Below are 57,671 nucleotides of genomic sequence, written 5' to 3'. Positions count from 1 at the left end.
TATTTCAAACATGACCATAATTGGAAAATTGAAGGGGCCTTGGAAGCCTTAATGCACAATATTAAAATGTTTGATAGAACACATACATTAAGAACTGATGGTTTTGAAGGTTCTGGTGCAGATTGGTTAGATCGTTATAAAAAATACATTAATGAAGATAATGTTGTTGTAACTAGCCCTCATAAAGTATACGGCCCTGAATCTAATGATCTAGCTTTACAATTACGTAAGCATGGGTATGACAATATAATTTTAGCAGGGATGTCTTCTAATCTTTGTACAGAATCTCATATGCGGGATTTAATAGAATCCGGTTTTAAAGTAGCAGTGGTAAAAGATGCAACAGCAGGAGCAATATTACCAAACCTTAATGCATATGAAGCTTCTCTAGTAAACTTTCAGATGATCGCTAGTCATGTTTTCACAACAAAAGAAATTGTAAAAGAAATTAAAAGCTTCTCTAAATAATATTATTTCAATAAAATTTTAAAAAAGGGCACTGTAAAAACAGTGCCCTTTTTATGTATTTTCAGGGGAATTTACCCGTTTTTTAAATCAAATAAAATCAATATGTAAAAAACAAAAAAGCTCTAAATCATCAATAAAATCAATACCTTTCAGCTCTTAAAGAAATATTTTTGAATTAAAATGTGATTTAAATCACATTTTTTTTGTGACATAGATCATTTCACACATATAACTATGATTATACATTTGTAATCAACAACTAATAAAACTTAATAAATGGAACAAAACAGATTTAAATCACTATTAAGAAATGTTCTTTTAACCTAAAAATAATGCAAAGAATAAACAAACCAATTGAACAACGGGGAAAAAACCCCTTATTTTGCAGTCAAAACCCTCTTACACATTTTCAAGTTTAAGAATACTTTTGAAAAAACAAATTAATAACCACTTAAAACTTAAAATTAATGAATTAGCTTTCTTTTTGTTCTTATCCATTTATCTTAATTATACCAACTAATACAATAGATAATAAATACAAGTAAAATAGAAAAGCAATACAAAAATTATTATTAAACCAATACTGAAATTAAAACCTATTAAAACCAAGTAATCTCTTAAAACCAAAACCAATGAAATTCTTTAAATTTTTAATTCCAACATCCCTCCTGTTTTTTAGACAGAAAAATGAAATAAGTCATTTTCGACAACAGCATTGACTTATGTACGATCATTTTAGGACTCTCAAATTTATCTTTTAATAAACTGAGATAGGTAAAAATAATATAACTGACAACTATATTATTATTTAACCTATTCTAAAAGAGTCCATTAACTCAATATAGAGATATAAAAAAGTTACTGACGAAATTCATCGTCCAGAAGAATTACTGCCATATTTCAACAGAGAAAAAAGATTAGAAATATTCTTAGAAATCTGAAAAATATGATCAGTTACAAGGAATTCTATGCCAAAAAACAACGAAGAAATTCAAAACAAACAACTATAAAAAAATGAAACCAAATTTTAAATCATTAGTAGAGCTTTTAAGATTTAGATCAGAAGAATCTCCAAACGAAATATTATATACTTTCCTAGCAGATTCTGGTCAAGAAAATCAAACGATAACATACTCTCAATTAGATGAGAGGGCCAGAGCAATCGCGGCTTATTTATTAGAACAGATAAAAGCAGGAGATAGAGCACTACTACTCTTTCAGCCAGGAATAGACTATATAGAAGCATTTATGGGGTGTCTTTATGCAGGGATTGTTCCCGTACCTGCTTATCCGCCTGATGGAAGAAACTTAAAAAGGTTAATGGATGTGATCCAAAATGCCAAAGCCGAGATAGCATTAAGTACTTCTACCGTATTAAATAACGTAACTGCCTTAACAGCAAAAGGAGGTACTGATACGATTAGACAAGAAGCTGCAACATTTGCCAATACCATAAAATGGGTATTAAGTGATGAAATAAAAACACAAGAAGCTACTAATTGGAAGGAAAACCTAATGACAGGAGAAACTCTTGCTTTCTTGCAATATACTTCTGGATCTACCAGTAATCCTAAAGGAGTAATTCTTAATCACGAAAATCTTCTATACAATTTTGAATTTAGTAAACATGCCTTTGGTATGAATGAGGATAAGCAAATGATTAGTTGGCTACCACCTTATCACGATATGGGACTTATAGGAGGTATTTTACAACCTATGTATGTGGGAATGCAAACAACGTTAATGTCACCTATATCTTTTCTCAAGAGACCTTTAAGATGGTTACAAACTATCTCTGAATGTGGGAACAATGGTGAAATCATAAGTGGTGCTCCAAATTTTGCTTACGAGTTATGTTCAGATAGAATACAGGATCGCGACCTGGAAGGATTAGACTTAAGTAATTGGAAAGTAGCTTTTAATGGTGCAGAACCCATTCGAAGTAATACAATGGATCGGTTTACAAACAAGTTTACTGATACAGGATTCAAAAAAGAGTTTTTCTTTCCAGTATATGGTTTGGCAGAAGCAACATTGTTAGTTACTGCAGGGGATTATAAACAATTACCTGTAATCAGCGACTTAGACAAAGAGCAACTAGAAAAACACACTGCAATTCCTTCTTCAGGAAATCCAGAAAATGAAATAAAAAAAGTAGGGTGCGGACAAGAATTAGACGGTCAAAAAGTACGTGTTGTAGATCCAGAAACAAATTTGACTTGTAATGAAAATAACATAGGAGAAGTTTGGATCGCAGGTCCCAACGTAAGTCAAGGATATTGGAATAATGAAGAAGAAACAGCAAAATCCTTTGGAGCATTAACAGCAGACACTAATGAAGGTCCCTTCTTCAGAACAGGAGATATGGGTTTCTATTCAAATGGTGAATTATATATCACTGGTAGATTAAAAGAAATGATCATAATCAGAGGTAGAAATTATTACCCACAAGATATAGAGCTTACCGTTCAACAAAGTGATCCATCACTAAGAATGGGATGCGGTGCAGCATTTAGCATTGATAGAAATGATGAAGAGCAACTAATTATTGTACAAGAGGTACGCCGAGATTTTAAACGTAAAATAGATCCTGAAGTTGTAAAAAGAAATATTGCGATGGCAGTATCCAAAGAACATCAATTGCAAGCTAGTGATATTGTTCTTATTGAACCTTCTTCGTTTCCAAAAACGTCAAGCGGCAAGTTACAACGTCGCGCTTCTAGAGAAATGTACAAACAAGGGGAACTTAAAACATTGGATATACCAAAAATAGCACAGGTACAACCTTAGAGCCGCTTACACTAAAAACAAATTGGAGAAAACGATTAAAGCCTTAACCACAAAAGAAAAATAATAATCATGTTGGATACAACGTATAAGGAAAAAACAACAGACGTTTTACAAACGTATAAAACTGTAGAAGAACTAGAACGTTACCTGGGGAGCCCGTTTGATGATGATAATGTTATATCATTTAAGAATTCTGCAGATATGGATGAAGATGAAATTTTTCCAAGAAAAGCAATTAATTTTTTACACGATTGGGATTATAACCAATATTATATTCCGCAAGCACTCGGAGGAAAATTAAAATCTTTTGAAGAACTCCTGTTTTTATCGAGAGTTCTTTCAAGAAGAGATCTTTCAATATCTATAACAGATGCACATACTTTACTAGGATCATTACCCGTATGGATCGGTGGATCAGAAAGTCAGAAAGAAGCATTAGCATCCTTGGTAGCCAACAGAAAAACTGCTTGCCTTGCTGTAACAGAAAGAAACCACGGAAGTGATCTAAACACCAGTGGAGTTCATACTTCAGAAACGAATGAAGGGTATGTTTTAAATGGTGAGAAGTGGCCTATAAATAAAGCTACTCTGACCGATACTGTATGTGTATTGGCCAGAACAGGAGAGAAAAAAAATGCAAGAAGTTTATCAATTTTCCTGGTAGATAAGTCAAAATTGACAGATGAGCAATACACACATCTTCCTAAAGTTAAAACACTAGGTATTAGAGCTTGTGATATAAGCGGTATCAATTTTAACGATGCTTTATTATCAAAAGATGCACTAATTGGTAAAGAAGGTTCTGGTCTTGAGCTTGCATTAAAAGGATTTCATATTACAAGAACCATGTGTGCTGGATTATCTCTTGGTGCCGTAGATACTGCACTTAGAACAACATTACGATTTGTTCTAAAAAGAGAATTATACGGAAGCACAGTTTTTGATATCGACCATGCCAGACATACTTTGGCAAAAGCCTTTATAAATATCATAAGCTGTGATTGTCTGGCTATAGCCGCTTCCAGAGGGCTTCATGTCGTTCCTGGTCAGTTTAGCATATGGTCGGCTATTGTAAAGAATTATGTTCCTGTAAAAGTAGAAAATGTAATTCAGGATTTATCTATAATCCTAGGATCAAGGTTTTATTTAAGAGGTGATCATGATCACGGAGTATTCCAAAAAATGATGAGAGATAATGCTATAATCAGTCTTTTTGATGGAAGCACTATCATCAACCAGCACTCTTTATCCTTACAGTTAAAATTTCTTGCTAAGAAAAGAAGAAAAAAGAATGGTGCAAATATTGAAAACAAGCTAGAAGATATCTTCACCTTAGGTAAAGAGTTAGCAGATTTCAGATATGACAAGTTAGATCTATTTAGCAAAGGAAATAACGAAGTCCTTCAAGGAATAGAGATAGCATTATTAAAGCTAGGTGATCTAAAAGGAAACCGTCAGGTATCACAGAAAGTTTTAACCGAGATTACAAATCTAACTATTGGTGTAATTAGTTCATTGATGGATCTTGAAGAACAAGCTTTACAATTACCTACAGTAGAAACAGGTCACAATTTACCAATAGAATATTTTAATCTGGCTCAGGACTACTGTCGATTACATACAGCAACAACTAATATTTTCATGTGGATTTATAATCGAGAAGCACTCGGAGATTTTTTTGCACAAGGAGAGTGGCTAGTATTATCACTTCAACAAACACTTAGTGCCTTTAATATATATACAAAAGAAGTAAACAAAGAATACCTGGAGAATGCAGCTAATGAACTTTTACGCCTTCACACAGAAGATAAATTATTCTCAATCATACCTATTCAAACTAATAACTAATAAACAATAAATAACAACTTAAAATATTCAATCATGATGACATTAACAATAGAACAGAACGTAGCAACCATAACAAAAGAAAATATTCAAAATTGGTTAATAGAAAAAGTAGCAGAACAATTAGGAATTAAAATTACCGATATCTCTACAAATGAAGAATTAGCAGCATATGGATTAGACTCTATGGATGCCGTAATGATTTCAGGAGAATTAGAAGAAATGCTTGATCTGGAACTGCCATCAACAATCTTATGGGACTACCCTACTATTGATAGTATTTCAACACATTTGATAGAATTAACCAATTCAGAAGAAATTAGCTTGATCTGATTCTATTATCAATAAGAGCTAATAAACCTCCTAAACTAAGGAGATAAGCTAACCGCATTACTCTTAAAACCAATAAACAATTTTCAAAAGGAATAAATAAAATGAACACCAATAAAGAACTTATATACCGATTATCAAAAGAACAGGAAGGGCTCTGGTTTTTACAACAATTAGATCCTACAATTTCTGCGTATAATGTTGTATTTGGGGCAGAAATAAATGGAGAACTGAATTTAGAGAAATTAAAACAAACATTTAATTTTCTAATCAAACGCCACGAAGTTCTCAATACAAAGTTTAAAATTATAGATGGGGTTCCACATCAATGTACTTCTACATCAAAGAATTTTGATTTTGATATAGAGGTAAATACATCTCTGACTTGCAAGAACACAATCAAAAGTCAGATCAATTTAGACTCTAAAAAACCATTTGATTTAAGTAAGGACCTATTAATTAGAGCTAATATATATAGTCAAAATGATAATGAACATGTATTAGTAATCACAGCACACCATATTGCTATGGATCTATGGTCGCTGGCAATACTACTTAATGAGTTACAAATTGTATACAATGCCTTATCTAATAATGAAACACCGATATTAGAAAATACAAAAACCACTTTTCAAAATCATGTAGAAATTCAAGAAAGTATTTTGAATTCAGAAAAAGGAGATTCACTTCGTGAGTTTTGGAATAAAAAACTATCAGGAGACCTACCCATCTTAGATTTTCCTATTGATAAAACAAGACCCAAAGTACTAACCTATAACGGTGATGTAATTAGATTTACGCTAGATAGAGCACTTAGTGAAAAATTAGTAGAACTCGCAAAAAAAGAAGGAGTAACACTATATATGTTACTATTAGCTGCATACAAAGTATTAGTGCACCGATATAGTAATCAAGAAGATATATTGGTAGGAGCTCCAGTCGCAGGTAGAAATCAAAAAGCTACACGTAACATAATAGGAAATTTTGTAAATACAATTGTTCTAAAATCCACTTTTGATGCGTCCATAAGTTTTTCTGATTTTGTAAAAAGTGTTCGTAACAATTTAATTGAAGGGATAAAGCATCAAGAATATCCTTTTTCTCAATTAGTAAAAGATTTACAACCAGATAGAGATCCAGGAAGAGCTCCTTTAATACAAACCGCTTTTGCCTGGGAAAGATTGCCTGTCATAAAAAATATTGAGACTCAACTTAATGATGGAGAAAATCGTAATGCCTTGAATATAAATCCTTTTGATGTAAACCAGCAAGAAGGGCAGTTTGAACTAAGTTTAGAAATGGGTAATGAACTAAATGGAGAACTACACGGATTGTTTAAATATAACACTGATCTATTCGAAAAAGAAACTATCGCACAGGTAGTTAGTCATTTTAAAAATTTATTAAAAGCGATTACAGAAACACCAGAACAGACCATTGCCAAACTACCATTAATGTCTAAAGATGAACAAGAAGAAATTTTAACCATTTGGAAAGAGAAACCTCAAAAATATCCACAGTTTAACACATTACACGAAGGTTTCGAGGCAATGGTAGCTAAAAACCCAGAAGCAATCGCTGCGGTACTGGATCAAACCGAGGTAACTTATGATGAACTAAATAAAAAAGCAAATGCACTAGCTCGCCATTTGATTGATCTTGGTGTAGAAAAAGGGACATTGGTAGGGATGTGTGTAAACAGAACTATAGAAATGTTAATTGGGATTATGGGAGTTCTTAAAGCTGGAGGAGCATATGTCCCATTAGATCCAAAAAATCCAAAAGAACGATTAGCATTAATTCTTGAAGATTCAAAGGTTCCAATTGTACTTACACAAGGAACTGAAGAATTAATACAAACAGAAGAAAAAGTCATAAAAGTAGATCTTGAAAAAGACTGGGAAATTATCGACCAATACGATACTTATAATTTAAATCTTACAACAGGAAAAGAAGAGTTAGCCTATGTGATTTATACATCTGGATCTACGGGAAAACCTAAAGGAGTACTCAATACTCATCATAATGTACTTAGGTTATATTCTGCAACCGATCATTGGTACAAATTTAATGAGAACGATGTCTGGAGTTTGTTTCATACCTATGCATTTGATGTAAGCGTATGGGAAATATGGGGAGCATTATTACACGGAGGCAAATTAGCAGTTGTATCTTATGAAACAAGCCGTACACCAGAGTTATTTTATCAACTATTGGTTGACAAGAAAGTGACTGTATTAAGTCAGACTCCATCTGCATTTAAGCAATTAGTAAACTACGAAACCTCTTTGGACAGCCCAAAAGCATTATCACTGGGTTATGTTGTTTTTGGAGGAGAAGCATTAGATATTCCTGCGTTAAAACCCTGGATAGACAGACATGGTGATCAAAAACCACAATTGATCAATATGTACGGTATTACAGAAACAACAGTACATACTACTTTTAGAAAAGTCACTAAAAAAGATTTAGCATCTCCCAAGAGTATGGTAGGGCAACCTATCACAGATATGAAAATTCATCTATTAGACAATGAAGGCAATCCTGTTCCTTATGGTGTTACCGGAGAAATCTATGTTGGTGGAGAAGGATTAGCTGTTAAATACCTCAACAGACCAGAATTAACTGCAGAACGTTTTATCACAGATCCTTTTAGTAATACTCCTGGAGCACGATTATATAAAAGTGGGGATTTGGCTCAATTATATAAAAATGGTGATATGAAGTATGTAGGAAGAGCTGATACTCAAGTAAAAATTAGAGGATTTCGTATAGAATTGGGTGAAATACAAACCTTACTCGCACAGCATGAAAGTATTAAAAATGCTGTAGTCACTGTAAAAAATATACAAAATAGTGATCAACGAATTGTTGCCTATTACACTACCGAAGAAGGAACAAAAACTGACGATAAGACCCTAAGGAATTATCTAACCAATCGATTACCAGATTATATGGTACCATCAGTTTTTATGAAGATGGAGCAATTTGCATTAACTAACAATGGAAAAATTGACTATCGCAAACTTCCAACTCCAGAAATAAAAAGAGACAACTCAGAACTAGTACCTGCTAGAGACGTTGTTGAGTTAGAACTTCAAAAAATCTGGGAACGCACATTATCTATAGCACCTATTGGAGTAACAGATGACTTTTTTCATTTAGGAGGGCATTCTATGCTTGCCGTAAATATTATGAGTGATGTCAAATTGTTATTTGGAGAAAATCTTCCAATTTCTGTATTGTTTCAATATCCCACAATAGAAAAACTTGCAGAAGTAATACGAGATAAAAAAGAAGTAGCAGACAACTCTGCGTTGGTTCAACTACAAAAGGGAAACACTGATAAGCAGCCTATATTTTGTATGCATCCTATTGGTGGAAATGTTTTCTGCTACACTCCAATGGTAGAAAGTATAGAAAATGATCGTCCGGTTTATGCACTTCAAGTACCTTTTTTATATCAAGAAGGAACTCCTCATGTATCTGTAGAAGATCTAGCAACAGATTATATTAAAAGTATAAAATCTATGCAGGAAAACGGGCCATATAATTTAGCAGGATATTGTTTTGGAGGATTAATCGCTACTGAAGCGGCACATCAATTAATAGAAGCTGGAGAAGAAATTGCCAGTCTTACTTTGTTAGACACCAGATCTCCTTTATATGAAGAGGATGAAGAGTTTGATGATGCTGTATTATTATCCTGGTTTGCAAGAGACCTAGCACTCCCCTACGGAAAAACATTAACTATAGATCCAGAAGAATTTAGAAAATTTGACACTGTAGAAGAAATGTTTGATTTGGTGATGGAAAGAGCCAAAAAAGGTCAAATCATGACCGACGATATTAATTATGAACAAGTATATAGATATCTACAAGTATATGTCGCTAATGGAGCTGCTTTAGCATTGTACGAAGCAAAACCATTTCCTGGTAGAATTAACTTATTAAGAGCTACAGAAGAACCTTTGATAGAATCTATAGGTATTAATCTAGGATGGGATCGTATCGGTGTAGAAGATTTAAGAGTATATGATGTACCAGGGGATCATAATACAATGATGTATCAACCCAATGCTGCGGTATTAGCCAAAAACTTACAAAGCATTGTACAACAGAGAGAACCAGAATTAGAACTAACCTAAAAGAAATCAAAAAACACAAAAAACAATGATAACAATTAACCACACTTTTTATCTAGATCACGGCCTTCAAGACTCATTTAACTTTATTAATAATGCAAAGAACGAGACCGATTGGAGTTCTTCAATAATTCAGGTAGACGAACTTCCAGAAAACCGAATCAAACTTCGTTATAATTTTTTGGGAAAAAAGGAAGATTTCATTCTACAAATAACAACCGATTCATTTAGAACCAGAACATTTGAATCTATAGAAGGTGCTTTTCCTATTAGAGGAAGTCAAACATTCACACCTTCTGAGGATGGTACCAAAACACAAGTCGAATGGTTTTTTGAGATGAATCCAGGAAAATATTTTGGGATAATACCAATCATCATCATTAAAAAAGCGACCGAAAAAGTGATGAAAAAAGATGCGGAAACGCTTAATAAATTAATGACAGACAAACTAGTTCTTCAAAAATAAACAAATGAAAAATAATAGCATAGCGTATATATATTCGCTTACACCACTTAGAGGTATTGCTGCGATATTAGTATTCTTTCATCATTATGATAATACAATAGGACAGTTATTACCTAACGGAAATTACTTAGTTACCAAATGGTATCTAATGGTAGATTTTTTCTTTTTACTCAGTGGATTCATAATGTACCACGTCTATGGCGATGTGTTTAGAAACAGCATTAGGAAAAAAGATATAATAGAGTTTTTTAAAGCACGATTTGCCAGACTTTATCCATTACATTTTTTTACACTAATGTTCTTAATTGGGATGTTTGCTTTATTAAATTTTAAGTTACCAGCATCAGATATTCCACCGGTATTAAATGTATTATTTGACCCCAACACTATTATTAGCAATCTGCTTCTAATACAAGCTTGGGGGATGCATATAGAAACTAGTTGGAATATTCCTTCCTGGTCTATAAGTGTAGAGTGGTTTTTGTATATGGTATTTCCATTTTTGTTATTCTTTTTGACCCGTTATAAAAAAGTAGCAAAATGGTTAATTGCAATAATTGCCATTTTAGGACTCACCTCTATTATGTACTATTTCCAGCCATATACCTGGGCAATACGAAATCAACATTTTAATATCCCGGATATTAATGTCCCTCAGAACTCTATCAATGTAGTAACAGGTATTGCATTATTAAGAGGACTTTGCACATTTACAGTGGGAATGGTCCTGTATGAAGCTTTTCAGTCAAAATGGTTAATTAAATATTTATCAAAAGGATACATCTCTTTATTAGTTTGGAGTTTCTTGTTTGTTGTTTGGATTGGAGATTGGTTGCCTGATGTTTTAGCGATACCTTTTTTCTGCATTCTTTTATTAAACACTGCTTATTCACAAGGTACAATAAAGAGATTGCTTAACAATAAAGTATTTAATTATTTAGGAGAAATATCATATTCTATCTATATGGTACATATGCCATTGATGCTTTCTTTTTACATCGTAATTCTAATATTAGGAGTAGAAGCACATCCCGCTCATGAATCAACAGATTTTCTAAACAATTTTATTGGATCCATTATTGGATTATTGTTAGTGATTGGATTAGCCTCATTAACCTATAGGTATATCGAGAAGCCATTCAGAAAATATTTAAAAGGAAAATTATCAGGAAACAGATCCTATCAGCACATAAAAAACTAAAAACAAAATGAAATCGACGCGATTAAAATAACCTTTAAACAAAAAGACTAACGGTTATTTTAATCGTCAAAGATTCCATCTGATCTCTAAAACAATAAAAACAAACAGATGAAAAAAATAGCACAAATTGTAGTTAAATCTCCTCGACTGGTATTGCTTGGGTTATTTATTGCAACCATTGCCATAGGTTTTGGGTTAACCAAGCTAGAAACCAAAAATAATCAGGATTCAGAACTTCCTGAGGATGACGAAATCGTAAGAACAAATGATTATATTAAAGAGGTTTTCGGAAAGAAAGAAGTATTAATGATTGGTATTGAATCCAAAACCATATATAATAAATCAACCTTAAATAAGGTCGCTGAAATCTCTAAAGAAATAGAGGTTATCGATGGCGTTATAGCTGATGAAATCAGTAGTATTTCTACTATAAACAATATTCAAGGTAAAGATTGGGGGCTTGAAGTAGGACCACTTATGGATGAAGTACCTCAATCTAATGAAGAGATACAAAGATTAAAGCAAGAAATCGCTTCTAATGACCTTGTTAATGGTCGATTAGTATCTAAAGATGGGACTTTTACAGCCATTATTGCTAATCTGGAAGAAGAATATGATCAAACAGCTGTACATACCGCAGTATTAGAAATTTTAGAAAAATATAAAGGTGAAGAAAAATATTTTCTTGCGGGATCACCTACCAGTCAACATGAAATTGACAGTGGTATAGAAAAGGATATCGGTTTATTGTTTCCTTTAGCACTCGTTTTATTACTAATTGGGTATTTCTTATCCTTCAGAACAGGAAAAGGAGTCATATTACCATTTCTAGTAGTATTATTAAGTATCATATGGACAATGGGCTTAATGGGACATATTGGTTTTCCTATCACCGTTGTATCATCAGTAGTACCTATGCTAATGATCGCCGTATCCAGTTCTTATGGAATACACGTTTTGCATCGTTATTATGAAGAAGTAGTTAATAATACAAGAAAAGAAGCAGCGCGATTAACGATAGAAAAAATTGGTCCAGCGGTATTGATGACAGGAATAACATCTGCTTTGGGATCAGCAACATTAATCATTTTCAAAGTAACCTCTATACAAGAGTTTGGTATCATTACTGCTATCGGGATTCTTTCGACCTTAGTATTATCAGTATTATTGATACCTGCTATACTGGCACTATCCAAGAAAAAAAGTGAAAAGAAAAATCCTGAGAGTAAAAATACTGTATTAGATAGGTTCTTATTAAAATTAGCACATATCTCAATAGCTCATAAGAAAAAAGTGTTAGGGTTCACTATTGCTTTATTAATTATATCTATATTCGGGATTATGCAGATTCGCATAGGTGCAGATTTTGTTAAATATTTTCCAAAAGATCATGCGCTAACCACAGCCTTTGAAAAATTTAATGACAAATTAGGTGGAGTACGATCGTTAGATATTATGATTGAAGCAGAAAATGAAGACCAGATTAAAGATCCTGTTTTCTTGAAAAAAATCGCGGACTTTCAAAAATTTGCAGAATCTCAAGAAGGTGTTGGATATAGTAGTTCATTTTCTGATATCATAAAGAGAATTAACTTAGAAGTAAATGATGGTAATACCAGTTTTAATACTATTCCTGATGATCAAAATACCATTGCTCAATACTTATTATTGTATTCTATTTCTGGAGATCCTGGTGATTTTGGAGATCTTGTAGACTATGATTACCAAAGAGCTAAAGTAAAATTATTTTTAACAACATCAGAACAGGCGGATCATATCAGGTTATATGAAACTTTTAAAAGTTATGCTGCTACAAATTTTGGAGAAACTGCTAATGTAGAATTTGGAGGAGAAGTTATGTTTTGGTTGGCCCAGGTGAATTATATCGTAATCGGGAAAATTCAAAATATTCTATTAGCAATATTTGTAGTACTTATATTCTGTATGCTCGTATTACGATCCTTTGTAGGAGGAATATTAAGTGTTGTACCGTTAACCGTATCAAGCATTCTCACTTTTGGAGTTATGGGATTCCTAGGAATTCGTATGGAAGCTGGAACAGCCATTATCACTGCAATAGGAATTGGTATTGGTGTAGATTTTGCGATCCACTTCTTACTTAGATTTCAAGAAGAAATCAAGCAAGCTGGAAATCTGGAAATCGCGACTCAGGCAACTCTACAAACATCTGGAAAAGCAATTGTTTATGATGTTATATCCAATGTCTTAGGATTCATGGTATTTATATTTTCTGGCTTTTTACCAATACAATATTTTGGATGGTTAATATCATTAACTATGATTACTGTAGCCTTTGGATCACTTGTCTTTTTCCCTGCTTTGATCGCAGTATTTAAACCAAAATTTTACACCAAACACTATACAAATCAGGAAGTACCTAAGCGTACCATATCAATGGTATCCTAACACAAATCATTTAAAAAAATATCAAAAATTAAAAAGATGAAAATCACAGCAATAATTCACAAATCTATATATGTAGTTGCACTATTAGTAGTAACTACTACATCTCTTATCGCCCAAACTGGTTTAGAAATCATGACCAAAAATGATCAACAAATCTTTGCCAATGATGAGAAGTATGAAATTACAATGACATTAATTAACAAAAAAGGGAAAAGTAGAGTTAGAGAATTAAAACAAGTATCTCAAAAAGATGAAGCAAAGAATCGATCTACTCTACTCACCTTTCTTTCTCCTGCAGATGTAAAAGGAACCGGATTTCTATCTATTGAACATACTGCAGCAGAAGATGATCAATGGTTATTTCTACCTGCATTAAAAAGATCCAGAAGAATATCAGCTAGCGATAAAACAGATAACTTCATGGGATCTGATTTTACTTATGAAGATTTAGACACAGAAGATCTGGAAAATTTTAACTACAAGCTAAATGGTGAAGAAGTTTTAAATGATATAAAGCATTATATAATAGAAGCAACACCAAAAAATGTAAAAAAAGAAAAAGAAAGCGGTTATGGTAAGCGAATTATCTATGTGCGATACGATAATCATATTATATCTAAAATAAAATTCTTTGATAAAAAAGGAACATTTTTTAAAGAAATGACAGCTTCTAATATCAGGAAAATTGATAATTCCGAAAAATGGAGAGCCTTTAAAAGAGAAGTTCACAATGTAAAAACCGGTCATAAGACAATTTTAGATTTCAAAAACATTGTTATCGATACTGGAGTTGAAGAAGATCAGTTTACTAAAAGAAATTTAGAACGAAGTCTGTAAGCAATAGCATTTTACCAAAAAGACAAATTGTTTAATTATACCTACTTACAAGTGTTGAATATTCCGGTATTATCTGATAAGACAGGTAAGCCGGAATATTTTTGCAGAAAACTCAATGGTATAGAGCAATAAAATAACAACCAATGAAAAACACAAAAAGTATCAACATTATAGTTATACCTATAGTGATGATGATACATAGTTTTATTTTTGCCCAAATAGAAGATAAAATACAATTTGGAGGCTTTGTAGAACTAGATCATATTAGTTATTTTGATAACGATGTAGATGACACCAAAATCAGTGGTCGTAATCAAGGGATTATCCAATTAGAAGCAAAAAGCAAAATAGATAAAACCTTCAATTTCTTTGGTAGTGTTGAAATAAGAAATGATCTGTCAGACCCTGATAGAAATAGAGTATTCATTGATGAAGCATATATGGATATGTTTTTTTCTAAAGTAGATGTGCGTATCGGTAAACAAATTATCGCCTGGGGAGAAGCAGACGGAATAAACCCAACTAATAATATTAATCCTATTGATTATAGTGATCTTATCGACACAGAAGATGAACGCATCGGTGTTTTTTCATTACAAGCAAAATACTATGTTAAGGATTTTACATTTGAAGGAGTAATAATACCTGTTGTTAACTCTTCAATTTTACCCAATCCTAGCTCACGCTGGTTTTTAGATTTTCCTACTCAAATAATGACACCTACGGGAGCATTAGTCGATGCCAATTTCAGTTTGGAAGACACCAAATTACCTGCAAAAAAAATAAGTAATGCTCAATATGCTTTAAAAGCAAAAACCTCATTAAAAGGATGGGATTTATCTGTAAGCTACTTTAATGGTTACGATGATCTCCCTTCATTTCAACAAAGCATACAACCCAATGATGATGGTAGTTTAAATGTAGTTGTAACTCCTGAGGTTAATAAGCTAGAGGTATACGGGTTTGATTTTTCTACTATTGTAGGTAAATATGGGTTACGAGGAGAATTAGCTTATTTCAAAACCGATGATCCTAATGGAACAAATCCTGCAATAGATGATCCATTTTATCAATATGTTATCGGTTTAGACCGAAATTTTAGTAACGTCATTCAAGACAACAATATGTTTGTTATTGTACAATGGATCCATCAGATAATAGAAACAGGAGTAGATGTGCCTAATACCAATTTAAACAACATTTTTCAACAAGCAGTATCTACAAAAATTGATTGTGAAATTAGTCCCTATGCAAAAATAAGTCTTCAAGGCATATATGATTTTAAAGCAGAAAATCACTATGTAAAATCCGAACTATTATATAATCTGACTAGTGATCTAAAATTAGGAATGATTCTAGATATTTTCGGAGGAGAAAAAAACACTTTTTTTGGTAATTACAACGATAATAATAGAGCTCAATTAAAACTAAAATATAGTTTTTAAACAACGTAAATGATTATTAAAATTGCTTTTCCTCACTTACACTGAAGCATGTTTTCGGATCGTAGAATCAATCTAAACCTATAATTTAATCGTATTCTAACACAAAAATATATCTACAAATCAATAAAGAAGAGAAAAACGTATTACTTATCTTATTCATCTTTCGCTATACATAATTTAACAAAACTTAAATTCAGTTCTATGCTTGTGTAATTGAGAGTTTGTTGTATTTTTGAAATCTTTTGAGGTTATTTTATTATCAATTATACACCTTAAGATATGTCCCAAAAACAAATTGAACTTACCTTAAAAAATCAGATAGTTATAGTTTATTTACAAAAATCACTTTAATGAGATCTACACAAATCATTGTTTTACTCTTTTTAGTTCAATTAGGGTTTTCTCAAGTAAGAAATGAATATGAAATTTCTTTTAAAAATGCAGTTCACCATGAAGCTCAGATTCAGGCAACATTTACCAATCTAGAAAATGGTACTATTTCCCTTAGAATGAGTAGAACTTCTCCAGGAAGATATGCTCTTCATGAGTTTGCGAAAAATGTCTATAATGTAAAAATTACCGATAGTAAAGGAAAAGAGCTCTCTGTAAGAAGGCCAAACCTGCATCAATGGGATGTTTTAGGTCATGATGGCACAATAAATGTTTCTTATACTCTATTTGCAAATAGAGGAGATGGGACATATTCTCAAATTGATGAGACTCACGCACACCTCAACATTCCTGCGACATTTATGTTCATCCCAACATTAAAAGAACGTCCGATTCAAGTGACATTCTCTACAAGAGATGATCTAAAATGGAAAGTTGCTACTCAATTAATCCCTCTGGGAGGAAATAAATTTCTGGCTCCTAACCTACAATATTTTATGGATAGTCCAGTAGAGGTTAGTAATCACACTATAAAAGAATTTAAAGTTAATTCCAGAGGCACTGAATATAATATTAAGTTGGCATTACATCATCAAGGAACAGAAGAAGAAGCTAACACGTATTTTGAGCAGGTTAAAAAAATAGTTGTGCAAGAAAAAATGGTGTTTGGAGATTATCCAAATTTCGATTATGGAGAATACACTTTTCTTGCTTGTTATATGCCTAATGTTTCTGGTGATGGAATGGAACATAGAAACTCAACCATTTTAACTAGTACCAGAAGTCTTGCAGATGGTGGTATGAAAAGAAATTTAGGAACTATCTCTCACGAGTTTTTTCATGCCTGGAACGTAGAACGTATACGTCCTAGTTCATTAGAGCCTTTTGATTTTGAAGAAGCTAATATGTCTGGAGAGTTATGGTTTGCAGAAGGTTTTACCAGTTATTATACTAACCTGATTTTATGTAGAGCAGGAATCCTCACACAGGATGAATATATCGAAAGGCTTACTGGAACTTTTAATTATGTATGGAACTCTCCAGGGTTGCAATATTTTAATCCAATTGAAATGAGTTACCAGGCTCCATTTGTAGATGCTGCAAGATCCGTTGACCCAGTAAATAGAGATAATACTTTTGTATCATATTACTCTTACGGAAGTATGCTTGGGTTAGCATTGGATCTTTCGCTTAGAAATGAAGGAAAAAACCTTAATCTAGATGATTACATGAGATTAGTATGGAATAAATACGGAAAAAACGAAGTTCCATACACCATAGAAAACCTATTCTTTACACTTAGAGAATATGCTGGAGAATCTTTTGCAGATAATTTTTTCAAAAAACATATTTTTGATAGTCAGGTTCCGGATTTCAAAAAGCTTTTTGCTTCTGTAGCCATCTATTTAAAAAGTGATTCTAAAAAAGGCTTTCTTGGAGCTGATATCAGATTTAATGATGAAGGAAGAGCAGAAATCTCAAGATACACTCTAAAAGGATCTCCCGCTTATGAAGCAGGTCTTGAAAAAGGAGATATTATCATTGCTATAAACAATCAACCTTTCTCTGACAAAGATCAATTTTATCAAGTAATTGAAAAAAACAAACCTGGTAAAAAGATTACTGTAACTTATGAAAGACTAGGTAAAGAACGAAAAGCTTCTGTTAAAGTAGGAATCAATCCTTATAAAACGGTTACTCAATATAACAAACCTAGTAAAAAAGCTTTACAGCAACGAGAAAACTGGTTAAAAGCAAAAGAATAAATGATTTAAAAGAAATTAAATTATTAATAATAAAAAAGAGGATAATGATATCATTATCCTCTTTTTTTATATGAAATAGTTCTGTTTAACGGTTTAACGTCTTAAAGCATCAAGGTATCTATTTGCTTCATTTAATTCTTGTCTTACTTTATCCAATTCTTCTTGATATTCTTCTATTCTCTCATCAACATCATCAAATTCTTTGAGCTTAGTTTTTAACGCCTGAATATCTACATAAGAATTTACAATATTTGTATACATATCATATCTATAAGTAGAATCTTCTTTAGGAATAGATTTCTGCAGATCTACTATTTTAGAGTTTATCAAAGCATTAATATACTGTAAGTTTTGACCTGGAGTATCTAAAGAATCTATTAGAGATTTTACCTCTATCATTCCTTCTGAGAATTTTTCCTGAAATTGCATTTCTTTTTCAATCAATGCAGAACGTTCTCTCCAAACGGCATTTTCTTTAAACGGAATTCTGTCAAAATCAAAATAGAACGCAGTTACTATCAACGCGGTAGTAAATAGAAACAATAGAAAAAATTTAAGTATACTATTCCTTCTTTCTTTACTATTCTTAGGTTTCATAAATATAATTTAGATTTGTGTAATATGTTTTCTTAGTCCAATAAAAAGCTTCGTCTACTCTTAACGTCTGTTTTAGCAATAACTTCTTCCTTAACAAATATATTAGAATCTGATTTTTTTCCAATATAATCCAACTCATTTAATTTTTTAAACAGAGATAGCATAAGTTTAGTAAAGCCAGAAACGTGATGTAATGATTTATTAATATCTGTATGTTGATATTCTAACTCTATCATTTCAACTAATACATTTTCAAAAGCTCCTTGATTAAGATCACACCAATCAGACAAATAATTTAATAATTCTTCCTTACCTGTACCAACATATACATCCATACTATTTTTGATCACTCTTGATAAAGCCATAAGCTTTATAATCATTGTAACAGGAGGTAATTGCCTATCGTATAATCTAAATTCTGGTAAAACTCCTCCCAGATGTTGTAGTACATTCTCTGTTAAAGTCAACACCATTCTGGCAAGATCATTTGTTTGCTTCTTTTGATGAATTTTTTGAATGATATTCATCGAATACTTTTCTATTGCATTAAAAAAAGTATGAATCTCGGTATATATGTATCTTAAATCTTGATGACTTTGTATCGAAGTACAGGGTGGTATAAAATCTTCTGCCAAAGCTGGTACTCCTTCTGTAAAAACAATTTTTCCAATAGTTATATGATGTTTTCCAAATTCATCTAAATTAGCTTCATTCGTACTTATCACATGAAGATTATATTGAGGTAACACATAAGGATGTCTTGGTGGTTCTTCATCGGCATCAGAATCTCCGATAGGAACTCTAACATATGGGTTGACACTTAAAACGACATAACACTCCTGATCCTCTTCATTGACTTTATATTCAGTTTTAATGACATTTCCCATTTGCTCAAGAAAAGAAGATATCTCAGGAGTAATAGTAATAATATAACCTCCTGAAGTTATCGCTTTACACCTATTAAGCTGAACCTTAATCGTATCTTGCCCATCCATAGAAAACACCATATCAACAGCTTCTTGAGCTACTAAATCTGGAAGTAATCCATAATTAACCGCATTTATATCTCTAGACGCAATCAATTGTAAAGACTGAGTAAAAGCATTTTCAGATTCTATAAAATGCTTTTTATTTATTTTCATACCATCGATCCAATTAACCTGATGGTGATTTTTGTTTACTGTACTCATATATTATCCAAATAAAGCTGTTTTAGAATATCTAATAACAATACTCTTTATGCAATTATTTTTTTCTCTAGCAAGCTCTAATTCTTTTATTTTAATTCCTTTTCCTTTGATCTTTTGACAAAATTCAATAAACGAAGTTCTTTTCTTATTTACAATAATTGTCAAATTAAGATTACCACATAAATATTCATCAAAATCATTTGCACTTGCTTTTTTCTTAGATACCGCAAGTAGTTTAGCTTTAAATTCTGACTCTCCAATAAAAGGAGCTTTAGCCTCTTCCTTATTTTTTTCTTCTTCATTATCAATTATCGGGGCATATTTAAGGTTTGATCTAGAGTCTTTTGGTCTTGAAATGGTTGTAACAACACGTTTGTCTCTTTTCTTTTTCTTAGAAAGAACTGTAATTTGCTTTCTGCTGCCATATCTAGGATCTCCATTAACAACCAGAGTAATCGTCTTTAAGCCTGGTTCTTTGTAAATATACTCTGGATTCTTTTTGGTAGAATTAATCGCAGCTGTTTCTCCAAACCTCCACTCCCAACTATCAGCTTCTAAAGTCTTATCTTTTATTTTTAAAACCTCTCCAACTTTTATTGTTTCAGGAATATCAAATCTTGCCAATCTAGTCGAATCCAGGATAAAAACTTTTTCTTTAATGGTTATCGTTTCTATACTATTGCACTTGCCGTTAATTGATAATCTAACCTCGTATTTTCCAGGTTTCTCATAAGTATGAAAGGGAGATACACGCGTATCCACTTTAGAACTATCCCCAAAATCCCATTCTCTTGTTACTACACCTGTAGTATTATCTTTAAATCTAATGATCTCTCCAGCCCTATAGTTTCTGGCAACGACATCAAAATCAATAATCTCACAAGGAGTATGGTTCATATATCGATAACCAAATACAGTTGCTGAGATCAAAATAGTGATCACAAAAAAAAGTGTTATACTTTTATCCATGTGATAATTTGTTATACTATCCTTCTTCATTATTGTTCTGTTTTTTTAAAATAAAAAATACAATCATTAACTCATTACCCTTAGCTTATATGGGAAAACATTAAGAGATTGTTCTTCTAAAATAGCCAAAATATTACTTTTAAGCGCATTCCATTCTACCTCCATTGTTTTAACCTTTTTATTTGGGTATAATAATATTTCTATACACGGAATTAAGCCTTTACTGATTCTTATATCCGTTTTAAATCCTTTATTTACTTTAACCTCTTCTACTTTATTACTACAAAGTTCATAACAAAGAGCTTTAACATCTTCTTTGGTTACAATTCGATTTCTAGATAACAATGCTCTACGATAGGCATGTAATCTTTCATCCATACTTAAATTATTTTTACCTTGAAAAGTAGATGTTAAAAACATACTTCCTTTTTGTTTTAAATCACTTCCTTGGTATATATTTAAGCTATTTCCTGATTTGATTTGATTGGCTTCTTCTCCATTTGTTGTCCAATATTCTACTAATAGTGTATCTTTTTTCTTATACGGCTTCACAGAAATATAATTAGTATCTGCAGAAGCTTTATTCATATCAGAAACCTTTTTTTCTAATAATGATATGTTTTGATTAAGTTCATTAATATTCGCTTGTAAAAAATCATTCCCAAAAAAAGAAAAAGAAGCACTCTCGTCTTTTAATAATTCTATTAAGTGTGACAAATATTCTCGTGCCTTTCTAGAGTCTAGTTTACTAACATTATCTCTACGCACAACAAATGTGCCTTTATGCTCCTTAGAAGAATCATTTTCTCTTAACTTATATATTTTACCAGAAGTATTGGTGACTTTTTTTACATCCAAAAACAAATCCTGGGTACTAACCGGTACTATATCTATATAATCTTTTAATTGATATGAAATACTTTCCCACTTTCTATTCAAAGTTGGAAACGCATTAAAAGAAGAATACACACTTTCTAAAACAGAATCATCTATTATTCTTGGAAATACTATTTTAATCCAATTAAGCCCTTCTAAATCATCATGATTATCTAGATTTATAAAATTAGAAAATTCTTCCGGAATTTTACCATCCTTTCTTAAGGAAACCTTTGATTTTATAGAAATAAAATGTTTTTGATACAGCTTTTTAACCTGTTCTTCTATATTTCTTGTTTTATTAGGTTTATAATCAAAAATCGATTCTAAATGTGCTTTATCAGAATGATTGCTATTATGATAACCTGTAACTACATTTATTAGCTTTCCTTCAAAGAAAAATTCAGCATTTTTAAGATGGTGATAAAAGAGCTCATTCTTTAATACATCTAGAAACTCAAAATAAAGCGAAGTATCCTTTAATAATACTCCATCTTTTTCCGTTTTTATTCCCAAATACAAAGTAGACGGTTGAGCTGTACCTCGATTAATTACAGAAAGGTCTATATTGGATTTACGTTTTCCTTCAATTTCATACAATTGATTACCACATAACATATGGGTTATTGATGCATCAATGAGAACACAATCCTGCACTGGAGAGAAATATATGTTTTTTAATTCATGACTAGCATTCTGAGTCCTAATCTTCTTTTTATAGTACAAAAGATGTTCTTGAGTAATATTTGTTCTTTTCTCTACAGGTTCGGCATAGGCGATCGCATGAGAAGGTCTTGCCCCATATAATGTTTCAGGAGTCATTAACTGAATCAATCGTTCAGTAACTCTGGTTTGAGAACTATCAATCTCTCCAGAGATTTTTTCAATTTCTGATGCACAAGCACCTATAAGTAATGAAACAATAGGATCAAAAGAGCTTTCAATCTCATTAGGAGAAACTCCCCAAAGAGAAGCTGCCTTTTTAATCATTCTATTCTTTATCTGTATCTTGGTTTCTGAGCTCATAAAACGATATTAATATGAGAGAGGAGCGATATAAAATCTTTCTAAACAAGCAAAAGGTTCATTGGTTTGTTTAATAATACCATTTACATTTATATCTACACGTTTTTTAATTCTATTTAAATTTCCTCTATTTTTAAATTCTTCTTGTTGAATCATTACCTCTACTGTAACTTTTTTCAATCTTTTTTCTTGAGAAGTAATACTATCCACAAGAGATTCTGTTATAGTATTACGTAATTTATTGGTACTAGTAAGGTTATCAAAATCTACATTCCAAATAGAACACCCAAAAGTTTCATCAAAAGAGCATTCCCCAAAATAAGAAGTAGTGATAAGATGAATAAAATTGATAATAGACTGTTTAATATCACACTTATCGACCTCTTTATTATTAGCCATACCCAAAGTATCCAAAGGCAATTTGTAATAAGATGTAATCATGGATTTAATTAGTGATTTGTGAACAATAAAAGTATACCGCAATTTAATAAAGATTTTATTTAAAGAAGCTTCTTTGACTAATAAAGTAGCTCTTAAATAAAGATATTTTTATAATAATCTTTAATTTAATGTTATCACTGAAAGTAGGGATAAAATTAACTACAAGTTTTTTATCTTTGCTAAAATTACTCTTGAAAATGAACATATTTTGTAAAACTTTAGCTGTTTTTATTGTTTTAATCGGAATGGTGAGTTGTGGAGGTGCTAAAAAAGCACAAGAAGAAGCTCTTGCCCAAGCCAGAAAAGATTCTATCGCCCGAGCACAACAAAATGCCATTCTACCTATTCAAAAAAAGTATGGCACTATCCTTAGTGTTTCTCCTAAAGAAATTAAACCAGTAACTTTATATAAGTTTATTGATAACTGGATGGATACTCCTTATAAAATGGGTGGAGAGACAAAAGACGGAATTGATTGTTCATTTTTTTCGCAATACCTTTTCCATGATGTTTTTGGACATTTAATAGAAAGAACTGCTCAAAAGCAATACGATGCTCCTGATACCGATAAATTTATCGGACAAGAATTTTTAAAACTAGGAGATTTACTCTTTTTTAACGAACGTGGTTCTGAGCATATGCCTATTACTCACGTCGGTGTTTACTTAGGTAATGACAGGTTTGTTCATTCTACAGCTCGTAAAGAAACTAATTCTGGAAAAAACGGAGTTCAAATCAGTGTATTATCTAAAAGGCATTGGCAAAAAATGTTTGTAGCTGCTGGAAGAAAACCAGGGATTACCAAAGCATTAAGCAATCAATAAACGTATTTTTATCTGTTCCATTACAATTAACAATGAAAAACAAATCTGTACAAAAAGTCTATGAAGAACTCGTATCTACGTATCAAAACTTAAAAGCTGAAGTTTTTGTTACAGAGATTCTTGAGAATTCTGATTTAGATCTTACAGATATTGATATTTTTAATAAAAGTACTTTCTCAAGATCATATCGAAGAGATATTATTGATTTTGATTTAAATTCTTATTCAAATCCCGAAGAAAAAATTCAATTTAATCTAGCTCGAAATGGTATCTATGATATCCTTCCTGAAGGGTTATTTCACGATCCCATTAAAAACAAAGACAATCAGTCTTTTAAAGAACTAAGACAAAAACATAAGACACAAGAAAAAGAAGCCAGAGCGTTTTTCACTCCTTTAGAAAATGAATTTTTTGTTCAAAAGGTAAAAATCGAACAAAATGAAAGAACGTTAATCAATAAATTCACTGATCTAAAAAACGATTTTCTTCAAAAATTCTGGAAACTTCATAAAGATATCCCAACAACCTATAGTATTAGACTCATCCAATTATTACCATACGCCCATAATATTTCGGGAGATTTAGATTTAATCGCATTAAGTCTTGAAAAAATAATTGATGAAAAAGTCCTGATAAAGAAAAAGTACAAAACCATAAAAGAAGTTGAACAAAAAAATGGTAATAATTCAGAATTAGGTATAGATTTTGTATTGGCTTTAGAAGAGACCAATATTTCATATCCATTTTTAGAATTTACCATTGGTCCCATAAAAAAGGAAAGCGTCGATAATTATACCAAGAACGGTATTACTTATAAATTTATTAGTATCTTTTGTGACTATTTTCTCCCCATGGAGATGGATTCTGATATCAATATAACATATTCGGATACCGAAGAATCTTTTGTCCTTAATGAGATTAACAGTCCCAGAATAGGTCTAACAACAATAATATGAGATAAGCCATAAAAACAAGATTGGCACTAACCAATATGATTATTGGTGATTCCATCTGACTTATGGAAAACAATAAAATAAACAGATGAATATAATATTACAGTCTCCCGTGAGTATGGATTTTTTAAAAGTAGGAATAGTAATGTTAATGATAAGTGCATTACTAATGGGCTTTGTTGTTGGTCTAAAAAGACTTTTCACCAAAAACAAGAAAAAATTCTTTCTTTATCTAATAGTAACTTTATTATTGTTTGCAGGTACTGCTTTGTTAAGTAATGAAAAAGTACTTAATGATATCCCATTAAACAGTTTTATAGGGTTTCAAATTATCTTCTTAATTCTGGGATGTATTCATGTAATTGCTTTACGAAAAGTTTTTCCTGATCTATCTGAGAATTTTTCAGATTTTTGGACAGAATTTTTGTATACTATTGTTATTACATGCCTGGGATTAATAACCTTTATAATGGTCGTAGGAATATATAAACCAGAGTATCAATATATATTTACTGCCTCTGCATTATGGTTTGTTATTCCATTTATGGTTGTTAAATTATACGAATTTGCTATTTCCATTCCTGTCTCAGTATATAAAAAATGGTTTTATCCTATTGATAAAAAAATCAAAGATCCTAGTGACGAAGAATTACAAAATCCTCTAGTTATTTCTTTTGAATTTAATAAAGGAAAAAACTTGGATGAGTTGAGCAATTTTAGATTAAAAGCTCCTGAAAAAATGGAATTTGGAAAACTATTCTATTTTTTCATTAACGATTATAATGATAGACATCCTGAAGGAGAAATAAAATTTCTTGATGATAAAAACAATCCATACGGATGGATTTTCTACACAAAACCAAAATGGTATAAATCTCAAAGACATATTGACTTTACAAGAACCATAGAAGGCAATAATATTAGAGAAGATAATATCATTATCTGTCAAAGAACATAGATTTCACAAATTCTTTAAAAAAATTTAAAAAAATAAGGCTTTAATTTTCTCGTTAAAGCCTTATTTTTTTTGGATCAACGCCAAAAAAAGAGAGAATTCCCCTGAAAACAGTGTAATACTTTTCTGTCGCAATCCCTTGTTTTACTTAAGCTTAACACAGAATCCATAAGGTTATTCGCTATTTTTTGAGTATATTTATGCTGTGCATAGTCACGTTTATTTATACTTTATTATTTATTATTAATTAAAATTTTTTATTATGTCATTTAATGCAACCTTAGAGATCGACGGTAAGAATTTTACCGTATTATCATTTAACTACCAAACTAAGCAAGAAGTTGATGTAACAGGTCGTCCTTCTTCTGTTAATAGAGCAGGTATGGCTACCTTTACTCTTGAACTATCCAAAGATGCTGATCTTTTTTCAAGTTGGGCATTTGACAGTTACTTAATGAAAACTGTAACTGTAAAATATGAAAAACGAGATACTAAAGCCACTCAAAGGACAATTACCTTTGATCATGCCTATTTAGTGAAGTTTAGTGAAAACTTTGAATCTACTGGTTCAATTCCTGCAACAATTACATGTACTATTTCGGCTCAGAAGCTTACTGCAGAAGCAGATGTTCATGAAAACAACTGGGTATAAACTCCCTTTAGTTACATAGGAATTATAAAAGGGAGTGGTTTTCACTCCCTTTGTTCACTTTGCGCATTAATCAGTTTTATATTATGAATAAAAAACATTTATAAATAGTTTGTATTCGTGATGTAATAATCTGGTTGATGATATAGTTATTAATACTAAAACATCACTTATGTCATTTTTAGCAACATTAGAGCTTGATGGTGAGACCTGTAATATTCTTGACTGTTCTTTTACATTTAGACAAGATACCGATTATACAGGCAGACCTTGTTCAAAACCTCAAGGAGGGCAAATCAGGTTACTTATTGAATCTACATCAAAAACTGATTTTTTAGAATGGATGATCTCTCCAACAATTACAAAAAAAGGTGAAATTACTTTTTATCGTAGAGATAATATGTCTAGTCTTAAAAAAGTAGAATTTACAGGGGCCTATTGCATTGAATACACCGAGCATTTTAACGGAGAAAATGCACAACCATTACAAATTCATTTGATTCTGTCTGCAAAAGAAATCACCGTTAAAGGAACCACTTTTGAGAATAACTGGCCTGCAAAGGCTTAAACAAAAGCTGGTATGGGAAAGCAGCATAAGAAAAAATCAAAGCTCGAGCGTAAAAAAGAGCTCGGTAAATTATACGGCGTTTATATGAACGCTTATGGTGGTTATGCGGATGAAAAAAAAGAACAACCTCTGGTTGAGATTATAGAAGAAGTTGCCACTCACGTTAACATGACACCATCATATCTCTATACTATTATTATAGGAGAAGGTCTTGGCGAAGTTTATGTAAAACATGATTTTAACTATAAGAAAGGTAAATTAATTACTGATAAGAAAATAAATGGTTTTCAGAACTTAGGTTTGGATTTTTTTAGTTCTCCAAAAGAACTTCCTAGATTTAAAAAATACCTTCCTAAAGATTATAATGAAGGAGATGAATATACAGCCAGGTCAGAGGTTCGAGATGAAAGATATGGCAGAGAAACTGTTCCTAGCGCTGATTTTAAAGATCTGGAGAGTGCAATTTATGGATTTGCAGCGGTAATTAAACATCGAGAAGAGTTATTTATAAAGCATTATAAAAACTATGGTTATTCTAAGCCAGATGAAGATCAAATGGCTTATTGGACCTATTATTATTATCAGGCAGAAGGAGATGCAAGAAGAGCATTAAAAAATAGAGGTGAATTTGATATTTTTAAAAACAAATCCACGTCTAGATCGACCATTCATGTAAAAGCTTTAGAAAGAGTTGCTGCTTGGAGGTACGTACAGCATTATAATATTTTTTCAAAATGAAAAAACTGATTGTCTTTAGTATTTTATTACTTGCTTGTATTTCTTGTAATGCACAGGCCAAACTGCCTGATGAAAACTTTCAAGAAACCCAAGACGATAATCTAGTTAAAATCTATCAAAAGTTTAAAGAAAATCAACACGATTATGGAGAGAATGCCAGGGATACTATTTTAAATCGTTTCCGTAGTTCTCTTCTTAGAACACTTAAAGATCCTAAGTTTTCAAACTACACCTTTGATAACCTAAAAAAAGAAATGCTAATTAAATCCTCAAAGGATAACAAATTAATGGTGGTTTCCTGGGATGAATTAAATGGCGGTACCTGGAAAATCTTTAACTCTGCATATCGATATCAAAAAGGAAATAAGATTTATGTTGATTATTTAGCAAAAGAGATAAAAACTGATGGAAAAATTGATTTTACAGATGTTAATTATTATAAAATTTATAAAATCAAAGAAGATAACTATCTTGTATTAGGATATGGTACTCACGGACATGGTCATGAGTTTTATACTATGCGTCTTATGAAATTCAAAGAAAATTCTTTACAAGATTGTAAAAATTGTTTTGATAAAAAAGATCAATTGGTGTTATATAAAACTCGAGGTGGAGATGACAGCATTACTTATGATCCAGATCAATTAAAAATACAATATCCAGAATATGTAGAGGACAAGGAAACAGGTTTTATGAAATCTACAGGCAATACTATTACACTCATATATAAAGATAATGGATTTGCAAAAGTGAAATAATTAAAAACAGGTGGCTTTTATAGATATAACCTGAAATAAAAAAATAAATATTATGGCATTACAATCTAATACACAAATATACATTGGAGGATCTGCAATAAAAGCTTATAAACGATTAATGCTGCATCAAGAAATAGATTCTCACCATATATTAGAACTGGTTTGTAGAATGGATGTTCTTGAAAGTATCACTCAAGATATTGCCTCAGAAAGTAAAAACTATCTTGGACAAGTTTTAACTATACAAATATCTTCTATAGGAGAGTTATCAGGATATCATCAATTAGAATTTAAAGGTATTGTAACTGCTGTTAATAGTACAAAGGGATTTCATCGTCAAAATGGCGACTTGGTCACTATTAAAGCGCAAAGTTGTAGTATTATTGCAGATGACGGTCCAAATTACACCTCATATAATGATATCGATTTAGGTTCTATATTGGAGAACACTTTTCAAGGATATGATCAATCCAAATTAGAAAATATATTCGCTCCCAGGTATGCAGATAATATTCACTATAGTGTACAACATAATGAAAGTGCTTATGAATATGCAAGTCGATTAGCTGCTCAATATAGTGAATGGTTTTATTATGATGGAAAAGCGTTAGTTTTTGGGAAACCAGAAGACGATGAAGAAGTAGAGCTAACGTATGGACATGACCTTCAAGAATTTTCAGTTAATTTAATTCCTTTATCTAATAACTATAGATACTTCACTAATGACTACCTTACTGATTCACAACACAATAAATCCTCAAGTCAAGTAAGTTCAGGAGCCAATGGTTATAATGGTTTTACTAGTAATAAAAGTGATGCAATTTTTTCTAAAGAAACCGCTGTCTACCTAAATTCTTATAATGATCCTCAGCTCAAACAACGATTAGATCGTCACGTAGAACAACAAAAAAAATCAAACGAAATTAATCAAGTTGTCCTCTCAGGAGTTAGTGATAATCCAGGAGTAAATATTGGTAAAGTCATTAAAATTCAAGGTGACGGAGCTGAGTATGGTCGTTTCAGAATCACGAGAGTAACACATACCAATACCGAAAATGGAAAATATCAAAATAGATTTGAAGGTGTAACCGCTGATCTTGATGTTTACCCTAACACTAATATGATGGCTTTTCCTAAAAGTGATACACAGGTGGCTATTGTAAGAGAAAATAATGACCCTGACGGTCTTAGTAGAGTAAGAGTTGAATTTCCTTGGCAAAAACAAAACGGTGAACTTACACCGTGGTTACGAATTGTAACTCCTCATGCAGGAGGAGATAAAGGTTTTCATTTCGTTCCCGAAATTGATGAAGAAGTTCTTATAGGATTTGAAGGAAGGAATGCAGAGCGCCCTTTTGTTATGGGGACTTTGTATAACGGAAGTGCTAACCCCTCAAGTTGGCAAACCGAGGCTAATGATATAAAGGCTATCAGAACCAGAAGTGGTCATACTATAGAATTTAATGATACGAATGGCAGTGAATTTATTTCTATAACAGATAAAAATAGAAATTTAATCCATATTGATACTGCTAATAACGATATTACAATATCTGCTGGCGAAAACATGGTTTTAAACGCAAAAAACATGCAAATTAATGTAGAAGAAAATCTCGATATTACTGTTGGTAAAAATAAAACAGAAAATATTAGTGAAGATTCATTTATCATTGCCACCAATGAGGAGAAACAAATAGGAGAAACAATCAAAGTCATAAGTAGCGAATACAAACAAGAAGCTCAGGAAATTAGTACTGATGCCAGTGGAGAAATAAAAACTAATGCAGGAGGTAAAATTACGATTGCAAGTGCAGAAACGGTGGAATATGGCGAGTAAAAACAGTATACTTAATACTGTTCTATGGATAACAATATTTACCATGATGAGTGTTGGAATTGTTTCTTGTCAGAAAAACAATTCTCATAAAACTAAAATTAATACCACTAAAGAAATGGAAAAATACGAATGGAGACCTACCGCTTGTGCACCTAAGTATAACCCTATGCAGATTCATAATGGTCGTCTGATATATAAAAATGGAGAAAGTATTTATATTCCAAAAGGACATACCTTACATCAAGGGTGGGGTAAAATAGGACCTACTCATGTGGTTGGGGATGATTTAAAACCTATACCTATAAAACTAGAAATCACCTGGATTTCATACCGTGAAAAGAAATTTTACAAAGGAACCTTTGATCTTCCAACAGAAAAAATAAATAAATTATTTAAAGAAGGATATATTAATCGTTTTGGCAAAAAAGATACCTACAGTAGAATAAATGTGGGATTAGCTCCTAAAGGAGTACTTGTATTATGGATGATGGGCAATGGATGGTCTAAAGAAATTGCAAGATTTCAAGCTTCAGAAACAGAAATAACCATTCAAGAATTTGCTCCTTCTGCTATTATCTCAATGGAAGAGTATCTCAATTCAGTATTAGAAGACGACTTTAATGAGGAAACTAAAGCTAAAATGAATCCCGATAGTATTCCTTTCGGAAAATGGGATAACTATAGAACAAGGTATAACTGGAGACCGGTAATAAAGTTTACAAATGAAGCAACTTTAAAAGAAACTCAAATAACATTCTATAATGGAGAAAGCTTATATACTTTAGGGTCAAACAAAATACTCAATCAATTTATCGACTACCCTATCCCTGATCATATAAAATTAGAGTGGACGGATAAAAACAATAATGAGTTCGGAGCTAAAATATATTTTGACGAAAATGAAAGTAATATACTTTTTGAAAAAGTATACAAAAATAAAAATCAAACACCAACGGAGTTAGTTTTAGAAATTGATAAATACAATAGTAACCTTACAATCTCTTTACAGAATGAATTAGAAACCATCAGTTTTAAAAAAGTAAGAATTAAGGTTTACGAAACTTCTAATTAAAAATAATATGGGAAGTATAGGATTAACAGCAACATCGTCTGGAGCGCAAGAAACTACAAAAAATGTACTTAGCGGAGTAAATGTACAAACTGCACCTGTACACGTGGGTAATGCCGAATACGAAGAATTAACTCCTGATGAAAGCGTAAACATTACCGCAGCAGTATTTTTTGATGGTACCGCAAATAATAGAGAAAACACTAATATTCGTTTAGAATATGAAAAAATGAAGCGAGGGGAACCTCATAATGAAGAATTAGTAAGAAAGTATCGTGATTTTTGGTGGGGAACTCCTTGGAGTCCAAATAAAACAGGTAGCTATGACAATGATCATTCTAATATCTCAAGAATAGAACCTTCTTATGAAGCCGTAGATGAAGAAAGAGAAAAGAAATTTTCTATTTATATAGAAGGACAGGGAACAGAAAATGGCAAATCCGATTCTACTCTTGGGTTAGGTTTAGGAACAGGATCCACTGGTATTCGTGGAAAAGTAAAAAAGGGATGTGAAGAAGTTTCTAACGTAATAGCTGATTTAGGAGTTACAGATATAAACATTTTAACTATCGAAACCTATGGTTTTAGTAGAGGAGCAGCGGCAGCAAGAAATTTCATACATGAGATAACACAGAGAAAAGGACAAGTTAAAGAAATTATTACAACTGGATCTGGTGAATATGCTCCAGTTAGTACAACCTTTATATATTACGATGTGGATAATGGAGCGTTAGGTGAATTTTTAAAAGAAAAAGGTATTAAAGTAAAAATGGTTATTATTCATTTTGCTGGGTTATTTGATACAGTAGCTTCTCTAGGAATTTCACACGATAATAATACCGCCGAACTAAAATTAAATGCCGTAAAGAAATCATTACACACTCTGCAATTAGCAGCTGATGATGAACATCGCGCTAATTTTAGATTAACCAATATCAATAGTACAGGAAATCGAGGAGTTGAGAAATTCTTACCAGGAGTGCATTCTGATATTGGAGGTGGATATATCCACAATTCAGATGAAGAAGTGCGCCTTGATTATACACTAACTAATCTTAATGACTTAAGAAGAGAGCGAGAATTTTTAATAGAACAAGGGTGGTTCAAGCCAAATGAGATAGAAGTTAGTGATTTTTGGGGAACTCTTACAGGATCAAGGAAAAACTTAAGTAATAGGTATAGTTATATTCCTTTACAGATTATGGCCAAGTTTTCAATTAACAAAAATGTAAATTTAGTGATGGGCAAAATTACTAGAGACTTTGCTATAACATCAGAATTAAGTTCTACTAAAACCATTTTGGATGAATATGTATTTAATGATGGTATAGAAATGTCTTATGACAACCCAGAACATAAAATGCTATTAAAAACACTTAGAAATCGCTATTTCCATTTTTCTGCTCATTATAGCAGTATAGGAATGGGGCCAAATAGAGTGAGTGGTAATCGAGAACGTGTAACACAAGCGGGATAAACTAAACGAATATGCAACGCCCCCTATCTCATATCGCTCAAATCATTAAACTCAATGGAGAAAGAGTTACTCGTACCTATACTTCAGAAGTAATAAATCAAATTGAACAAGGTAAAAATAAATCATACTCTGCAATTGGTATCGAGTTTGATCTTACTTTTTATGGTATGGATGAGAATGGTTTGCTTAATTATAGGATAGAAAATCGTAAACGTTTTTTATTAAATGAAAAATTCAGTGTTATTCGTAAAGTTGATAAAGCTCAAAAAATCGCATTGAAAGTAGCTGCAATTAATGACGTACTAGAATTTAAAGCTGACAAAAGTTTCAAACTAAACAAAGTTATTAATACCAAAGAAATAAGACGGAAATGGAAGGAAATCAAGATCGATCTATTAGAAGAATATCCTGATTTACTTACAATGATAAGTGATTTTGATTGGCAATTACAAGAAGATAACATTCAGCAACTATTTTTAGAAGATAATTTTTATCAGTTCTTTTTTGCAAATATTTTTTATCAGGAATTCGAAAATAAAAAATCAATCCAACAACCCAAAGTTGTGTCTAATGCGTTAGGTACTATTAACATCCCAATTATAGAACAAAAAAACATCAATAAACAAGATGTTGGGTTCACCAAAGTAGTAATTACATCTGATGCAGAAATGGATATTGATCACAAAAAATTCCCATTAGCTAAGCTTAATGGTTTTTTAGGAAAACTACCAACCAAACCAGGTGATAAACACACACTTGATTTTGATTACAAAGGAAGGTATAAAGTAAAACCAGAATTTGGGTTAGTTACAAAAGGAAAACTAGAATACTCCTTTGAAGTAAAGGATTTATATAAAAAGACAACTACTATAACCTTCAATTTAGAAAAAGATGAGTAGTAAAATCTATGTATTAGACGGTGCATTATTAGAATGCAATCAGGGTTTTGTACCTGCTAAGCTTCTGGTAACAGAAAATCAAAAAGTAAAGATCCAGGGCAAATTCAAAGCCACTGATATGGATGTACAAGTGCCCGCAACTTTTGGACAATGTAAGCTAAAACCAACCAGTGGTGGATACTTACCTTGCGTACCTGCTTTGCAAAAATGGACAAAAACTACCAAGACCTCAACATTAGGCGGAAGTAAAAAATTCTTATACGAAGATTCTGAATGTATGTGTGCAACTGGTGGTAAAGTTACCATTATACAACCCATGCAAATCAATACAGCCGGTAGTGTCAAAGAAAAATTTAAAGAATTAGCCATGACCATTCCTGGTGCAATGATGGGTAATGACAAAGCTCCTAAGGTCGTAGAAAGTTACTGGATGGATGAAAATGGCAAAAAGCAAATTGGTAAAATCAATTATGGTCAGAAAGCTTCCATATTTGTCCTAACAGAGAATATGGATCCCGGAAAAAGTTTAGAAGTAACTGTTTCAGAGAAAGAAAATAAGGAGATTGATGGTCAACAAAAGAAAATGATCTTTTCAGGAACTGTACAAAATGATGGCACTGCAGAATTACAACTTTTAGAAACTGAAGAAGATTGGAATAAAGAAAATTAAATGTCTAGATAACTATGGGAGGCAGAACAAGAGAATTGACATTACAAATAGAAGCAGAAGGTAGAACTTTTGACTTCAGTGATCAGGCTTTAATTTTAGAATGTAGAGCAGAACCCAATGTAAAATTACATTTTTTAAGGTTTGGACAATTGTTAGATGAACCTAAAGAAAGTCATTTACAAGCCAAAGTAAAAACCGATGGGGGGCAACCTCAAAAAGATGAAAATGGAAATATCATTTTAGAAGAAGTTATCATTGCAGAACCTAGGTTAGAAAATTTTAGTACCGTCAGAACGGGATTAAATCAAGGATATATATATATCATTGATGAAAATAAACCAAACGAACCCATAGAGTTTAAAATAGATGGGTACGGTAATTTTTCATCTGTTTCATGGGAGAGTCAACGGGGCGGAGTTCCAGATATTCGAGATGTTGACGGAAAAACAAACACAAATGGATACTATGAAGCTGACCATAATGCCATTGTGTGGGCAGCTTACTCTCCTATCCAATGGACAAAGGATTATTATGATCAGATGGTTGGTGACATGCAAAAACGTCAGGATCGAATGATCAAAATAGAGGCCAATGGTTTTCCATTAGGTACTACACAAAGTAATTCTAATGACATATCTCCTTATAACGGTATTACCACTTACTTTTCTTCAGAAAACCGGAGCCTTTGCCGTAGAATACAACAAAAAATAGATATTATACAAAGGCAAGAAGAACGTAGTGAAGAAAATAGAAATGAAAACCCTGATCACCAGGAGCCAGAGATCATGACTGATATGTTCATTACACTTGATGATCCTATCGGAAATGCTAATGAAATTTCACTTCATCTTGCGTCCGAAATTATTATGCATAGAGCCATTATTGAGTCTATGCAAACTGGTACAGATGTCATCGACATACACAAAAGAATGTTAAGAGGAGGACAACCTGGAAGATTATCAGGTGAAAAAGAGCAGATAAATGCTATGTTTTCTTTAGCCTTAACTACATATCAATTAGTGTATAATGATGAAGAAATGATTGATGATTATGATGGCGGTAGAATTGGATGGGGTCGCGGAATTTACAAACAGAAATTACTAGACGTTTTAGGGGTAGAAGAACGAAAAAAACAAAGAGAAAAAGTTAATAGTTTTAGAGATGATCTAGGTACATTTTTAAATTCTGACTCATATAAAGAAGCCTATCTCGATTATGTTGAAGGTTCAATATTGAATATTATTGATGGTAAATTCACTATTATGCAGCACCTAAGACTGCTAGTTATTAACCCTCACGATATTGATCGCACCTTAGATCTTAAGGATGAATATGAAAATAACCATCAATGGGATCCTTTTATTGAAGAAACATTAAAGGAAAATGAAGAGTACTCGTTCCATGCTGTTCTTAACAAACAGGTAGACATAGATGAAGAAACGATTAAACAAAGTATTGATCTAGCGAATAAATTTGCTGCTTTTGTAACTGCCTCCCTTGAAACTTATGCTAAGTATGCCTTAGAAGATGTTGTTAAAGTAGAATCTTATATAACTCTAAAAAAAGTTCCAGTACAAGGTAGGTATAAATTGCTGGTAACTCGTTTAAACAAAATCAACGCCTATGGCGAAGATCTTTTTGAAGTAAAAGGCTATGAGGTGAGACAAAAGTTGGAGGCAAAAGGAATGGCATTAGATAAGTCGAAAAGTATTTTTGGACGTTATAAAGGTAAAAAAGACATTATCCGTTTTAAAACCAATACTCCAGAAATTGTATTAGTCGAAACTGCTCGTGGGAAACATATTTTTGATATTCCAGTTGTACAAGAGGTCGAAAAAGAAATCACAAAATACCGCGAAGTATCTAGCACACAACCTACAAAAATGGGGCAACGAGTTGGTAAAGTACTGGACGGAGCACCATTTCGAGGAGTGGTAGCTTTATTACAAATACTAAATATCAGTGCTGCTTATAAAACGCTAAGTGATCACGATTCAGTTAAGAACAGAATGGCACTAATTGGTGTTAGTGCAGAATTAGCTGCTGCCTCAGGATATTTTGCTAAAGCAGTTTTTCAAAAAAGACTTGGTCAAAGCTCTTTAGCTTTAATTGGTAAATGGGCATTACGATTAGAAGTTGCAGGAATGGGGATCACAGTGGTTATGTGTGGTTGGGAAGCTATCGATAGTTATGGGGCACGAGATCAAGATGCTATGTGGGCCTGGATTGGTGCTGGAGCTGCTTTTTCTATAACCACAGCTGCAGCTACATCTGCTAGTGTTGCGGCTTTTTTAGGACCTATTGGTTGGATTGCTGCTGGTATCGGCGTAGGCTTGGTTTTTCTTGCTTATTATCTAAAAGATTCTCCTTTAGAAGCGTATTTCAAACATTTTACTTTTAGCGATGATGTAGCACTGGATAAAAGAAATGGTGAGTTAACTTGGGCATATAATAAACGTTTTTATGATTCTAGAGTATTATTAATGGGAGATGACAATGATTATATGAAATATACCAACTTTAAATTAGCCGCTGCAGAATTAACCGATCTTATTGTTTGTGCTAATATTGAATTGACACCAAAAAAAGTAATTAATCAAACAGAAGAATATATCCCTTCTTACTCTATGCATTCTTCTGGTACTTTTATAAAAGAAGGAGATATTAAAGAGTTTACTTCAGAAATAAGTTTTAGACAATTTTTCTCCGACCCCAGTCAACTTTCTTATCAGGTATTTTATTATCAGGATGGGATACGTAATGGTAACGGAGTTAGCTTAAATATTACCAACGAAGTAATTCGAAAAGCAGGAACCAGCGAATCTCCTCCAAAGGCCGTGGTTAGCTTTGAAATTCCTGATCGCTTCTTAAATTCAGATAACAATAACAGTCAAATACTATTTGTATGTAACTTGGATTTGGGTGAAGGTAAATACTATCCTAATAGATATGATGGTAATGAACGGTATTTAGGAATCATTGGTGGAATCAATCAACTTCGTTCAACACATCTCGGTATAGGGGTAACAAAAATGGATCATACCTATAGTAGTAATGTGAGAGTAAACACACTTAATAATTTAAAATCTTATAATTCCTGGGTAAATGAGTAAGACAAAATGGGATAAAATTAAAGAGTTTTTAAAAGGTTATGTAAATACTGAAATTCATAGTACTCCTGCTCCAGTTAATAGTGAATTGATTAACAACAAAGTTTTTAAAAAAATCGATGATAATTCTATAACTGCAATCAGTGACGCTCAAACTTCACCTCAAGCAATTATAATTATTCCTATCATCATATTTTTATTCTTACTAGTATTAGGAGGAGTCGATGATATATTAGTGCCTCCAAGTATTTATATAAATATTGCGTTATTAGTTATTATTATTTTTGGAGTAATATACTATTTTACAATGCCGGAAAAGAATATTATATTCAATCGAAAAGACGGGTTATTAAGTGTTCCAGGGTTCTTATGGAAAAAAGGTTTTACAATTAAATTTAATCAGGGTAAATTTGGCTGGGTAGGAACTGGAGGTGCTTCTGGTAATTTAGACATGAAATTAGCTGTTAAGCATCCTGATCATCTTCTAAAAGGAGCCGGAATTTATGGGCATATAAGTAATTTTGATGAATTACTATCATTCTATGTTTGGTATATGGATAAGAATAGGCCTTTGCCGCCTGGTAATGCCTTTGACCCATATCGTGATCTGGATTTTAAACGTCGTAAAGCCGAAGGCTTCCCTCCTCCTCTATACAGAAGTTATATCCCAACACCTGAAGCAACTCCAGAACAGCAAACAGAACGAGAACAGTATTGGACAGATCAAGACTATACCGAAACATTTGAACGCGAACAAGGATCAGAACTTTATAACCCAGAGATCCATACTGATTGGGAGGAAGTTACATATCTTAAACCTGATTCTCGAGAACCTTTGGCTAATACTTATATACGGTTTACCTTTCCTAATGGTAACATCATCTATTCAATAAGTAACTCTGAAGGTAAATTTTATCAACCTCCTGAGGACTTGAATTATGAAACGGTCGTAATTAACGTAAAAAAATAATCTGATTTTTAAGTTATCAACACACTAATAAGCGTATTAAAACAATAAATAGAATACCCCTAAAGTAATTCAAAACACGTATTGGTAATAGTTTAATGATATCTAAATAATCTTGTTCAGACCATAACTTAATTAATTATAAAATCATTTTGTAACTTGTAGGTAGAATTAAACCGACTATGCCATTTACGCTAGAGCAACTAGGAACCTTATCTGAAAAAACTTTACTCTTCCTTCTGATTTTTAAAAAGAATGGAAAAATCATAGCAATAAACAATAGAAGCAAAATTCTGTTTCCTTGCGATATAGATGATATAAAAGGAAAAAATCTAACAGATTTTATTATTGATGATGATGTTCCTATTTTTAAATCTGTCACCTCAACTATTTCAGATAAAAACCCTATAATAAATCAAAGTTTTAGTTTTCCTACACAAAAAGAAGGTGTGCTCTCTTTAAAACTTGATCTAATATATTATAATGATCTTATTTATGCTACAGGGCTTGATACTACTGAAGAGTACAAAGAACATAGGGCTTTAGTTACCATTTCTCAACTCACCAAAACAGGAGCTTGGTATTACAACCCGAAGAATAAAGATATGTATTGGTCCAAAGGGTGTTACCTTATCAAAGAATTAGCTCCTGACACACCTATTACGAGAGAAAAAGGAATCGGTTATTATCCAATAAAAACAAGAAAAAAGGTAGAAAGTTATTTAAATAACCTCATCAAAGATAAAGAACCTTATGAGTATACCGAAAAAATAATTACCGAGAAAGGTAATGAAAAATGGGTCAAAGTAGTAGCGCACCCGGTTATATACAAGGGAGAAGTTGTATTTGTTAACGGGACCATTGCTGATGTTACTGAGCGTTATAATTATATTGAAAAGCTACGACAAAATGAAGAAACTAAACACCTTGCTTTAAAAGGAATCAGGTCTGGTTTGTTTGATCATCTAATAGAAAAAAATGTTGTTTTTTACAGTGAGGATTTTAAAAAAATGCTAGGCCTTCCTCTGGAAGAAGATTTTTTTCCTGAAGAAGCCTTTAGAAAAATGATTCACCCAGATGATGCAGAAGATGCATTACAAAGACACTTGGATAATCTTAAACAAGAAGGTCCTCATTATTATAACCATTATCGTCTTAAACTTATTAACGGAGAGTATAGGCATTATGAGGTTTATGGTTTTAAAAGAAAAAACAAAAAAGGTAAAACCATCAGAATGATCGGTAACCTCATCGATGTACATCAAAGAAAACTAAATGAGAAAGCCATTGCCAATAGCAGAAATCGACTACAAGCTATGGTCAACAATGGGTTTGCCTATACTGTTCTTCTGGACACTAACGGAAAAATCTTGATGACGGATGAAGCGTCATTGAAAATAATTAAGCAAGACTTTAATGTGAATCCCTATGAAACTCCCTGTCAGTTTATAGATGTAACACCTCTTAATTTTAAAAACACTTTTGCTCACGAATTTAATGAAGCTTTAAAAGGAAATATTGTAAGAAAAGAAATCGAACGTACTACAAACAAGGGGAATATTATGTGGTTAGAATCTAAGTACACTCCTATCTTTGATAATGAAAACATAATTAATTCGGTACTGATAAGCTTTCACGATATTACCGAACAAAAATTAGCAGATTTATCGATCAAAGAAGCTCATATCAAAGAGCAAGAGCTAAGTGAACTTAAATCTAACATCTTATCAAATTTTAGTCATGAAATAAGAACACCTCTTAATGGGATCATTACCATAAGTAAGCTTTTGATTGAAAACAATGACCCTGAAGAGCAAAAAGAGTTAATTGGATACCTTGAAGAAAGTAAAGACAGGTTACTAGATACAATTACCAACTTATCCAACTTTAGTGAGATAGAGAGTATTCAAAAAAATCTTAACTATAACGAAGTTGATACAAACTACTTAGTAGAAACTTCATTTCGTGAATATCGACATATGGCTAATGTCAAGAACTTAAAATATCGTTTAGAGCTTGATGAAACATCTCCTGTCATTAAAATAGATGAAGCATTATTTAAGCCTGCTTTAGATAATATTATACATAATGCAATAAAGTACACTAAAAAAGGAGGTATATTAATTAAAATTTATTCTGTACCTTCAAAAAATAATATTTATATTTCGATTCAGGATACCGGTATCGGAATTAAAAAGGCTTTCATTAAAAAAATATTCGAGCCTTTTATCCAAGAGAGTATTGGATTAAGCCGAAAATATGAAGGAACGGGTATCGGGCTAAGTTTGTCAAAACGTTATATTGAGATTCTTGGAGGGAAAATAAAAGTAAAAAGTAAGGTAGGTAAGGGAACTGAGTTTATTATTATAATTCCAAAAAGCATATGAATATACTTTACGTAGAAGACAATAAAATAAATGCAATAGTAATGGACAAGATGTTATCTAGAGATGCATCCAGAGTTATTATTGCAGACAACCCAATGCAAGCTTTAAAAGTCGTAACAGAGTCTCCATTGGATCTTATTCTTGTAGATATCAACCTCGGACTTAATCAAATGGACGGTTGTGAGTTACTTAAAAGATTTAGAAAATTAGATATTTTAAAAGATATTCCAGTATATGCTGTGACTGCATATGCTATGCCCGGAGATGAAAAAAGATTTATTAATCTGGGATTTGATAAGTATTTTTCTAAACCTGTTAATTTTAACAAACTCAAAAACGCTATTGCCAAGATCAATCCTGCGCTATCATAATAATGAGAATTTTACAATATAAAAAAAGCGAGTACAAATTGTACTCGCTTTTTCTTATTATATCGTAAAAAATTATTGTTGCTCATAATCAGAATCCCAATCGGTCCCATCATCTCCTTTTTGACCATCCATTTTAATCATAAAGTTTTTTGCCGGGAAATAAGGTTTCATATGAATATCAAGATATACTCTATCTTTTTGTTGTGGATCTTGCTCAAAACGTTTTATAGAAAAATCCTCTATCAATTGATCCGGCCCTGTAATATTATCAAGAAACTTGACGATTTGTCCCATTAACTCTTTACGAGTTCTGGAGTTAAAGTTTTCAAAAGCTCTTCTGTTTAAGAAATCCATAAGCACTTTGGTAACATAGTCAAATACTCTTACAACAGAATAAGTTTGAAGCCCAAGATTATCTCCATTAAATAAAGTTTTAGCAGAAAACGCCATAACTTTACCATATTCATTTACCATAGGAACCAATCCTAATTTCTCTAATTGGGCAATCTCACTTTTCTTTAGATCAAATCTTACACCATCAACCTCATTCATACCACCATACTTTTTACCGGCAGTTACTTGCGACATTAATGTTTTGTATATTTTACCTGCTAATGCACTGGATGGCGGGACAAAAAGATCATCCTCTTCTCCTACTTCATCGTGTTTACCTCTTCCCACTAACCAGTTACAAGCCATAATGACGTTCGAACGATATTTATCGCCTCCGGTTAAATTTGCTGATTCAAACATTTCCATTACATCATCTGGCTCATCTAAATGCTCAAAATCAGTAACCATCATTACTTTATTCTCGTGAGCTATTTTTGCCCACTTTTCAACTACTTTATTAGAACCTAAATATCCTGGAACTACCAATAAACCATAGTTATCTCGTAAATCCAAACGATCAAACCCTTGTACAAGTTCTTCTTCTATAGCATCTATAAATCTGGTATTATCCAGATCTTTAAGTTGGTCCAGTTCTGCATTCAAAATATTAATATTCTTAACTTTTGAAGATTCTGTATTTTTGAAGAATAATGCAACGGATCTATATGATTGTTCTAATTCTCTGGTTTGTTCAAGAGCATCTCCTAAATTCTTTTCAAGTGATTTTCCTGCTATTTCAGAACGTTTTTCGGATTCATCTACCATGGTAGGAATATCTTCTGATGAAGATAAGATATCACTCCATATCTCTAACGTTTTTTGAAGCTTGGCACGCTCTAGTTTCTTAGACGATTCTGTAAGAAAAATCTTTTTACGTGCTTTACGGTCCGGATTCATATTCTGTACATCATCAATACAGGCTTCTAACAAATCAAATCCACCATATCTGGCTAATTTCTCTTCATTGATTTTTAATTCCTTAACCGGGTCTTCTATTTTAACACTCTTGCGAGCTTCTTTTCCTGCTGCCATTTATTGATTTTTTAACCTTGTTGTAATTCTGCTATTAATGATTCGATTGACCTTATTAAAGCTTCTTTGGCCTCAGGGTCCGCAAGTGCCGTTTTTAATATTTTATTTGATTTAAGTTGTTTAACCACTTTTAAATACTGATCTTTTTCTGTACTAAGATCATTCAAATATTTACTTTGATTAACAATCCCTTTTTTACCAAAATCTCCCAGGTTATTAAACTTTAAAGTTTCCTTGCTTTCTACACCATCTGCATTCTCAAAATCTACGTCTATCTCAGGTTTATAATTTTCGAATACAGCTTCAACAGAGGTTAATCCACTAACTACCTCAGGTTTAATCGGCTGATCATTTGTTAGTTTTTGAACAAGAAGAGTTTTATTCTGGCCAATTTCCAGAATTGCCTCACTGGCATCGGTTTTAATCTCTGTTCCTCCTAATCCATAAGTATTACCGCTCATATCTCTTATATAATGATTTGTTAATGATAAATATACTAAATTTTATTGCAGGTCATAACTTTTATTGAAACGACCATTGCATTTTTTCATCCTTTACATCCAGTTGCACCAAAGTGCCTTTTCCTATTTCTCCGGTTATCAATTTTTTTGAAAGTACAGACCTTAATTCTGTACGTATAACACCTCGTAATGGTCTTGCTCCATACTTAGGTGTAAAACCTTTATGAGCCAAATATTCTTGGGCTGCATCTGTAAGTTTTAAAGTTACTTCTTGTTTAGCCAAAGCTTTATGTAAATCTTTTAACTGAATGTTAAAGATCTTAACCACATTTTCCTTGGTTATCGGAGCAAAAGGAACAATTTCTGTTAGTCTTCCTAAAAATTCAGGCCTAAAATGTTTTGACATTAATTCTAAAAGATCTGAAGATTTAGGGATTTCTCCATCTGTAAAAGATTGTACTACATGCTCGCTTCCAATATTAGAAGTAAATAATATAACTGCGTTTGAAAAATCTCCCGTCTTACCAAGTCTGTCATTCAATTTTCCTTCATCAAGAATTTGCAAGAAAATATCAAATACAGAAGGGTGCGCTTTTTCAATTTCATCAAAAAGAACAATCGAATATGGTTTCTGACGGATTTTATTAACTAACAATCCTCCTTCTTCATATCCCACATATCCTGGAGGTGCACCATATAATAATGCTGCAGAATGTTCTTCTTTGAATTCAGACATATCAAACCTAATAATTGCTTCTTCTGTCTGAAACAAAAATTCTGCCAATGACTTCGCTAATTCTGTTTTCCCAGTTCCTGTGGGTCCTGTAAAAAAGAAAGATCCTGTTGGTAAGCCAGGTTTGCTCAAACCTGATCTTGATTCTAATACCGCTTCTGTAATCGTTTGTATCGCATGATCCTGACCTATAACCCGTTTTTTAAGATGGTCTTCCATATTCAACAAGCGCTCTTTTTCATCTGCCTGAAGTTTACCTACAGGAATTCCTGTTTTATTAGCAATGGTTGCAGAAACATCGTTTTTATCTACATCTTCTTTATTTTCTGAAGCTTTTTTTAGGAAACGATCTAGAATATTCTCTATTTTTTCAATATTTTGTTCTATAGTTTCAGATCTCAAAAATGTATCCTCCTCACCCAATTCGGTAAATAAAAGGTAGCTAAACTTGTTTTTTAAATTATTGTAAAACCACTCTATTTCATCTACCATATCTTCTTGAGAAACTTCTTTGTTTTTTATTTCTTCGAGATCCGATTGCAATAATAGAATCTGATCAGAAGTAGTCTCTATCATATATCTTGAGGCAGACATTGTTCTATCTATTAAATCAATAGCTGCATCCGGTAAACTTCTGTCTTTATTATAACGTTTTGAAAGGCGAATTGCCTCTGCAATTGTATCATTATCTATTGCTAATTTATGATGCTCTTGATACTTACTAATCGTATTAGAAATCATTTTTAAAGTATCATTCTCTGAAGGTTCTTCTAAGGATACTGTTTCAAATCTCCTTGTTAATCCTTCGTCTGTTTCAACATGTTTTCTATAGGCATCATTGGTTGCTGTAGCAATAAAAGTAACCTCACCTTTTGCCAATTCTGATTTTAAGATATTAACCAATCCTTGGTTTCCACTATCTTTATCAGCAAGGTTATTAATTTCATCTATTAAAATAATAGGCTTGTCGAATTCTTTAACGGCCGTAATGATTTTTTTGAACCTATCCTCTACTTCACTTTTATAAGAAGCCCCAGACACAAGATTGATAAAATCCAATTCATATACCTGCGCATTTTTTATAGAGTCAGGAACATTATCTTGAGAAATCGCTTCAGAAAAACCATCTAATAAGACAGTTTTCCCTACTCCAGGTTCTCCTACAATTAATACATTGGGCTTAGCATGTCTTCCTAAAATCTCAATAATCATTTTGATTTCGGCATCTCGCCCAAAAATAGTATCAAGTAATTGATTTTTTGCCTCAAACGTTTTATCGATACAATATTCTTCTAAAACACCAGCACCTGTTTTGTTGCCTTTTCTAACAGGTGTTGTCTTATTTTCGTTTGTTTTGCTATTTGAGTTAGATGCTCCTTGAGTAGATGCTATCAAAAGTTCATCTGCTTTAAGCGGTAAAGTTTTTAATTGCTCATAAGAAAACCCTACTCCTGGAGTACAAAGAGAAATTAATAATGCTTGTGGTGTAATTTCTTCTTCTCCAAGCTTTAACTTAATCGTATCTCCTTCATTAAATACAGCTTCAATTGACTTGTCGCCTACAATATTATCGGGCATAGCAACAACTCTAGGTAATGCTTCTATTCTTACCTCTGACCACTCTTCATAATAATATATATCTCCATCTATTTGATTAAAAAAATCTCTTAACCCAACGTCTTTATGCAACAATGCTTTTAACAAATGAGCAGCGTTATATTGATCGTTATAATATTCTTTGGCGATAGATTGTGCTATATGAATTGCCGTATCAACAGAAGATGATAATTTGTAATCTAATATTTGCATGAAGTTGGTTTTTGGTAAAATAAGCAAATAACCCAATAATTAGCAAAAATATAAGTGCTAAGTATTTACAATATTTGTTTTTTTATTGGATTCATAATCTAATAATCTTTCAGCGAATAATTCCCCATAGACTATTTTAGATTTTATTGCCAATAATAAATCAAATATACATCGATAATTATCGATTATTTACACCTTTATTAGTGAAATAATACCCCCTGTTTTCAGGGTAGTGATTATAATTAAAAGTGTGCTATGTATACCAAAGAATATCGGTTAAGCAAATATTATCAAATATAAAGATTGATTTAATATTATCTTATCTGAGTAAATCGAATACCTAAATTCTTTTCAAGATCTCTGATTACTTTTAATTCCTGTTTTACAATCAAAGCCAAAGACAACCCTGTTTTGCCAGCTCTGGCAGTCCTACCGCTTCTGTGTGTATAATAATCGATTTGATCAGGAAGCTGATAATGTACTACAAAAGCAAGATTAGCTACATCAATACCTCTGGCAGCTACATCTGTAGATACTAACAATTGTAAAGTTTTATTTTTAAAAGCTCGCATAACCTTATCTCGCTCTTTTTGTGTCATTTCTCCTTCCAGCAATCCTATTTCATAGTTTTTTGCTTTCAGTTGTTTAGAGAGTGTACGGGCAGCAACCTTAGTTTTAGTAAAAATAATACCTCTGTTATTTTTTTGAGATTTTAAAAAATAAGTAAGTGTATCTAACTTATTTGCTTCTTCCCCAACCACAAAATGATGATCAATGCCTTTATTAACAGCATCGTTTTTATCAATCGTTACTTTAATAGCCTGCTTACTAACATAGGTATTAATAATTTCATGCAAGGAAGAAGGCATCGTAGCAGAAAAAAGCCAAACGTTTCTATCCCCTTTAGTTTTACTAAGAATAGTAGTTAAATCCTTTTTAAACCCCATACTTAACATTTCATCAGCTTCATCCATTACGATAGTTCTGATCTTAGAGATATCTACAACTTTTTTCTCTATAAGATCAATAAGCCTTCCTGGTGTAGCAACTATAATATGAGTGGGGCGTTTTAGTCTAGAAATTTGTTTTTCTATCTTCTCTCCTCCATACACAGATTCAGTAAAAATCTTATCTGTATACTTTGTATACTTAAATAATTGTTTTGCTATCTGTTGTCCAAGTTCTCTGGTAGGTGCAAGAATCAAGGCTTGAATATGTTTTAATTCTGGGTTTATATGTGTAAGTAACGGAATACCAAAAGCCGCTGTTTTTCCTGTTCCTGTTTGAGCTTTACCTATAAAATCTGTTTGGTTATTAATTAATACAGGTATTGCTTGTTCTTGTATTTTTGTTGGGGTACTAATTCCTATATCAGCTAACCCTTTATTAAGGTTCTTGGATACTCCTAAATCTAAAAATGTCATGTCTTACACTATTTGGAGTACAAAAGTAGTCTAATACATCCACACCTCAAATAAAATAAAACTACTTAGCTTTTAACAGGCTATATTTTTAAAATAATCAAAAAATTGTTTCTTAAGGGTTAGTCCTTTCTTATGAAAGTGTGACTTGGTCATACAAAACCCTCCGGAGCAATTAAAATCTGCTCCTTCATCAGAAGAAATAATATCTATTAATGATAATTCATGTAGAGTATCATGATCAAGGATAAATCTATTCTCAAAATGATGCTCTTCAAAAGTATTTTTTAAAAAACTGTAAGAAAAAACTTTCTTTTCTATACTGAAATGTTTATCTTCATTGTCTACTTCAGATTCTAAAAAGAAAAAATGGAGATCAGATTTGGTATGTTGTGAATGCCCCGTATTTAAACAAAACATAGTAATTATGGTAGATAAAGTGAGTAATAGTTTATTCATAATATAGGGAAATTACGTTAATTGTATTTTTGAAATCACGCACAAATATTAATAATAGCTTCGGCAAAGCATATAACCTAATAAGGTTTGTTATTCAAAAACATCGGTAAAGTACTCAAAAAATCGACAAGAGACAAAATATAATAGTATTTTAACACTATATCCTGCACTTTTTTCTACTTTTTTTATCGTTTCACCCTAATTCACTGATTGTTTAACAGTTAAAATAATTTTGGCCCATCAGAATCATGATTAGGCAAACTTAAATCTGTACCAATTTTTGCATTAAGTTTTTCGATAAAGTATTTTGATAATAATGGAGATTCTTTTTCAACATTTTGATGAACGAAAAAATGAACATTACTCAATCCAATATCGGTCCAAGTGCTTAATCGATTAATCCAATCATCTAACCTTGTGTAATCTGATTCATGATTTGCTCCAACATATCTAATAAAAGATTCATTATTTGTAAGTCTCATATGTAATAAATCTCTTCTTCCCGCAGTATCTGTAATAATATTTGCAATGTTATGCTGTTCCAAAAGATCATATAATTCACCAGAAACTGTTTCATCATTGAACCAATCTGTATGCCTAAATTCTACTGCTAATTTTACTTCTTTAGGCCATTGTTCCATAAACTTTATAACTCGATCAAAGTTTTTAGGAGCAAAATTACCGTGCATTTGTAAAAAAATAGTACCTAACTTTTCTTTTAGATGTAGGGCATTTGATAAATATTGATCAACATACGGTTGGACATCATCATTGAGACGTTTTAAATGTGAAATATTTTGAACTAGTTTAGGAAAAAACTTAAACCCTTCTGGTGTCTTATCATACCACTTCTTAAATTGATCCTCTGGAAAAATTCTATAAAACGTAGCATTAAGCTCTATACAATTAAATTGTCTTGAGTAGTATTGTAATTCATCCTTTGTTCCACGAGGATAAAACCCTTTGAGATCTTGTTTATTCCATTTTGCACATCCAACATATACTGATAGGTTGTCAGTAGATCCCTTTTCTGATAATACTCTACTAGTATCTTTATGATCCTCTGGTAATATAAAATCTATTGTTTCTGGATGATCGACTTTTCCAAATTTCATAAGAAAGTTTTATGGTTTTTATCAATTAGACATTATTTATTATAATCACAACTAAATAACAATTCTATAAACATCTATCAAATTTTCACAGTTTATTTCTTTGTTTTAACTTAAAAAGATTCATAAAATAGTGTAACAAAAATAAGATACGATTGACTAACTTTACAGTAACAACAATTAAAATTTAAACAATGAATACTTTAAAGTCATTAATCGTAGCAATGGTAATTGCCATTATTGCACCTGTTCAAGCACAAACAGCAGATGAAATAATCGCTAATTATTTTGAAAATACCGGAGGAAAAGAAAATTGGGAAAAGCTTAAAGGGATCGAAATGGTTGGTGTGATGAAAATGCAAGGAATGGAAATTCCTTTTGAACAAGTATCCACAAAAGATGGTAAACAATTAATCACTATAGAACTTCAAGGTAGTCGTATGATATGGTCTGCTTTTGATGGAGAAACTTCATGGACTAGAAACCAAATGACTATGGAAGCTGAAAAAAGTGATAGTGAAGCTACTGATAATATGAAAAAGCAAACTAAAGATTTTCCTGATCCTTTCTTAAATTATAAAGAAAAAGGGTATGCTGTAGAATTAATCGGTAAGGAAACTATTGACGGTACTGAAACTTTTAAAGTAAAATTAACCAAAGATCCGATCACTATAGATGGGCAATCTCAGCCTAATATTACTCATTACTACTTTGATACGGAAAACTTTGTTCCTATAATTATGGAATCTCAAATAAATGAAGGTCCTATGAAGGGTCAAACAATAAAATCTTCTATAAGTGATTATCAAGAAGTAAATGGTGTTTATTTTCCTTTTACAATAGGTAATGATTTTCAAACGATGAATTTTACTGAAATCAAAATCGATCCAGAAGTTGACAATACGAAGTTTGCTTTCCCTGAAAAGAAGTAATTCATACATATAAATACATCATCCCCAACTTGTTTGGGGATTTTTTTTCACACAACTAATAATCAACCAAGTAATTATGAATAAACGGATTATAATTGCAGGTCTTAGTCTTATTTTATCTTTAGGCTTGCAGGCTCAAGACATTGTTCTTAAAGGCAAAGAGCTATTCGGAAAATTAGAAGCCAGACATATTGGCCCTGCTCTTATGAGTGGGCGGATTATCGATTTAGAAAACCATCCAACCAACGATCGTGTTATCTATGCCGGAGCAGCAGGTGGCGGTGTATGGAAATCTTCAAACGGCGGAGCCAGCTTTGCTCCTATTTTTGATAAACACGCGCAATCCATCGGTGCTATTAAAATTGATCCCAGTGATCCTGATAATACTATTTGGGTAGGTACCGGTGAAATCTGGACCAGAAATAGTGTCTCTATAGGTGATGGATTATATAAATCCAATGATGGAGGAGCAAACTGGAAAAAAATAGGGTTCGAAAAATCTGAACGTATCAGTAGCATTGAGATTAATCCAAAAAACTCTAACGAAATTTATGTTGGTGTTTTAGGAGCTTTATGGGGAGATAGTTCAGAGAGAGGTGTCTACAAAACTACAGATGGTGGTAAAAACTGGGAAAAAATACTTTATATCAATGAACGTACAGGAGCTACAGATGTAGTTATGGATCCTAATGATCCTAATACATTATATGCAGGAATGTGGGAATTTAGACGAACTGGATGGGGATTTAATTCTGGAGGTCCTAACAGTGCTTTATACAAATCTACAGATGCCGGTAAAACCTGGAATAAAATTCATAACGGTTTCCCAGAAGGAGATTTAGGTAGGTTTGCATTTGCCATTGCACCATCAAATTCTAAAATACTATATGCTGTTGTTGAAAGTAAAGAAGATAAAGGACTTTATAGATCTGATGATGCAGGAGCCAACTGGAAATTACTCAATGGTGATTTCGGGCTTGTGGTAAGGCCCTTTTATTTTTCAAGAATTGTAGTAAATCCTAGAAACCCAGATATATTGGTTAAAGGAGGTTTGTTTGGTTCAATTTCTCGAGATGGAGGAAAAACCTTTAAGAACCTTGGTAATATGCATGCGGATATCCATGATATTGTTTTTGATATTAAAAACTCTGATCGTATGTATGTAGGAACAGATGGTGGTGTATACAGAAGTTGGGACGGAGGAGCAACTCTGGATATTGTAGATAATATGCCTGTTTCTCAGTTTTACCAAATCAGTGTTGACGATCTTGAACCATATAATATTTATGGAGGCTTACAAGATAATGGTTCTTGGTATGGCCCTTCTTCTTCTCCTGGAGGCATCGAAGCTAGAGATTGGAAACGAGTTGGAGTTGGAGATGGATTTAGAGTATTAAAACATCCTACTAAGAACATTATTTATTCAGAAATGCAAGGAGCTCAAAATGTTTGGAGATATGATGTTGATAAAAATACTACCAAAACTATACAACCATTACAAATCAAAGGAGAAGCCGATTTACGATTTAACTGGAACGCTCCTATAGCAGTAAGCAAACATCAACCAGATAGAATATATATAGGAAGTCAATTTTTACATATCAGTGAAGACAAAGGTGATAACTGGAAAAAAATCTCTCCAGATCTCACAACAAATGATCCTCTAAAACAGGATAAAGAATCAGGTGGGATTTCTATTGATAAATCAGGAGCAGAAACCCATACTACTATATTTACAATTGCAGAATCTCCTTTGGATGAAAAAATAATTTGGGTAGGTACCGATGATGGTAATGTTCAAGTAACACAAGATGGAGGTAAAACATGGACAAATACAATAGCAAACATACAAGGTTTACCAAAAAACACTTGGGTATATCATATAGAAGCTAGTTCACATAACAAGGGTACTGCTTATGCTGTCTTTGATGGTCATGCTCAAAACGATATGAACCCATATGTATACAAAACCACAGATTACGGAAATACCTGGAATTCAATCGTAACAGATGATATTATTGGTTTTGCCAGAAATATTCAAGAAGATTATGTAAACAAAGAGTTACTCTATTTGGGAACAGAATTTGGGTTATTTATTACCATCGATGGAGGAAAAAACTGGTCTCGTTTTACAAATAATATGCCTGCTACTGCAGTACATTTTATTGATTTACAAAAAAGGACAAACGATCTGGTATTAGGAACTCATGGTAGAGGTGTCATTATTATAGATGATATTTCTCCTTTAAGACAGATCAGTCAAGAAGTACTAAAAAAAGATGTTCATTTTTTTGATACTAAAACTGCTATTATAAAGGAAGAAGGTGGTTTTGGTGGAGGAAGTACAGAACTTCAATTTGTAGGAGATAACCCTAGTTCTTCTGCTCAAATTATTTACTATTTAAAGAAACGACACACTTTTGGAAAAATGACTTTATCAATTCAAGATTTATCTGGCAATGAATTGGTAACTCTAACTCCAGGAAAATCCAAAGGAATCAATATCGTTAATTGGAATTTTAGAAAAAAAGCACCAAAAGTAGCTGCCGGTAAAACATTTACCTTTGGCGGGTTTACTGCTCCCAGAGTTTCTGAAGGAGAGTATAAAGTAATTCTTAGCAAAGGAAAAAACAAGTATGAGAGTACCATTAAGCTAAAAAACGATCCTAATTCTATAGTTACTACCGAAGAGCGTAAAGAGCAATTGAAAACGACTAAGAGCTTATTTGATGAGATGCAGAACTTAGCTTATCTGGTATATCAGATTGATCAAAATATAAAGGCTGCTGAATCTCTGAAAAAAAATGACCCTAAGTCTAAAAAAACTACCACTCCTGTAATTGATAAGTTAAATGCTTTAAAAGAAACATTAGTAGTAACAACTGGTGATAACTATGTGGCAGAAGCAGAACCTCAATTAAGAGAAAAGTTAGCAGAACTATATGGTGAAGTTGCAGATCAGTTCGAAAAACCTTCTTCTTCTCAATTAGAAAATAAAGAAGTACTCGAATCCAGATTAAATGAGGCTAAGATAGCTTTTGATAAAATAGAAGCAAAAGAAATAGCCAAGCTAAAGAAATACCTGGAAAAGAACTCCTCTACTCCTATTAATATATTAAGCAAAGAGGATTTTATAAATAAATAATCACTTTTCTTCCTTAAAAAAATGCTCCTGAAAAAGGAGCATTTTTTTTACCATATCCTAAAAATTTGGTAACACTATTAAAGAAATCTTCTTATTACTTTATAGTTACAAAGGTTGTTCATAAATAGTTTAAAACTCTATTAAGGCTTCTTTAATTTGGATAGAACAATTAAGTAATTTTAGTAAACACTCTTTATTATGGAAAACAGGGAAACAAATTTATTGGCGATGAGGCCGCAAATTTTGAATGCAAGAGTTTCTGATAATATGTCCAGAGATGAGCAATTTCAAAATAAAACTATTCGTCCGATAATCAAATTACAGAATGATTTACTTATTGCGGTATTTAAAAACTATATAGGAAAGAGAAAAAACACTTTTTATGATCTAACTTTAGAAAAAAGAATGTTATTTATTGAAAATGCCGTTCAAAAAGACATGAAATTCCGGAATAGCCTTAAGGGAATGATCATAGGTCAATTTACTGTTGAAGAATACGCTGTCTATATTAAAAATTCATCTGCCCTTAATAAGAGAATGATGAATATTGTAAAAGAACGTTTACAAAGTAATATTCAGTTATTAGAAAAAGACATTGCGTGTTAAAAGAAAAAACTTTTTAAAAAATTTAAACATACCAAATAAAAAGCCGAAAGAAATCTATTTCCTTCGGCTTTTTTATAACGAATAATTACAACACCTGCTTACTCTTCCATCAATTTAAATTTCTTAATCAATTATTTACAAGCATGTTTATTTTCTAAATAAAAAAGATACCGAAATTAATACATCTTAAATAATCATCCGTTTTATGGAGATTTTCATTTTAAATTAAACACGTTTATTATTATTTAATTCAAAACTTCCTGAATTTTTAAATTCTTTCGTCTATTTAAAGAAGTATTCAATCTCTAGATACATTTCTTATGTTTTCAGGGAATAATCACTGTTTGCAAAGCTTACAGGCACCAGCTTCAACAAGTTAAAACAATCAAAAAATCCGTTTAAAAACATTTTTTTAACAAAAAAATAATAAATTCCATTATTATTAATATGTTTTTTCTTACTTTTAATGAACACAAATTAACGTAATTAACCAATCGATTATATGGAAAAAAACTACTCTCCTACAACAAACATTATTCTTTGCACTTTAAAAACCCTCTATCTCATGTCTATTTTTAAGGCTTAAATAGATCTATCCGCTTTTTTAGAACCACTTTTTGATATCATTAATTCATTTTATAGTGATAATCTCAATTATTTGATCATAAAAACAAATAATTCAGTTAAACCCCAAAACTACCCCAATGAATATAAAGACACTAATCAACTTGTGCCCTGCTAAATTATGCTTTGTAGGGTTTTTATTATTTTTTTTCAATCCGCTTTTTTCCCAAGATTGTACTACAGTAAATAATATTGGTATTACTGATAGTGATAATGACAACATATGTGATCTCTATGATCTTGATGATGACAATGACGGTATTCCTGATACTGTAGAATGCGGAATTCCTGATATTATACTAAACGGAAGTTTTGAACTTGGTAATCTAGTCCCTCCAAATAATTGGGGATTAATTCATGATTCTAATATCGTAGGCTGGAATAGTTCATTACCTAATAGACTAATAGAATATTGGGGAAGAAATTTCTTAGGGATTACAGCACCTGAAGGTGATATTATAGTAGAACTTAATTCAACCGCTCCTTCAGCGATTTATCAAACTATCAATGTAAATCCAGGAGATCAAATCCTCTGGTCATTAAATCATAAAGGTCGAGTTGGTATTGACAGAGCTTCTGTAAGAATCGGAAATAATTTTGCCACAGCTCCAGTTCAAACCATTATGGAAACAGATAGGTTTACTTTTGAACAATATGCCGGTTTATATACGGTTCCTGCTGGTCAAACTAATACATTATTTATAATCGAATCCGTATCCACAGCAGGAAACAGGCCTAGTGTAGGAAACCTTATAGATAATGTCCAGATTTTTTTAATTAGAAATTGCCCGGATTTTGATGGTGATGGAATTCCAAACGATCAAGATTTAGATAGTGATAATGATGGGGTTTATGATGTTGTTGAATCTGGAGGAGATGATCTAAATGATGACGGAAGAGCTGATGATGACGATAACAATGTAGATAATTCTACAACTAAAGGAATTCCTACTTCTGCAGGAAATGGTACAACTCCCATAGATACAGGCAATGATGGAACTCCTGATTTTCTAAACCTGGATAGCGATGCTGATGGGTGTAGTGATGCTGATGAAGCTTATAATGATCCCGATGCTGATGGTAATGATACCGGAGTATACGGAGTTGACCCTGCCACAGTGGATAGTAATGGATTAGTGATAGGAGCTCCTTACACAGATCCTTTCGTTATAAATCGGCCTATATTAAAAGTAAAGAAACAAGTTTTAGACATTAATGGTATCGATATCACCGGTGGTGCAGTAAACCCAGGAGATCAGTTATTCTATGAATTAGAAATAGAAAATCAGGGTAATGAAGATATTATTAATGCAAGTATTAGGGATGCTTTACCTACTAACGTTATTTTTAATACAGGAAGCATTACTGGTAGTTTAGGGTTAAACGGGTCCTATAACTCAGCAAATCATGAGGTTAATATTACTATAGATGATGAGCAAATAGAACGGTTCGATGGTCCGACATCTATTCGTTTTGGAGTAAATGTGGTATCCAGTTGTGCCGATTTACGTGATGCTTGTTCTAATGAAATTACAAATATAGCAGTGTCTAGTTATACAGGCAGTGTTTCTAATATCAATATTACAAATGAAGATAGTGTATTAGCACAAGATAGTTGTTTATTCGATATTGAAGGAGCTTCTACAGTCACTATAGATTTAGCAAGTTGTGATGGTAATTTTGAAGCTTTTATTTGTACAGGAAGTATAGATTTAGTAGCTGGATCAGGATTTTCTACATATGTATGGACAAATTTAGATACTGGTGCTACCGTAGGCACAAACCAAACACTTACAGTTAGTACTGGAGGACGATATCGTGTAGATAAAGGAGGTAATCCAAGCTGTAATGATCTTTTCGAGATCTGGACGGTAACGGCTTTTAATACCGTTACTAACCCTATTATCCCAATTGCTAATGATCCAAATGTTAATGGTAATGTTAGAACCTGTCCTATTACTGGAGATCCATTACCAGAATTATTTTTATGTGGAGCTACAGATTCAATTTATTTAGATTCAGGTTTTGTAGATGCTAATTCTATAATTTGGGAACGATTAGATCCTGCTGCCTGTCCGACAGTTCCAAGAAATGGAGATTGTCCTACAGTTGATGGCGGTTGTGCTGCAGACTGGACCCAGGTAGCTACTACCAGAGATTATACAGTTAGTGATGCAGGAGAATATAGAATTACTACTGTTTTTGATGGTAACTGTACAATTACTTTCTATTTTAATGTCTTTAAAAATAACTTTGAACCAAACCTGGTTATTGTAAGAGATATCGTATGTAGTACTCCTGGTACACTTAGAGTACAGAACTCTTCTAGCCAATATGAATATCAATTAGTAACGCCAGGTGGTGGAACAATTGGTTACCAGGCATCGCCAGAATTTACTGGTTTAACAGAAGGAGGTACTTATACAGTAAACGTACGTCAAAACAGTGGATTATCAACCGCCTGTTTATTTACAACAACACAGTTTATGGAGGTACTGGATTCAACAGTTTCTATAACTGCAACCGATCCAGGATGCCCTGGAGGTAGAGGCGAAGTTCATATCCAGGTGACTGATGGGGATGCTAATTATACCTATAACATTAGTAGTGCTACTAATCCATTTACGGCTAGTGAAGGACCTACTACGAATCCTAATCATACGTTTACCGGTTTAAATATAGATACCTATAATGTAGAGGTACTTTCATATGATGGAGAATGTATAGATACACAAAGTATAACAGTAGATCCATCTCCTGTATTTTCTGCTATAACTACACTTCAGAGAGATCTAAGTTGTAATGTTAATTACCAACCGGATCCAGGTGTGAGTAGTCCACCTTTTGATCCTGATCAATTTATTGCTTTAGTCGAAGTAAATGTTACAGGAGGAATAGGAGGTTTTATATACGGAACTAACAGTACGATGACTCCGCCATTATTGACACCAGAGCCATCGACTTCCAACGTATTTAGGTTTACAACAATTGGAACTCATACCATATTCGTTCAAGATACTTCTACAGGGTGTATTATTCCTGCAGGAAGTGTTGTTGTAAGTCCATATGAAGAAATACAAGCTACTCTTACTGCTATAAATCCTGATTGTCCTGGAGATGATGGTTCTCTATTTATACAGCTCATTGCAGGAGAAGGGCCATTTACTTATGTTTTAAACAGTTCAACTTTTGTAAGTTCTAATGGTGATCATACCTTCATTAATATTCCTGTAGGAAATCATTCTGTTCAGGTAATTGATCGTTTTGGTTGCAGACATCCTGCTTTAAATGCTACGGTTGTTGGAGCAGACATCCTTACCGCTGATATAGCGATCACTCAGGAGTATCGTTGTGATGCTAGTGGTTCTAGTGTTACTCCTCAGTTAGGAGAGATTACGATTTCGAACCCACAGAATGGTAACGGGAGTTATGAGTATAGTATTGACGGAGTTGATTTCACTAATACGACGGGTATTTTCACGGGTCTTACCGATGGTACCTAT

42 protein-coding genes (1 of these 42 running past the window's edge) are annotated in these 57,671 nt (G+C 32.3%); 31 read left to right on the top strand and 11 right to left on the bottom strand.

The annotated features are described in order from the left end of the window. The 11 genes from U0D62_RS22210 to U0D62_RS22160 all read left to right on the top strand — a co-directional run. A protein-coding gene (locus U0D62_RS22210; protein WP_322289559.1) for a cysteine hydrolase family protein crosses the window boundary here: on the top strand, positions 1–468 show its 3' portion. Its footprint begins 288 nt before the window's first position; 468 of the gene's 756 nt are visible here — the last part of the coding sequence; the start codon falls outside the window, past its left edge; the stop codon is at positions 466–468. 1,014 nt (positions 469–1,482) lie between these two features. After that, positions 1,483–3,258, top strand: coding sequence for a fatty acyl-AMP ligase (locus U0D62_RS22205; protein WP_322289558.1), 1,776 nt, complete (start codon positions 1,483–1,485; stop codon positions 3,256–3,258). Between the two features lie 69 nt (positions 3,259–3,327). Then, positions 3,328–5,106, top strand: coding sequence for an acyl-CoA dehydrogenase family protein (locus U0D62_RS22200; RefSeq protein WP_322289557.1), 1,779 nt, complete (start codon positions 3,328–3,330; stop codon positions 5,104–5,106). Positions 5,107–5,139: 33 nt separating this feature from the next. Next, positions 5,140–5,436, top strand: coding sequence for an acyl carrier protein (locus tag U0D62_RS22195; RefSeq protein ID WP_322289556.1), 297 nt, complete (start codon positions 5,140–5,142; stop codon positions 5,434–5,436). 101 nt (positions 5,437–5,537) lie between these two features. After that, on the top strand, positions 5,538–9,581 hold the full coding sequence (locus U0D62_RS22190; RefSeq protein ID WP_322289555.1) for a non-ribosomal peptide synthetase: 4,044 nt from the start codon (positions 5,538–5,540) through the stop codon (positions 9,579–9,581). 25 nt (positions 9,582–9,606) lie between these two features. Continuing rightward, the gene (locus tag U0D62_RS22185) at positions 9,607–10,044 is read left to right on the top strand and encodes an SRPBCC family protein (protein WP_322289554.1); all 438 of its coding nucleotides are present in this window, start codon (positions 9,607–9,609) and stop codon (positions 10,042–10,044) included. Positions 10,045–10,048: 4 nt separating this feature from the next. Further along, positions 10,049–11,245 (top strand): acyltransferase family protein, encoded by a 1,197-nt coding sequence (locus U0D62_RS22180; RefSeq protein WP_322289553.1) that lies wholly within the window; start codon positions 10,049–10,051, stop codon positions 11,243–11,245. Positions 11,246–11,353: 108 nt separating this feature from the next. After that, positions 11,354–13,672 (top strand): efflux RND transporter permease subunit, encoded by a 2,319-nt coding sequence (locus U0D62_RS22175; protein WP_322289552.1) that lies wholly within the window; start codon positions 11,354–11,356, stop codon positions 13,670–13,672. Positions 13,673–13,708: 36 nt separating this feature from the next. Continuing rightward, positions 13,709–14,509: an outer membrane lipoprotein-sorting protein gene (locus U0D62_RS22170; protein ID WP_322289551.1), complete on the top strand. Its 801-nt coding sequence runs from the start codon at positions 13,709–13,711 to the stop codon at positions 14,507–14,509. Between the two features lie 143 nt (positions 14,510–14,652). After that, positions 14,653–15,954: a DUF1302 family protein gene (locus tag U0D62_RS22165; protein WP_322289550.1), complete on the top strand. Its 1,302-nt coding sequence runs from the start codon at positions 14,653–14,655 to the stop codon at positions 15,952–15,954. A gap of 350 nt (positions 15,955–16,304) precedes the next feature. Beyond that, positions 16,305–18,110: a M61 family metallopeptidase gene (locus U0D62_RS22160; protein WP_322289549.1), complete on the top strand. Its 1,806-nt coding sequence runs from the start codon at positions 16,305–16,307 to the stop codon at positions 18,108–18,110. A gap of 93 nt (positions 18,111–18,203) precedes the next feature. On the opposite strand, the gene tssO is transcribed toward U0D62_RS22160, so the two are convergent. The 5 genes from tssO to U0D62_RS22135 are packed head-to-tail and all read right to left on the bottom strand — an operon-like array spanning position 18,204 to position 23,209. Beyond that, on the bottom strand, positions 18,204–18,707 hold the full coding sequence (tssO, locus tag U0D62_RS22155; RefSeq protein WP_322289548.1) for a type VI secretion system TssO: 504 nt from the start codon (positions 18,705–18,707) through the stop codon (positions 18,204–18,206). A 32-nt stretch (positions 18,708–18,739) separates the two neighbouring features. Further along, the gene (locus tag U0D62_RS22150; protein WP_322289547.1) at positions 18,740–19,897 is read right to left on the bottom strand and encodes a hypothetical protein; all 1,158 of its coding nucleotides are present in this window, start codon (positions 19,895–19,897) and stop codon (positions 18,740–18,742) included. 3 nt (positions 19,898–19,900) lie between these two features. After that, positions 19,901–20,896 (bottom strand): PKD domain-containing protein, encoded by a 996-nt coding sequence (locus U0D62_RS22145; RefSeq protein ID WP_322289546.1) that lies wholly within the window; start codon positions 20,894–20,896, stop codon positions 19,901–19,903. A gap of 36 nt (positions 20,897–20,932) precedes the next feature. Continuing rightward, positions 20,933–22,768 (bottom strand): type VI secretion system baseplate subunit TssF, encoded by a 1,836-nt coding sequence (locus U0D62_RS22140; protein WP_322289545.1) that lies wholly within the window; start codon positions 22,766–22,768, stop codon positions 20,933–20,935. Between the two features lie 9 nt (positions 22,769–22,777). Then, on the bottom strand, positions 22,778–23,209 hold the full coding sequence (locus tag U0D62_RS22135; RefSeq protein WP_322289544.1) for a GPW/gp25 family protein: 432 nt from the start codon (positions 23,207–23,209) through the stop codon (positions 22,778–22,780). Positions 23,210–23,406: 197 nt separating this feature from the next. On the opposite strand from U0D62_RS22135, the gene U0D62_RS22130 reads away from it, so the two are divergent. From U0D62_RS22130 to U0D62_RS22055, 16 genes are all read left to right on the top strand, one after another. Beyond that, complete coding sequence (locus U0D62_RS22130; RefSeq protein WP_322289543.1) at positions 23,407–24,033, top strand: C40 family peptidase; 627 nt, start codon at positions 23,407–23,409, stop codon at positions 24,031–24,033. 32 nt (positions 24,034–24,065) lie between these two features. Then, entirely contained in the window at positions 24,066–24,989 is a 924-nt protein-coding gene (locus U0D62_RS22125) for a hypothetical protein (protein WP_322289542.1), read from the top strand. 85 nt (positions 24,990–25,074) lie between these two features. Then, positions 25,075–25,944: a TssN family type VI secretion system protein gene (locus U0D62_RS22120; RefSeq protein WP_322289541.1), complete on the top strand. Its 870-nt coding sequence runs from the start codon at positions 25,075–25,077 to the stop codon at positions 25,942–25,944. Positions 25,945–26,203: 259 nt separating this feature from the next. After that, positions 26,204–26,593: a type VI secretion system tube protein TssD gene (gene tssD / locus U0D62_RS22115; protein WP_322289540.1), complete on the top strand. Its 390-nt coding sequence runs from the start codon at positions 26,204–26,206 to the stop codon at positions 26,591–26,593. A 169-nt stretch (positions 26,594–26,762) separates the two neighbouring features. Beyond that, positions 26,763–27,158 carry a type VI secretion system tube protein TssD gene (tssD, locus tag U0D62_RS22110; protein ID WP_322289539.1) on the top strand — a complete coding sequence of 132 codons (396 nt, stop codon included), beginning with the start codon at positions 26,763–26,765 and terminating at the stop codon, positions 27,156–27,158. Positions 27,159–27,170: 12 nt separating this feature from the next. After that, positions 27,171–27,896, top strand: coding sequence for a hypothetical protein (locus U0D62_RS22105; RefSeq protein ID WP_322289538.1), 726 nt, complete (start codon positions 27,171–27,173; stop codon positions 27,894–27,896). After that, a complete protein-coding gene (locus tag U0D62_RS22100) occupies positions 27,893–28,654 on the top strand; it encodes a hypothetical protein (protein ID WP_322289537.1) in 762 nt (253 codons plus the stop codon). Before U0D62_RS22105 ends, U0D62_RS22100 begins: the two co-directional genes overlap by 4 nt. Positions 28,655–28,706: 52 nt before the next feature. Continuing rightward, positions 28,707–30,491 (top strand): type VI secretion system Vgr family protein, encoded by a 1,785-nt coding sequence (locus tag U0D62_RS22095; RefSeq protein ID WP_322289536.1) that lies wholly within the window; start codon positions 28,707–28,709, stop codon positions 30,489–30,491. Further along, positions 30,481–31,563: a DUF2931 family protein gene (locus tag U0D62_RS22090; RefSeq protein ID WP_322289535.1), complete on the top strand. Its 1,083-nt coding sequence runs from the start codon at positions 30,481–30,483 to the stop codon at positions 31,561–31,563. Before U0D62_RS22095 ends, U0D62_RS22090 begins: the two co-directional genes overlap by 11 nt. A gap of 7 nt (positions 31,564–31,570) precedes the next feature. After that, complete coding sequence (locus tag U0D62_RS22085) at positions 31,571–33,037, top strand: T6SS phospholipase effector Tle1-like catalytic domain-containing protein (protein ID WP_322289534.1); 1,467 nt, start codon at positions 31,571–31,573, stop codon at positions 33,035–33,037. Between the two features lie 11 nt (positions 33,038–33,048). Next, a complete protein-coding gene (locus U0D62_RS22080) occupies positions 33,049–33,936 on the top strand; it encodes a hypothetical protein (protein ID WP_322289533.1) in 888 nt (295 codons plus the stop codon). Then, on the top strand, positions 33,929–34,606 hold the full coding sequence (locus U0D62_RS22075) for a PAAR-like protein (RefSeq protein ID WP_322289532.1): 678 nt from the start codon (positions 33,929–33,931) through the stop codon (positions 34,604–34,606). Before U0D62_RS22080 ends, U0D62_RS22075 begins: the two co-directional genes overlap by 8 nt. A 14-nt stretch (positions 34,607–34,620) precedes the next feature. Further along, entirely contained in the window at positions 34,621–37,719 is a 3,099-nt protein-coding gene (locus U0D62_RS22070) for a toxin VasX (protein WP_322289531.1), read from the top strand. Further along, positions 37,712–38,686: a hypothetical protein gene (locus U0D62_RS22065; protein WP_322289530.1), complete on the top strand. Its 975-nt coding sequence runs from the start codon at positions 37,712–37,714 to the stop codon at positions 38,684–38,686. The genes U0D62_RS22070 and U0D62_RS22065 overlap by 8 nt, the downstream gene beginning before the upstream one ends. A gap of 179 nt (positions 38,687–38,865) precedes the next feature. Continuing rightward, positions 38,866–41,070, top strand: a complete 2,205-nt coding sequence (locus U0D62_RS22060) for a sensor histidine kinase (protein WP_322289529.1) — start codon at positions 38,866–38,868, stop codon at positions 41,068–41,070. Continuing rightward, positions 41,067–41,441, top strand: coding sequence for a response regulator (locus U0D62_RS22055; protein ID WP_322289528.1), 375 nt, complete (start codon positions 41,067–41,069; stop codon positions 41,439–41,441). The genes U0D62_RS22060 and U0D62_RS22055 overlap by 4 nt, the downstream gene beginning before the upstream one ends. A 72-nt stretch (positions 41,442–41,513) precedes the next feature. Here the strand turns inward: U0D62_RS22055 and U0D62_RS22050 are convergent, their stop codons facing one another. The 6 genes from U0D62_RS22050 to U0D62_RS22025 form a co-directional block, all read right to left on the bottom strand. After that, entirely contained in the window at positions 41,514–42,866 is a 1,353-nt protein-coding gene (locus tag U0D62_RS22050; protein WP_322289527.1) for a DUF5458 family protein, read from the bottom strand. Positions 42,867–42,877: 11 nt separating this feature from the next. Continuing rightward, positions 42,878–43,327 (bottom strand): hypothetical protein, encoded by a 450-nt coding sequence (locus U0D62_RS22045; protein WP_322289526.1) that lies wholly within the window; start codon positions 43,325–43,327, stop codon positions 42,878–42,880. A 61-nt stretch (positions 43,328–43,388) separates the two neighbouring features. Continuing rightward, positions 43,389–45,869: an ATP-dependent Clp protease ATP-binding subunit gene (locus tag U0D62_RS22040; RefSeq protein ID WP_322289525.1), complete on the bottom strand. Its 2,481-nt coding sequence runs from the start codon at positions 45,867–45,869 to the stop codon at positions 43,389–43,391. Positions 45,870–46,183: 314 nt separating this feature from the next. Then, positions 46,184–47,293 carry a DEAD/DEAH box helicase gene (locus U0D62_RS22035; protein WP_322289524.1) on the bottom strand — a complete coding sequence of 370 codons (1,110 nt, stop codon included), beginning with the start codon at positions 47,291–47,293 and terminating at the stop codon, positions 46,184–46,186. 72 nt (positions 47,294–47,365) lie between these two features. Continuing rightward, positions 47,366–47,749: a hypothetical protein gene (locus U0D62_RS22030; RefSeq protein ID WP_322289523.1), complete on the bottom strand. Its 384-nt coding sequence runs from the start codon at positions 47,747–47,749 to the stop codon at positions 47,366–47,368. A gap of 221 nt (positions 47,750–47,970) precedes the next feature. Next, the gene (locus U0D62_RS22025; RefSeq protein ID WP_322289522.1) at positions 47,971–48,864 is read right to left on the bottom strand and encodes a DUF72 domain-containing protein; all 894 of its coding nucleotides are present in this window, start codon (positions 48,862–48,864) and stop codon (positions 47,971–47,973) included. Between the two features lie 191 nt (positions 48,865–49,055). Here U0D62_RS22025 and U0D62_RS22020 point away from each other — a divergent pair, with 191 nt between their 5' ends. The 4 genes from U0D62_RS22020 to U0D62_RS22005 form a co-directional block, all read left to right on the top strand. Continuing rightward, positions 49,056–49,793 carry an outer membrane lipoprotein-sorting protein gene (locus U0D62_RS22020; protein WP_322289521.1) on the top strand — a complete coding sequence of 246 codons (738 nt, stop codon included), beginning with the start codon at positions 49,056–49,058 and terminating at the stop codon, positions 49,791–49,793. A 76-nt stretch (positions 49,794–49,869) separates the two neighbouring features. Next, positions 49,870–52,938 carry a WD40/YVTN/BNR-like repeat-containing protein gene (locus U0D62_RS22015; RefSeq protein WP_322289520.1) on the top strand — a complete coding sequence of 1,023 codons (3,069 nt, stop codon included), beginning with the start codon at positions 49,870–49,872 and terminating at the stop codon, positions 52,936–52,938. 198 nt (positions 52,939–53,136) lie between these two features. Then, positions 53,137–53,544: a glyoxalase gene (locus U0D62_RS22010; RefSeq protein WP_322289519.1), complete on the top strand. Its 408-nt coding sequence runs from the start codon at positions 53,137–53,139 to the stop codon at positions 53,542–53,544. A gap of 704 nt (positions 53,545–54,248) precedes the next feature. Continuing rightward, a partial coding sequence (locus tag U0D62_RS22005) for a carbohydrate binding domain-containing protein (protein WP_463428671.1) occupies positions 54,249–57,671 on the top strand: 3,423 nt, incomplete at its 3' end.

The sequence above is a fragment of the Aquimarina callyspongiae genome, from assembly GCF_034322225.1.
Classification (GTDB): domain Bacteria; phylum Bacteroidota; class Bacteroidia; order Flavobacteriales; family Flavobacteriaceae; genus Aquimarina.
This window is presented reverse-complemented; position numbering and strand designations above follow the sequence as displayed.

Coding starts and splice junctions, on each gene's coding strand:
- U0D62_RS22135 (WP_322289544.1), bottom strand. CDS start 23,209: ATGATTACATCTTATTACAAATTGCCTTTGGATACTTTGGGTATGGCT.
- tssD (WP_322289539.1), top strand. CDS start 26,763: ATGTCATTTTTAGCAACATTAGAGCTTGATGGTGAGACCTGTAATATT.
- U0D62_RS22060 (WP_322289529.1), top strand. CDS start 38,866: ATGCCATTTACGCTAGAGCAACTAGGAACCTTATCTGAAAAAACTTTA.
- U0D62_RS22105 (WP_322289538.1), top strand. CDS start 27,171: ATGGGAAAGCAGCATAAGAAAAAATCAAAGCTCGAGCGTAAAAAAGAG.
- tssO (WP_322289548.1), bottom strand. CDS start 18,707: ATGAAACCTAAGAATAGTAAAGAAAGAAGGAATAGTATACTTAAATTT.
- U0D62_RS22195 (WP_322289556.1), top strand. CDS start 5,140: ATGATGACATTAACAATAGAACAGAACGTAGCAACCATAACAAAAGAA.
- U0D62_RS22085 (WP_322289534.1), top strand. CDS start 31,571: ATGGGAAGTATAGGATTAACAGCAACATCGTCTGGAGCGCAAGAAACT.
- U0D62_RS22140 (WP_322289545.1), bottom strand. CDS start 22,768: ATGAGCTCAGAAACCAAGATACAGATAAAGAATAGAATGATTAAAAAG.
- U0D62_RS22095 (WP_322289536.1), top strand. CDS start 28,707: ATGGCATTACAATCTAATACACAAATATACATTGGAGGATCTGCAATA.
- U0D62_RS22080 (WP_322289533.1), top strand. CDS start 33,049: ATGCAACGCCCCCTATCTCATATCGCTCAAATCATTAAACTCAATGGA.
- U0D62_RS22145 (WP_322289546.1), bottom strand. CDS start 20,896: ATGAAGAAGGATAGTATAACAAATTATCACATGGATAAAAGTATAACA.
- U0D62_RS22020 (WP_322289521.1), top strand. CDS start 49,056: ATGAATACTTTAAAGTCATTAATCGTAGCAATGGTAATTGCCATTATT.
- U0D62_RS22175 (WP_322289552.1), top strand. CDS start 11,354: ATGAAAAAAATAGCACAAATTGTAGTTAAATCTCCTCGACTGGTATTG.
- U0D62_RS22150 (WP_322289547.1), bottom strand. CDS start 19,897: ATGAGTACAGTAAACAAAAATCACCATCAGGTTAATTGGATCGATGGT.
- U0D62_RS22010 (WP_322289519.1), top strand. CDS start 53,137: ATGGAAAACAGGGAAACAAATTTATTGGCGATGAGGCCGCAAATTTTG.
- U0D62_RS22030 (WP_322289523.1), bottom strand. CDS start 47,749: ATGAATAAACTATTACTCACTTTATCTACCATAATTACTATGTTTTGT.
- U0D62_RS22035 (WP_322289524.1), bottom strand. CDS start 47,293: ATGACATTTTTAGATTTAGGAGTATCCAAGAACCTTAATAAAGGGTTA.
- U0D62_RS22100 (WP_322289537.1), top strand. CDS start 27,893: ATGAAAAAACTGATTGTCTTTAGTATTTTATTACTTGCTTGTATTTCT.
- U0D62_RS22050 (WP_322289527.1), bottom strand. CDS start 42,866: ATGGCAGCAGGAAAAGAAGCTCGCAAGAGTGTTAAAATAGAAGACCCG.
- U0D62_RS22185 (WP_322289554.1), top strand. CDS start 9,607: ATGATAACAATTAACCACACTTTTTATCTAGATCACGGCCTTCAAGAC.
- U0D62_RS22075 (WP_322289532.1), top strand. CDS start 33,929: ATGAGTAGTAAAATCTATGTATTAGACGGTGCATTATTAGAATGCAAT.
- U0D62_RS22090 (WP_322289535.1), top strand. CDS start 30,481: ATGGCGAGTAAAAACAGTATACTTAATACTGTTCTATGGATAACAATA.
- U0D62_RS22070 (WP_322289531.1), top strand. CDS start 34,621: ATGGGAGGCAGAACAAGAGAATTGACATTACAAATAGAAGCAGAAGGT.
- U0D62_RS22205 (WP_322289558.1), top strand. CDS start 1,483: ATGAAACCAAATTTTAAATCATTAGTAGAGCTTTTAAGATTTAGATCA.
- U0D62_RS22125 (WP_322289542.1), top strand. CDS start 24,066: ATGAAAAACAAATCTGTACAAAAAGTCTATGAAGAACTCGTATCTACG.
- U0D62_RS22160 (WP_322289549.1), top strand. CDS start 16,305: ATGAGATCTACACAAATCATTGTTTTACTCTTTTTAGTTCAATTAGGG.
- U0D62_RS22165 (WP_322289550.1), top strand. CDS start 14,653: ATGAAAAACACAAAAAGTATCAACATTATAGTTATACCTATAGTGATG.
- U0D62_RS22190 (WP_322289555.1), top strand. CDS start 5,538: ATGAACACCAATAAAGAACTTATATACCGATTATCAAAAGAACAGGAA.
- U0D62_RS22045 (WP_322289526.1), bottom strand. CDS start 43,327: ATGAGCGGTAATACTTATGGATTAGGAGGAACAGAGATTAAAACCGAT.
- U0D62_RS22200 (WP_322289557.1), top strand. CDS start 3,328: ATGTTGGATACAACGTATAAGGAAAAAACAACAGACGTTTTACAAACG.
- U0D62_RS22025 (WP_322289522.1), bottom strand. CDS start 48,864: ATGAAATTTGGAAAAGTCGATCATCCAGAAACAATAGATTTTATATTA.
- U0D62_RS22055 (WP_322289528.1), top strand. CDS start 41,067: ATGAATATACTTTACGTAGAAGACAATAAAATAAATGCAATAGTAATG.
- U0D62_RS22015 (WP_322289520.1), top strand. CDS start 49,870: ATGAATAAACGGATTATAATTGCAGGTCTTAGTCTTATTTTATCTTTA.
- U0D62_RS22170 (WP_322289551.1), top strand. CDS start 13,709: ATGAAAATCACAGCAATAATTCACAAATCTATATATGTAGTTGCACTA.
- U0D62_RS22040 (WP_322289525.1), bottom strand. CDS start 45,869: ATGCAAATATTAGATTACAAATTATCATCTTCTGTTGATACGGCAATT.
- U0D62_RS22130 (WP_322289543.1), top strand. CDS start 23,407: ATGAACATATTTTGTAAAACTTTAGCTGTTTTTATTGTTTTAATCGGA.
- U0D62_RS22180 (WP_322289553.1), top strand. CDS start 10,049: ATGAAAAATAATAGCATAGCGTATATATATTCGCTTACACCACTTAGA.
- tssD (WP_322289540.1), top strand. CDS start 26,204: ATGTCATTTAATGCAACCTTAGAGATCGACGGTAAGAATTTTACCGTA.
- U0D62_RS22065 (WP_322289530.1), top strand. CDS start 37,712: ATGAGTAAGACAAAATGGGATAAAATTAAAGAGTTTTTAAAAGGTTAT.
- U0D62_RS22120 (WP_322289541.1), top strand. CDS start 25,075: ATGAATATAATATTACAGTCTCCCGTGAGTATGGATTTTTTAAAAGTA.